The following is a 57671-nucleotide window of genomic DNA, read 5'->3' on the forward strand; positions in this document are numbered from 1 at the left end:
GGTCGCGCCGCCTCCGCTGCTGGTCGCGCCGCCTCCGCTGCTGGTCGCGCCGCCTCCGCTGCTGCTCGCGCCGCCTCCGCTGCCGGTCGTGCCGGCGGGTTGGCTCGCGGTCGCGCCGCCCCCGCTGCCGGTCGCGCCGCTGCCTCCGCTGGCTTTGCCGTCGGACTTGCTGCTGGGCTCGCTGTCGGGCTTGCCGCCGATGCAGCGGACCGTCCCGGTGGCGGTCTGGATCAGGCGGCCGCCGGGATAGACGTACGCCGTCCTGGTCGGTTTCTGCGCCTGGGTGACGGTCGCGGTGTCGCCGCCGGTGAGCTGGTAGGTCGCGGAATACGTGAGACCGGTCACACGCGCCAGCTGAACGGACATCTCGGACAACAGGTCATCGTGGGTGATGCCGGCCGCGCTGGCCTGGTCGAGGTGCGTACACCCGGTCGTACCCAGCAGCAACGCCGCGGCGGCGGTGGCGCTGAGCGCGGTAAGGCGCGGGCCGGAATGCACGACTGACACCTTGGCCTATGCAAGCAACCCGCGCAAACCAGTAACGGGGTCGCGACGACTTATGGCAAAACTGCTGTTCAGTAGTCCCGTCTCCGGGAGAGCAACTGGTGACGCATGATGTACCGGCGAACCAGAGTGGCTTGGCTCTCGTTCTTCGGGCCCTCGGCGAAGACGGCCACCATTTCCACCGACATCGGCCCCTCGACCGGCACCCGCTGGCGCATCGAGCTGACCTTGAGCACGGTGGCCGGGAACGCCACCTCCTCGTCGCCGAGCGCGATGCGCACGGTCATCGCGTCGCCGTCCTCGAGTTCGACGTCGGTGAAGTGTGCCCGGACCGCGCGCTCGCTCAGGTCGTGCACCACGCCGCGGGCCGGCTCCTGGCCGGGCCGGATCATGGTGATGGTCTCCCCGCCGCCGCCGCGCACGTACGACCGCATCTGCTCCACCGTCGGCTCGCCGCTGAGGCGAATCTCGATCCGGTTGCCGTCGACCGCGGTCACCTCGGCAGCCTGGCACATCCGCCCGCGTGGCGGCGCCGCCCAGCGCAGCTCGATCTTCGACTTGACCGACGGCACGTAGATCAGCGCCATCGATAGCGTGGCAATCGAGCCGGAGGTCTGTACGACCCGCACCTCGGACACCGTTTCGCCATCCGAGGTCATCTCGAGATACGACCCGGCGGGCGGGAGCATGGAAGTACTCATAGTGCCAGGCTGATCGGCATTCGGCGAGTCGGGCTGAGGCATCGGGTGACGGAAGTTCACCGGCCGCGCGTACGCCCGCCACCCCGCCCCGATACGCTCAGACCGTGGTCGGCCGCAGGGTCGCGGTCGAAGATCGCAGCCTTATCCAGAGCTGCTTGAAAGTCAGAGGAGCGACACGACACATGGCCACCATCGAAGCAATCGTCGCCCGCGAGATTCTCGATTCCCGGGGCAACCCGACGATCGAGGTCGAGGTCGGGCTCGACGACGGCACGGTCGGCCGCGCCGCGGTGCCGTCCGGCGCCTCGACCGGCGCATTCGAGGCGCTCGAGCTGCGCGACGGCGACAAGGGGCGTTACCTCGGCAAGGGCGTCGAGAAGGCGGTCGCCAACGTCGAGGACAAGATCGCCGATGAGCTCGTCGGCTACGAGGCGAGCGAGCAGCGCCTCATCGACCAGAAGATGCTCGACCTGGACGGCACCGCCGACAAGTCCGAGCTGGGCGCTAACGCGATCCTGGGCGTGTCGCTGGCCGTCGCCAAGGCCGCGGCGCTCTCCGCCGAGCTCCCCCTGTTCCGGTACGTCGGCGGCCCGAACGCCGCGGTGCTGCCGGTCCCGATGATGAACATCCTGAACGGTGGTGCGCACGCCGACTCGAACGTCGACGTCCAGGAGTTCATGATCGCCCCGATCGGCGCGCCGACGTTCCGCGAGGCGCTGCGCACCGGTGCGGAGGTCTACCACGCGCTGAAGTCGGTGCTGAAGAAGAAGGGCCTCTCCACCGGCCTGGGCGACGAGGGCGGCTTCGCGCCGAGCCTGCCGGCCAACGCCGCCGCGCTCGACCTGATCGCCGAGGCGGTCAAGGCGGCCGGCTTCTCCCTGGGCACCGACATCGTGCTGGCGATGGATGTGGCCGCGACCGAGTTCTACAAGGACGGCTCGTACGTCTTCGAGGGCTCGCCGAAGTCGACCGACGAGATGATCACCTACTACGCCAAGCTCGCCGACGAGTACCCGATCGTCTCGATCGAGGACCCGCTGGCCGAGGAGGACTGGGCCGGCTGGAGCGCGATGACCGCGCAGCTCGGCAGCAAGATCCAGATCGTCGGCGACGACCTGTTCGTCACCAACCCGACCCGCATCGGCCGGGGCATCGCCGAGGGCGCGGCCAATGCCGTGCTCGTCAAGGTCAACCAGATCGGCTCGCTGACCGAGACCCTCGACGCCGTGGACCTGGCCCACCGGGCCGGCTTCAAGACGATGATGTCGCACCGCTCGGGTGAGACCGAGGACACCACGATCGCCGACCTCGCGGTCGCGGTCGGCAGCGGCCAGATCAAGACCGGCGCCCCGGCGCGGTCCGACCGGGTCGCCAAGTACAACCAGCTCCTGCGCATCGAGGAGCAGCTGGAGAGCGCCGCGCGCTACGCCGGCGCGGGTGCTTTCCCGCGTTACCGGGCCGCGTAAGGCCCGACCGAAGATCATGGAGTTGTGGCACTCGCGCAATCCGGCATAGGTTGCAGCGGGTGCCACAGCACCTGATCGGTCGAGCGGGGGTGCAAAGGTGACCACACAGCGACGTACGCCGAGCGGCCAGGGCCCGTCCCGCCGTCCCAGCTCGTCGCGGGTGCGCACCACGGGCGGGATCCGCACGACGAGCACCACCCGGGCGCCGGTCGGCAGCCGGACCCGCTCGCGACCCGCGCCGACCCGCCGCACGGTGAACGTGGGCACCGGCCCGGCGAAGCGGACCGCCGCGCCTCGTCCGCGGGCGCTGACCGGCCGGGCGACCGTCTTGATCGTCGTCTTCGTGGCGCTGGCCCTGGCGTACACGTATCCCCTGCGGGTCTATCTCGCGCAGGAGTCGCAGATCGCCCAGCTGGAGGCCGATCAGGCCAACCAGCGCAAGGTGATCGCGGACAAGCAGGAGCAGCTGCAGAAGTGGAAGGACCCGGAGTACGTCCGGGCCCAGGCCCGGGCGAAGCTCTTCTACGTGCGCCCGGGGGAGAAGATGCTGCTGGTGCTGCCCGACCCGAACCCCGCCGCGAGCACCACCGGCTCGCAGCCGGCGGCCGCGCCCGACCGCTGGTACGACACGCTGTGGAACAGCGTCCGAGCCGCCGACGAAGAGTCTCAGAACTGATGGACGCACCCTCCCAAGCCGACCTCGATCTCGTGGCGGCCCAGCTCGGCCGCACGCCCCGGGGCACCCGGGCGATCGCGCACCGCTGCCCGTGCGGCAATCCGGATGTGGTGGAGACGACGCCGCGCCTACCCGACGGCACCCCGTTTCCCACGCTGTTCTACCTGACCTGCCCCCATGCGACGGCCGCGTGCAGCCGGCTGGAGTCGGCCGGTGTCATGCGCGACATGCAGGAGCGGTTGTCCACCGATCCCGAGCTGGCCGAGCGATACGAGAAGGCCATGGAGGACTACCTGGCCCGGCGCAAGGCGATCGAGGACGTGCCGGAGATCGCGCACGTGGCCGCCGGCGGCATGCCCGACCGGGTGAAGTGCCTGCACGTCCATCTTGGGCACGCGCTCGCGGTGGGCCGCGGCGTGAACCCGTTCGGCGACGAGGTGCGCGATGCCATCGAGCCGTGGTGGATCGAGGGCCCGTGCGTCTCGGCGAAGAAGGACGAGTAGGTGGAGATACGGCGCGCGCGGACCGGTGACGTCAAGGCCATCCGGGCTCTCGTCGATGCGTATACGGCCGACCGCCGCCTGCTCAGCAAGGCCACGGTCACCCTGTACGAGTCGGTGCAGGAGTTCTGGGTCGCCGCCGACGACGACGGCACCGTGCTCGGGTGCGGCGCGCTGCACGTGATGTGGGAGGACCTGGCGGAGATCCGTACGGTCGCGGTCGATCCCTCCTTCCGCGGCCGGAAGATCGGCCACAAGATCGTGTCCCGCCTCCTCGATGCCGCTCGTGACCTGGGCGTCGCCCGGGTCTTCTGCCTGACCTTCGAGACCCGGTTCTTCGGCTCGTTCGGCTTCACCGAGATCGATGGCGCGCCGGTGCCGCACTCGGTCTACGAGCAACTGCTGCGCTCGTACGACGAGGGCGTCGCCGAGTTCCTCGATCTCGAGCGGGTCAAGCCCAACACCCTGGGGAACACGAGAATGCTCCTGCTGCTATGAGGGTCGCGGCGATCGACTGCGGCACCAACTCGATCCGCCTGCTGATCGCGGACGCGGCCGGCGGGCGGCTCACCGACGTGGTGCGGCGCATGGAGATCGTCCGGCTCGGCGAGGGCGTCGACCGCACCGGCCGGCTCTCCGACGCCGCGCTGGAACGAACCCGAAAAGCCTTGATCGCGTACGCGGCGGAGATCGAGAGCCGCAACGTCGACCGCGTGCGGATGTGCGCCACGTCGGCCTCGCGCGACGCGTCGAACGCCGCCGACTTCCGCGCGATGGTCCGCGAGGTGCTCGGCGCCGACCCCGAGGTGATCACCGGCGACGAGGAGGCGCGGCTCTCGTTCACCGGCGCGGTGACCGGCCTGAGCGCCGAGCCGCCGTACCTGATCTTCGACATCGGCGGCGGCTCGACCGAGTTCGTCACCGGCTCGACCGGCGTCGAGCACGCCATCTCGATGGACATCGGCTGCGTCCGGATGACCGAGCGCTACCTGCACGATGATCCGCCGACCGGGGCGCAGATCGAGGCGGCCACCCGGGACATCGCGGCGGCGGTGGACACCGCGCTCGCGGCCGTGCCGGGCCGGTCGGCGTCGACCCTGGTGGGTCTGGCCGGGACGGTCACGACGGTCACCGCGCTGGCGCTGGGCCTGCCGGAGTACGACAGCGAACGCATCCACCACGCCCGGGTGTCGCATGACTCGGTGGCCAAGGTGGCCGATGACCTGCTGGCCATGACGGTCGCTTCTCGTCTTGCGCTGCCCGTGATGCACCCCGGCCGGGCCGATGTGATCGGCGGCGGCGCGCTCATCCTGCGGATCATCATGGAGCGGGCGGGCCAGGAGTTCCTGATCGCCTCCGAGCACGACATCCTCGACGGCATAGCGGTTTCGATCTCCTAGCCGCCGGGTCTCCGGTGCGCTGTTCCGCTCTTGACGGTACTCCGCATTGCACAGTACTTTGCATCGCGTGGACACCACCCAGCTCCTCAAGGGCGTGCTGGACCTCGCCGTCCTCGCTGCCCTGCGCGACGAGGACGGCTACGGCTACGACATCCTGCGCCGGCTGCGCGGGGCGGGCCTCGAGGAGGTCGGCGACGCCTCGGTCTACGGCACGCTGCGCCGGCTGTTCAACGCCGGCTTCCTGAACACCTACGTGGTCCCCAGCGACGAGGGTCCACATCGGAAGTACTACGCGCTCAACGCGTCCGGCCGCGCCGAGTTGCAGCGGTCCGGCAAGATCTGGCACGGCTTCGCAACCACGATGGACGATCTGCTGCGCGAGCGGGGGGCGGCGTGAACGACGAGATCACCCGGTATGTCGAGGGCGTGCGGCATTCGTTGGCCGGCCTCGCCGAGGCGACCCGCGACGAGCTGATCGAGGACCTGCCGGAACACCTGGCGGAGGTGCAGGCCGAGGGAACGGGCACGCTGGTCGACCGGCTGGGCCCGCCCGAGGCGTACGCGTCGGAACTGCGCGGAACCGCCGGCCTGGTCGGCGGCTTCCCGGATCCGCCACCCGCCGCCTTCGCGCGCCTGCACGAGGCCCGCGATCAGGCCCAGCGTCTGCTGGATCGGGCCGACCGCAAAATCGGACCCATCATCGGGTACGAGCGGGCCCGCGACTTCCTCGTCCTGCTGCGACCGGGCTGGTGGGTGCTGCGCGGTTATCTGATCGCGATGGCCGTCGCCTACCTGCTCTCCGGCCACACGCGACTCGGCCTGCTCCCGCGCCTGGGCGACAACGAGCTGGTCGCCCTGGTCCTGCTGGCCGGCTGCGTGCTCGTCTCGATCGTGCTGGGCAAGCGCTCGCCGTCGTTCGCCCGGCTCCCGCGGCTGGCGCTGCACGCCGGCACGGTGGTGCTGGTCATCTTCGCGTTCTCCGGCTTCGTCAACGCCGACGACCTGGCCCGCGAGCCCGGCTACAGCGACGTCAACTACGGCTTCTCCGACCCGAACCCGTACAGCAACGTCAACGACGTGTACGTGTACGACGGCCAGGGTCGGCTGGTGCTGAACGCGCACCTGTACGACCAGGACGGCAACCCGATACAGCTGGGCACCAACCAGTGCGACGACCTGACGACGGGGGAGAGCAGCCGCTCGCGGAACATGGGCTACCCGTACTGCCCGCAGGACGCGCCCTTCGGGTCGCCGTCGCCGTCGCCGTCGGTGTCCTTCAAGCCCACGCCGTCGGGGTCGGCCGCCCGTTAGGGGCTGACGCGGTACATCAGCGCCTCGCCGCCGACCGGGCGGAACCCGGCGGCCTGGAACGTACGGATGCTCCGCGCATTGCCCGCCGCCTGCTGCGACCAGACCGGCAAGCCGCCCGGCACGAGATGCCGGGCGGCCGCCGCGAGCAGCCGGCCCAGTCCGCGCCGCCGCTGCGCCGGATCCACCTCGATCGCCGCCTCCCATCGCCCGGCCACCCCGCGCCCGAGAATCAGCACGCCGCCGTCGGCCTGCCAGACCCGGACGTCGTCGCGATGCACCAGTGCCCGGCGCACCCGCGGATGATCCGGGTCGTCGATCTCCTTGAGTTCGACCGGCGGAGGCCCGGCCAGCGGGTCGGCGACAGTCAGCAGATCGATCGTGTCCATCCGTCGCCCGATCCGGCTCATCAGCGCCTGCAGGAAGGCGGGGTTCATCGCCGCCGCCAGCTCATCGGTGTCCACATCGGCCAGAGCCCGCCCGACCCAGGCCGGATCCTCGTCGACGAACACCACCGAATGCGCGGTGAACGCCACCACCCCCGCATCCCGTTCACTCGGCTGCGGCACGACGATCGTCGCGCCGTCGTCGGGCGGGAAACGCCCCTCGGCCGCCGCCTCCAAAATCCCCGCGAGTGTCTCCGTCACCCGTCTATCCTGCCCGCGTGATCACCTTGACCCCGGCCCGCCTGGCCGGCGCCGAGCTCGACGACCTCGTGCGGATCTGCCGGTCCCAGCCGGACTACTGGCGGGTCAGCGGCGACCTCGACCCGGCGACGGCGTCCCGGGCCGACATCGAGGTCATGCTCCGCGAGGACGCCGAGGCCGAGGGCTGCCAGACCGTGGTGGGTCGAGATGCCGATGGACGGGTGGTGGGCTTCGCCCAGCTCCTGCTGCGCCATCCCGTCGACGGCTGCCCGTGGATCGGCCTGCTGCTCGTGGACGGAGAGCTGAGCGGCCGAGGTCACGGCCGGGCCATCGTCGCCGCCCTCGAGGAAAGGTTCCGGAACGAGGGGGTCACCGCGGTGCGCCTCGGCGTCCTGGTCGCCAACACGGCGGCCCAGCCGTTCTGGGCGGCGCTCGGCTACCGCCGGATCGACCTGCGGCCGGATCGGGCCAAGGGCCGTCCTACGCTCGTCCTCGAGAAGACGACCGCGGCTGGGTGAACCCCGGGCGCGACCGCTGTCGTGCCGGATGCTCTGCTGGTCCGGTGAGTTTGGGTGAGCTGATTACTCGTACACCCGCTGGGGTTGTGCAGAACGCGGCCTCGGCCGCGTCGCTCGGCGTGCTGGACGCCCGGATCGCGGATTGTTTCGCCTGCCCGCGGCTGGTGGCCTGGCGGGAGGACGTCGCGCGGGTCAAGCGAGCCTCCTTCCGTGACGAGGAGTATTGGGGGCGTCCCGTGCCCGGCATGGGCCCCGCGGACGCCGAGATCGGGATCCTCGGGCTCGCCCCGGCCGCGCACGGCGGCAACCGGACCGGCCGGGTCTTCACCGGGGACCGCTCGGGTGACGTGCTGTTCGCGGCGCTCTATCGCGCCGGGCTGGCCAACCAGCCGATCAGCGTCTCGGCCGACGACGGGTTGGAGCTCGAGCACACCCGAATTTTCGCGTCGGTGCGGTGTGCGCCTCCGGACAACAAACCCACTCCGGAGGAAAGGGACACCTGCGCGCCGTGGGTGCATCAGGAGCTTCGCCTGATTCGGCCGACCCTGCGGGTGGTCGTGGCGCTCGGCGCGTTCGCGTGGGCCTCGTGGTGGCCGGCGATGTCGGCGGTTTATGGCACAAAAGCGCCCGTGCCTCGGCCTAAGTTCGGGCACGGCGCCCTGGTGCGGCAGCCCGGCGTACCGGATCTGCTCGGGTGTTTCCACGTCAGCCAGCAGAACACTTTCACCGGGCGGCTCACCCCGGCCATGCTCGACGACGTGTTCAGCCGTGCGAAGAGCCTCGCGGGCCTGGCATGATGCGGCACAGTCGAACGAAAGCAGCACGAACATGGACCTCGCCGCACTGAGACGCTGGTGGCCCTTCGCCGCCGTCGTCGTGCTGCTCTTCGTGGCCGCGCTGTCCGCCACCCGGTCGGCGCCGCAGCTCGACCAGATCGAGCCGGATGCCACCCCGACCACGCCGCCGCTGCTGCCCAAGACGCAGCCCAGCGCGAACGATGCCGCCCACGGCGGCCCGGCCGCGGCTCAGGGCCTGCCCGAGTGGGTCGGCGCCGCCGCTCTCGTGCTGCTCGGCGTGGTGGCCTTCGTGGTGGTCGCCCTGGTGATCTGGGGGATCCTGCGCGACCAGGCGAAACGCCGGGCGCGCCGGGGCCGCCGCGAGGCGGTCACCGGGCGGCACGGCGCGCGGACCGCCGAGGAGCTGGTGGCCGCGCTCGACGCCGGCCTGGAGGAGCTCTCCGACACCGACCGCGACCCGCGCCGCGCGGTCATCGCCTGCTGGGTGCGGCTCGAGCAGGCCGCCGCCGCGGCCGGTACGCCGCGCAACCCGGGGGACAGCCCGACCGACCTGGTCGGGCGCCTGCTGCGCGAGCAGCGGGTCGACGAGCAGGCGCTCGCCGCGCTGCTGGCGGTCTACCGCGAGGCCCGGTACGCCACCACACACACCGTCGACGACCGGATGCGCCGCCAGGCGATCAGCGCGCTCGGGCGGTTGCGTGCCGATCTGGGGGCGGGGGTGCCGGCGTGAGCGACGGTGGTTTCAGCGATCCGGGGGCGGGGATGCCGGTGAGCGACGGCGGTCTCGACGGTCTTGGGGCGGGGGTGCCGGCGTGAGCGACGGCGGTCTCGACGATCTCTTCAGCCTCCGCGACGAGCCGGTCGAGGAGGTCGCGGAGCCGGTTGCCAAGACGCGCTCGACCCCGCTGTGGATCCTGCGCAACGCGCTGCTGATCGTCGCCGCGACGGTCGTCACCGTGGCCGCCCTGCACGCGGCCGACACGCACGTCTCGCTCCTGCTGATCGTCGCCTTCTTCGTCGGCCTGCGGCTGGTGCTGTTCGCCGTGTCCGAGGTGGCGCCGCCGCCGCTGCCGAAACGCCGGCGCGGCCTCGCCAAGGGCGGCGACCGTCCGACAGACTCGTTGCGTGCCGCCGTCCGGCGCTGGGAGCGCACCCTCGACCGGGCGCACGCCGACCCGGATCTCTATGCGCGTAACGTCTTGCCCGTGCTCGCGGAGCTGGCCGACGAACGGTTGCGGCTGCGACACGGGATCACCCGGGCCACCGATCCGCGCCGGGCCCGCGAGCTCCTCGGCGACCCGCTCTGGGCGGCCCTGCACGATCGTGGGCGGCGCTCGGCGAAGTCGAGTGAACTGGAGACCTACGTGATTGCGTTGGAACGACTGTGAGAAAGGTGTGCCGGTGACCGAGAACGCCCTTCCCCCGTACGAGGTGGGCAGGTTGGCCGGTGCCGTCCTGGACTCGGTCGGCAGCGTCGTGGTGGGCAAGCGCGAGTCGCTGGAGCTGGTGCTCGCCGGCATCCTGGCCGGCGGCCACGTGTTGCTCGAGGATCTGCCCGGCCTGGGCAAGACGCTGACCGCCCGCAGCTTCGCGCAGTCGCTGGGCCTGGACTTCCGCCGCCTGCAGTTCACCCCCGACCTGCTCCCCGCGGACGTCACCGGCTCCTTCCTGTACGACCAGCGCAAGGGCGACTTCGCCTTCCGGGCCGGACCGGTCTTCACCAACATGCTGCTGGCCGACGAGATCAACCGGACGCCGCCGAAGACCCAGGCCGCCCTGCTCGAGGCGATGCAGGAGAAGCAGGTCTCGGTCGAGGGCGTGACCTACCGCCTCGACCCGCCGTTCCACGTGCTCGCCACCGCCAACCCGATCGAGTACGAGGGCACCTACCCGCTGCCCGAGGCGCAGCTCGACCGCTTCCTGATCCGGGTCTCCTTCGGCTACCCCACCGCCGACGAGGAGTGGGAGGTGCTGCGTCGCCGCATGTCCCGCCGGCAGGAGGAGGCGTTCCTGCAGCCGGTGGTCGACGCGCGGATGCTGCAGGCGATGCAGGCCGCCCTCGAGTCGGTCACCGTGGAGGATTCGATCGGCCGGTACATCGTGTCGCTGGCCGCGGCCACCCGCGAGCATCCCTCGGTGCTGGTCGGCTCGTCGCCGCGTGGCTCGCTGGCGTTGCTGCTGCTCGCCCGGGCGCGGGCCGCGATGGCCGGCCGCGACTTCGTGGTGCCCGAGGACGTCAAGGACGTGGCGGTGCCCGCGCTGGCCCACCGCATCACGCTGCGGCCGGAGATGTGGCTGCGCCGCGTCGACCCGGCGTTCGTGGTGCAGGAGGTGCTGACCAACGTGCCGGCGCCGGCCAGTGGAGCGTTGCCGACCTACGCGCGGCATGACTGACCGGCTGGCCCTGCGCACTGCGGTGCCACCGACCGCGGCGGGCGGCGAGGGGGAGGCGTGGTCCGGGCCGGCCTGGGTGCCGACCCGGGCGCTCGGCCGGGCGGTGCTGCTCACCGGCCTGTTCCTGCTGCTCGGCGTGGCGCTCGGCCGGGTCGACCTGGTGCTGATGGCGGCGCCGTTCGCGATCGGCGCCGCGGCCGGGCTGCGCCGGATGCCCCGCTCGGCGCCCGAGCTGACCATCACGGCCGACGAGGAGCACATCGTCGAGGGCGGTCACGTCGAGGCCGCGGTCACCGTGAGCAACATCGACGTCATCCCGTACGACCTGGTCGTGCTCCGCACCCGCACCTCGCCGTGGCTCAAGCTGGAGCAGGCGGACCGCCCGTTCGCGATCACCGTGCCCCGGGACGGCTGGTACTCGGTGGAGCTGCCCGGCGACGCGATGCGCTGGGGCCGGCAGCCGGTGGGCCCGGCGGCGGCCCGCGTCGCGGCCTGCGGTGGCCTGCTGGCCTGCCGTCCGGTCGTGGTGGAGGCGCGCGGCGTGCGGGTCTATCCGGTCACCGAGCCGTTCAACGCGACCGAGGCCATGCCGGCCGCCGCCGGCCTGGTGGGAAACCATCGCTCGCGACGGCCGGGCGAGGGCGGCGAGCTTGCGGGGGTACGCCCGTTCGCGCCGGGCGACCGGCTGAGGCGCATCGATTGGCGGGTCTCGCTGCGTACCCGGGACCTGCACGTCGCCGCCACCCTCTCCGACCGGGACGCCGAGGTGGTCCTGCTGCTCGACGTGCTCGGTGAGATCGGCCTCTCCGGCGGGGTGACCGGCAGCGCGTCGGTGCTGGACACCACGGTTCGCGCGGCGGCCGCGATCGCCGAGCACTACCTGCAGCGCGGCGACCGGGTGTCGCTGTTGGAGTACGGCGCGGCGGCCCGCCGGCTGCGCCCGGCCACCGGCCGACGGCAGTACCTGACCGTGCTCGAATGGTTGCTCGACGTACGCCCCGACCCGGTCGAGCTCGACGAGAACGACTACGACAACGTCTTCGGCATCCACCACCTGTCCTCGGACGCGCTGGTCATGGTGCTCACCCCGCTGGTCGACCCGCGCTCGGCCGACATGCTGGCCCAGCTCACCCAGTCCGGCCGGTACGTGGTCGCGGTCGACACCCTGCCCCCGGACGCGAAGGTCACCGGCGGCGGCAACTGGACGCCGCTGGCCACCCGGCTGTGGCGGCTCGAGCGGGAGAACGTGCTGGGCCGGCTGCGTGAGCACGGCGTGCCGGTGGTCGCCTGGGCCGGCGCCGGCAGTCTCGACCTGGTGCTGCGCGACGTGTCCCGGCTCGCCCTGATCCCGAGGGGACGCTGATGGCCAAGCTCGGCGTGCAGATCGAGGCGGCCCGCGGGGTGATCGCCCGGGCCACCGCGATCCCGTTCCTGGTCCGCGCGATCGTGGCGCTCAGCGGCCTGATCGCGATGGGGGTGGCCTGGCCGGCCGAGCTGATCGCCAGCCAGCTCGTCGCGCCGCTGCTGTTGCTGGTCGCGATCTATCCGGCGGTCGCGCCGCGTGGCCGGGGCGCCACCTTCTCGGCGCTGGTCGTGGTCGGCGGCTGGATCGCCGACACGGTCGGCACCGGTGCGCGGATCGAGCTGTGGCGGGTGATCACCATCGCCACGCTGCTCTACCTCGGACACACGCTGACCGCGCTGGCCGCCGTCCTGCCGTACGACGCGATCGTGAGCTTCGACATGCTCGGCGGCTGGCTGCTGCGGGCCGGCGTGGTCGTGCTCGTCTCGGCGGTACTCACCGTGGCCACCCTCGGGCTCTCCGCTGATCTGGCCGGCGGCGCGTTCGTCCTGGCCACGATCGCGGGCATCGCCTGCGCCGTGGGGGCAACGATCCTCATAGCACGCCTTTTGCGGAGAGCGTGAAATCTCTTCGAAATATGTGCGTTACGGCACTTGACAAACGGCTTTGGGATAGATCACAGAACGAGGCGCGGCGGCCCGCCACGCGCGACAATAAATAGGTGAATCCGCAGCGCATCGTTGTCGTAGGGGCAGGTCACGTCGGGCTGTACGCGGCCCTTCGGCTGTCCAGGAAGCTCAGCCGGCGCCGCGCCGAGGTGGTCGTCATCGACCCTCAGCCGCACATGACGTACCAGCCGTTCCTCCCGGAGGCAGCGGCCGGCAACATCAGCCCGCGGCACTCGGTGGTTCCGCTCCGCCGTGAGCTCAAGAAGTGCCGCATCGTGTCCGGCGAGGTCACGAAGATCGAGCACGCGCGCAAGACGGTCACGATTCAGCCGATCGACGGCCCGTCCACGGAGATGACGTACGACCACATCATCGTGGCTCCGGGCTCGGTGTCCCGGACCCTGCCCATCCCCGGCCTCCGGGAACGCGGCATCGGGTTCAAGACCATCGGCGAGGCCATCTACCTGCGCAACCACATCCTGGACCGACTCGACGTCGCGGCGGTCACCCCCGATCCGGCGGTGCGCAAGGCATCGCTCACCTTCGTCTTCGTCGGCGGCGGCTTCGCCGGCATCGAGGCGCTCGCGGAGATGGAGGACGTCGTCCGCGACGCACTGAGGTACTACCCCGACCTGAACCCCGCCGAGGTCAAGTTCGTGCTGGTCGAGGCCACCAACCGAATCCTCCCCGAGGTCGGCGCCAAGATGGGGGCGTACGCGGCCCGCGCGCTCGACGCCCGCGGCATCGACCTACGCCTGGACACCCGGCTGGAGTCCTGCGTCGAGGGCGAGATCGTGTTGTCCGACGGGGACAGGTTCCGCGCCGAGACGCTCGTGTGGACCGCGGGCGTGAAGCCGAGCCCGATGCTCGAGCGCACCGACCTGCCCCGCGGCCCGCGCGGCCACGTCACCTGCCTGCCCACCCTGCAGGTTGTCGACGGCGATGAGGTGCTCGACGGCGTGTGGAGCGCCGGCGACTGCGCCCAGGTGCCCGACCTGACCAACCCGGGCGGGTACTGCTCACCGAGCGCGCAGCACGCCGTCCGCCAGGCCAGGGTGCTGGCCGACAACATCCGCACGGTGATCCTCGGCGGCCTGCCCAAGGACTACCGCCACAAGTACGTCGGCAGCGTCGCCGGCCTCGGCCTGTACAAGGGCGTGGCGCACGTCTACGGGATCAAGGTCAAGGGCCTGCCCGCGTGGTTCATGCACCGCACGTACCACATGAGCCGTATCCCGTCGTTCAACCGGAAAGTCCGGGTCGTCGCCGACTGGACCCTCGCCTTCGTCCTGCGCCGCGAGACGATCGCGTTGGGTCAGTTGCACGCACCGCGCGAAGAGTTCACGCACGTGACTCCCCGAGTCGACCTGCCCGACGACCGCGAAACGGTGGGGGCGGGGGCCCGCTAGTCGGATTCCACCGCCCGGGCGGCTACCGATACGGTGTTAGTCGCCGCCCGGGTGGTGGAATGGCAGACACGGCCGCCTTAAAAGCGGCTGCCTCCGAGAGGCGTGCGGGTTCGAGACCCGCCCCGGGCACCCTGAAGATCCACAACGAGATCATCAGCCTGCCGTTGAGCTGTGCTGTGTGACCCACTGGGGGCACGCAACGGATCCCCAACGGGATCGGGCGTGCCGTCCGCGGAGTCGAGGATCCTTTGCACGGTGGCGCCGAGCATGGTGGCGGTGTCTCCGGTGATCGTGACCCGCAGGTCGAGTTCGTCGGTGCGGTCGTCGTAGCGCAGTTCGAGGTGGAAGGCATCGAAAAGGCGTCGCCGTTGCGCTTCCGGTAGCCGGCTGACGGCGAGGCTTGTCTTAGGTATTGCTTCCAGCAGTGCCGGATTGACCTCTCGCTGGATCTGATCTTGCTCGGTGAGTTCTGCGAGTAGGTCGGTCTTCTTTCGCAGGTCGGCGAGGATTGTCCAGAACCGCTCCTGAATTCCGGACCGCCACGCTTGGTCGAAGCTCTCATCTCCGGACGGCTCGAACTGCTCGAGCTCGGTGATGAGGTTGGTCTGGCGGCGCTGAAGAGCCGCGATCTCCCTCGTGAGTGCTGCCGCGCGTTCCTCGACGTCGTTGCGGGCGGCGGTGGGTCGGTCTTCCTCCGCGGTCAGGAATCCGGCGCGTGCTTCGCCGAAGATCCGTCGCTCGAAGAAGCTGTTGAGCAGCGGGACGATCTCGTCTTCGCGAACGGTCACGTGCGGCGGATGGGCGTCGAACCATGGGAGATGCGAGTGGTGCCGTGGCTTCGGTGTGCACCGGTAGTACGTGCTCTTGTGCACGGTGTGGCCCCACATGCGTCGGTCGCAGAGCGCGTGGCGTAGATAGCTCCGGATCAGGTAGGTCTTCTTTGCCAACGGGTTCGGCGTGGCGTCGGACCGCGAGCCCTGGCGGAATCTGCCGACCGTGCTGGCCGCTTCGAAGATCTCGCGAGTGACCAAGGGCTCGTGGGTCGGCAGGGCGGACCACACCCACGCGGAAGGTGGATTGACCTTGCCGCGGATGCCGCGTTCCGGCCGGGGCCGTTTACGGCGGTTCCACACCATGTACCCGGTGTGCTTAGGATTGTCGAGAACCTCGCGGACGTTGCTGGCCGTCCAAGCGCCGACCCGGTGGCGGCGGCCTTCTCCAATGATCGGGTCTGGTGGCGGGTAGCTGTCGGGGTCGCGGTTGAGGCGGTCGGCGATGGCTTGGTAGCCGATTCGATCCAATGCCCGGAGGAGGAAGATTCGGGTGACCACCGGCCCGCGTACGGGATCCGGGACCAGGCGGTGCTTAGTCCGACCCTGCTCGGCCTTGTTCTTGACAGGGTGCCGCGTCTTGACGGCCGCGTAGCCGTACGGCGGTTTGCCGATGTTGAAGCCCTGGTTGGTGTGGGCTTTAGTGCCGCCCCAGGACAGCTCAAGCATGTTCAGCACGTACCACTCGGCGATGGCCTGCTTGATGCGCCGGGTCAGGGTGGGTGTGGCCCGGCGGAATGGCGCGGCGCGTTTGTCGAGCCCCGGCACTGCGGATGGGTCGATGCCCTCGTCGGCGGCCAGCAGAGCGACGCCGGCCTGCTCGAGCTCGTACTCGATCTTCGTGCTGAAGTACGTGGTCCTTGCCACCCGCTCGATCGACTCGCAGACCACCGCAACGAATCGCCGATCCGAACGCTGCGCCTCGGCGAGCAAGTCCGCGATCCCGCCGTCGCGGGGGATGGGAATGTCGAACTGCTCGTGCGCGGTGCCGGTGCCGCGGCATTCGACGCTCTTGCGGCCGGACTCGACGTCGTAGAACTTCGCCACGATGACGAATCCGGGTGGCAGCGCGTTGCGCGAGCTCTCCAGCTGGCGGGGGAGGGAGAGGGTGGGATCCTGCGCGTCGTCGGTCGAGGTGCGGCCCATCCAGGCGACGGGCACCGCCGCCTGCTGGAGAGTCTCGGGAACGTTCTGGTCGGCAACGATACGAAGCCAGTCCAGCAGGGTCGCCTCGTCACCAGCGTCGATGGGCTGCGATACCTCAGGCGGTTGTGCGGTCATGTCGTTCTCCGTCTGTCTCGTCGGGTGGGTGGTTGGCGAACCACTCGAGCGCGTCCCTGACGGCTGCCCCTTGCTGCTTGATCAACTCTTCGGCGGCGGTCCCGTGAACCACCACGAACGTGATCTTCAGGCTGAGCGGAACGGTGCAGGAGTGCTGGATTGCGCCGGCCTGGGCCGCCGCAACGTAACTTGACTCGCCTGCCGGCGGGCTCGGCTTGTCGGCCCTGTCGCCGGGCGACAGGGCGCTGTCGTGTTGGCCGGTCACGGTGTCACGGGTGACAGGGAACTGGCGCGGATTCTGACGCCCCGGGCCGTGACCGCTGTCGCCGCTGTCATGGGGTGTCACGGTCGCCGGTCCGGACGTCAAATTTCGTCGACGTGGTGTGGGCGGTCTGTCGTGGGGTGTCAGCGGCGCTGTCGCGATCTGACGCCGGCGGCTCATGGCCTGTCGCGTAGGTGTAGGTGTCGTGTGCCGTCGTGGGCGCCTCTGTCGCGACGGTGCCGCCCAGGGCGGTGCGCCAGAGGTTGATCGGTGCCGTGTCGTGAGCAGTCATCGGCGGGTCGCCCCGTGCCGACTGGCCGTGTTCGCACCTCACAAAGGCGTCGTTGCAGGCCTGCACGCGGCGTCGGTGTGGCCGTCCCGGGTCAACAGCAACCCAACAGAACACGCCGTTGGGTTGGTGTTCGTTCCAACGATCACCGGCCAACACGGCCAACAGCGCACCGACCTGCGCTGTTAGCCGTGTTGGATCACGTGACCATACCCAACACGGCCTCGATCTCCTCGGGGTCCTGTTGGGCGGTGTTGGGCGGTGTTGGGCGGCCGGCCGTAACGGACGCCGCGTTGGGTACCCAACCGGAGGCCTCGGCAGACAGGACATCAAATCGCGCGGTGGCCCATGTCCGCGCTCGAGAGGATCGCGTTGGCACCGGCTTGAGCGGGCCGCGTTCGCCCCCGACGCCACCGCTTCAACCTTGGTGGACGACCAATGCCCGGCCGCCGAGCTGACGTGCAAGTGCGAAAGGCGGTGCAGACCGCCCTGCGCCAGTCGCCGGTCTGAACCGCTGAACGCAACTGCCCGACCGGCGCTGTCGCCGCGGCCCTGGCGCGAGAACTGCGCTGTCAGCCTGAGCCCGGTCTGTTGGCCGGCCCACGTGTCGGCCCGGACCCGGCACCGCCCGGCCGACCCCAGGCCGGCCCTGCACGCCCAACATCGCAGCTAGGAGCCGCCGTGCCAGCTACCTGGCCGACCCGACTCTTCCCTATAAGGGGAAGTCTCCCGACCGGGGATGTCGCGTCGGTCCGTCCTCGCCGTGGGTGCCGTAGCAGACGCGACAACGGGCGTGCAGGGCGTCGGCAGGCTGATCGTCGCTGGGTACGTAGCGATGTGGCCGGTAGTCGAGCCGTTCCACACTCACCATCGGCACGGTGCCATCACGGATGACACGAGCAGCCGTGACAGTGGCGAGGTGGTAGCCGGCCTCGGCGAAGCAGAAGTGGAAGCGGTGGCTGTAGAAGCCGGTTTCCAACACGGATGCCATGACCGCCGGAAGCGCGGAACCCTCCACGCACTCCGGCACGTGGACGAGTACCGCAGGCGGGTAGTGCCTCATGATCATCGTCAGGCCGCCCGTCTCGTCGCGCGGTCCACCGGAGGGCAAGCCCACGCCGGGCGGTTGGGCTGATGTGGCGTCCTCGGGACCAGCATCAATGGCCGCCGTTCGCGCGCCGCCGCTGAGCCGGGGTGAGTGCCCCCGCTCGCCCGACCTGGTTGTAGGACTGCGTCGGCAGCGTCGCCCAACTCGGCGTGCTCGCCGGGCGTGGCGGGTTGGCCGCTGCGGGCATGTCGGCGGTGGTCATCGCGCCGCAGTGCGGACACCACCGGCTCTTGACCTTGAAACTGATCAGGCCCGCGAGGAACCCCACCACAAGCGCGCTCGTCGCCGCGATTGCCACCATTGGGTTTCACCTCCAACGAAGTGGTTCGTGGTCGTCGCCATGTCCCTGCCTTCCGTGATGGGCGAGGGCACGCCGACCTGCCGCTCGATCTGTGCCTGGTCGAGGAGGCGATGCAACGCGGCGGCTTTCTCAGCCGCCGATCGCTAACTGGCCTCGCGGCCCAGCCGGTTCAGCCGACGGCGCTGTATCGACCGGCGAAGGCCCGGAATCCATCGCAGCATCACCGCCTCCCTATCGCGGATCTAGGGGTACGGCGACGGGCCATCTGGGGTTCGTACCGCGGGTCGTCGCCGCCCACTACGCAACGTACGTTCGGCGATCAGGCAAATGAACGGACGCGACGCCCCATTTTCGGGCAAGCGTGATCTTCGGAAGGTGGGACGTTACGTCCTACTCGACGCCGAGGCGACGGGCCAGGCTCCTGACCGCGGCGGTCGGCTGGCGGCAGCCGAGCAACTCACCGACCACCGCGCGCGGAAAAATCTGGTAGCGAATCCAGCGCGGCGCCATCCGCTCAATGTTGAGCAGGATCCGCTCGGCCTCGGCGGCGTGTCCCAACGCCACGTGAGCATGTGCCAGGTCGGTCTGGTGCCGGGCTCGGGCCGCGAGTGGCAGGCCGGTATTCGCCGGCATGTCGCGAGCAGCGTCCACGGCTCGCACGTAGTCGCCGGCCACCACGGACACGTCGACGCGTTGCATCACAACCTGGCTCACGCCGAATGCGGTCTGGTAGTCGTTGCGGTCCTCGCCCAGCCGCGCCGCGGCCCCGTGCGCCACCTGCAGCAGGTCCTGGGCCTCGTCGTCGTCACCCGACCGCGCGGCCGCCGTGGCCGCCGTGACGAGCAGATTTCCCCACATGCTGATCGCGGCCTTCGGCGCCCGGCGACGCGGCTCCATCGCGTCCGCCTCCCGGATCGCGATCACCGCAGCGTCAGCCGCCCGCGCCTGATTGAGCAGCACCCACGACCGCGTGCCCACTATCGCGGCCCGCAGGAGCGGGTCCTCGACCACAGCGAGGCCCTGGTCGGCGGCGACCAGCGACAGGTCCGAATGACCGAGGTGGACCAGCGTGCACGCGGCAATCTGACAAGCCTCGGCGAATGGATCCCTCGAAGGCAGACTCCTGGCGCCGCCGATGATGCCTGGCAGGAACGCCGAGAGCAGGTCATAGTCGCCGCTCCAGTACGCCGACCACGCCTCGCTGATCTGCGAGCGCAGGTCCTCCGGCTCAGCCGGCTCCGCGAGCGCGTCTGCGACCGGGGTAAGCGCCCGCCGTAGGGCAAGCAACCCACCGTCTACCGGCACGGTCTCCAGGTGAGTGGGCTTGCTCAACAGCGAGGACAAGTCGACGTCCAGTGCCACGGCGATCGCCGACAGCGTACGTATCCGAGCCGTCGCCTTACGGCCCTGCTCGAGCTTCTGGATCACATCGACACTCACACCCGCCCGCTCAGCGAGCTCCTGTTGGGTCAGCCGGGGGACGCGCTCGGTGCGCAGTTCGTGGATGCGCTGCCCGATCTCGAACATCTGCATCTCCCCGGTAGCGGGTAAGGGCTGGCGGCGACCGCTACAAGCTGCCGCCACTACCGACGGTACTCGCCCCACATCCACCGCCAGCACCTGCGGCAGGCGCGGGCGAAGCCCCGACCTGTCGTTTCCGCTGGTGCATCCGCGAGATCGCAAGCCGACGCTGTGCGCGACAACGCGTGTAGGCCTTCTGCGACGCGAGGGACAACGCTACCTTCGAAATTAACGGCGTTTGATCAAGCTCGGGACACCGCCGGGCACTGTACGAACTGTTCCGTCGAAGCGGGTATGGCTACTGTGCGCTTGATGAGCGTTGAGCCGAAGCGGGCCAGTGAATGGACCATCCACGGGGAACGCGTCGTCGACGACACCCGCCGGGCGGTGCTGAGCATCGCGGACGTCGAGCTACCCGACGGCGTCCGCTTCGAGCAGTATGTGCTGCGCATCCCGGCCGCCGCGATGGTCATCGTGCTCGACGAATACGAGCGCGTACTGATGATGTGGCGGCACCGCTTCATCCTCGACCGCTGGGTCTGGGAACTGCCCGGCGGCTACCTCGACGCGGCCGAGGACTCCGTGACCTGCGCCGCGCGCGAGGTCGAGGAAGAGACCGGCTGGCGGCCTCGCAGCATCGAAAGGCTGATCAGCTTCCAGCCGATGGTCGGCACCATCGACCAGGAGAACATCGTGTACCTCGCCCGCGGCGCCGACTTCACCGGCGCGGCCCCGGACATCAACGAAGCCGAGCGCCTCGGCTGGATCCCGCTCGACGAGATCCAGCAGCACATCGACAACGGCACCATCGTGGGCGCAGGCTCCGTCTCCGGCCTGCTCGCCCTGCAGTTACGCAAGGCGACCGGCAAGCTTTAAGCGTTCGCCAGCTCGGCGAGTTGCGCACCGCGGGTAGCCCGGCATGCGGGGCGGAGTGGAGGCGTTGGTGATCGACGACGGGTGGCAATCAGCGCCGACGGCTGTCGACGTGGCCCGAGCGGGTGTCTCGCACGACTGGCTGACCAGCATCGGCGACAGGTTGTACTGGGTGGAGTCGTCTCCGGAAGCCGGCCGTGATGCGGTGGTGACCTGGTCGGCCGGGTCGGTTGCCGTTCTGCCCGGTGACGGGGTGGGCAGCGGCTTACACGCCTACGGAGGGATGCCGTACGCGGTCCTGCCGGCGGGTGAGGTCGTGCGGGTGAACGCCGAGTCGGGGCAGCTCACCGGCGCGGTCACGGAGCCTGCCACCGCGCATACCTATGGGGATCTGACCTGGTCGGGCGTTGAGCTGCTGGGCGTCCGGGAAGACGCCAGTGGCGACGAGCTGGTTGCGGTCGAGATGTCGTCCGGACGGCTGCAAGTTCTGGAGGCGACGGACGGGTTTCTCGCTTCGCCACGGGTGTCCGAGGATCGTCTGGCCTGGGTGCGCTGGGACCGGGGTGTGATGCCGTGGGATTCCAGCGAGGTGTGGGCGGCGAGCTACCTGCCGGATGGGCAGCCGAGGGGCTCCGTGCGCGTAGCCGGCGGGCCAAACGAGTCGGCGTTCCAGCCGCAGTGGGGCGTGGATGGGTGGCTGTATTTCATGTCGGACCGGACAGGGTGGTGGAATCTTTACCGGTGGCGTGACGGGCGGACCGAGCCGGTCACCCCGGTTGAGGCTGAGTGCGCGACCGCGCCATGGGAGTCCGGCTACGCCAACTACGCGATGCTGTCGGACGGGCGGATCGTGATGACCGTCCAGCTAGGCCCGGTGCATGAGCTCGCGGTGGTGTCCTCCGGCGCGGTGGCGCGACTGCCTGTGCCGTACACGTCGATCAAGCCGTTCCTGGCGGTGGTGGGTGACCGGGTCGCGGTGATCGGCTCCTCGCCGACCCGGATGCAGGAGATCGCGTTGGTCAGCACGGCTGGCAGGGTCGAGGTGGTCCGGCCGGGCGCGGATCACCGGTTCGCTGACGTGTCGATGCCGCAGCTGCTTCAGGTCCAGTCCGGCGGTGCCCAGGTGACGGCGGTCCTCTACCCGCCGTCCGGTGAAGCCGCTCCCGCGCCGACGATCGTGCGTCCGCACGCCGGGCCGACCTACCACAGCAATCTTCGGCTGGATGGTGAGGTGCAGTTCTTCACCAGCCGGGGGATCGCGGTGGTCGACGTCGACTACCGGGGCAGTACGGGCTACGGGCGTACGTTCCGGAAGGCTCTCGACGGGCAGTGGGGCCGTTTCGATGTGGCGGATTGTCGTGCCGTCGCCGAGCATCTGATCGACACCGGCCGGGCGATACCGGGTGCGGTGTTCATCTCCGGGGCCAGCGCGGGCGGCTATACGGCGTTGCGGGCCGTCTGTGCGGAGGGGCCGTTCGCGATGGCGGTGGCCCGGTCGGCGATCGTCGATCCGCGGCGGTGGACGACGACGGCACCGAGATTCCAGCGGCCGCACGCCGCGATCCTGGCCTCGCCCGACTCGGCGGTCCGAGCGGACCAGGTGCGCCGGCCGGTGTTGCTGGTCCACGGCGTACGGGATGAGATCGTCCCCATCGGCGACACGACGGCCTTGGCGGACGGGCTGCGGGGGCGCGGCCTGCTGGTCGGCATGCTAACGCTGGAGAACGTCGGGCACTACGTGTCCGGGACCGGGCTGGTGGCGGTGCTGGAGGCGGAGCTTGACGCCTACCGGAGCGTGCTCAAGGACGCCGGCCTACCGCTGCCGAGCTGAACAGCACCGGCAGCCGGAGCCGCGCGTACTCGGCGATCGCTTGCACCTCGGGCTGGAGAACCTGGAACCCAAAGATCGTTAGCCGCGAGGTCCTCCTGGTTGAGAACGAAACATGGACCAAAGGGACGTCCAGCCGGCAAGGTCATGCACCCAAGAGGCGGTTGCGACGGCCGACTTGGCTGCCCACTTCTCAGCGTTCTTTGTCGCGAAGTAGTTCAGGACCTTTGGGGCGGCCGTGTGCCACGCGGGTTGTCGTGCCAGCCATTGCTCGGCTTGTTGCGGCGTGTGGCCGGCGCTGATCAGCCACGGGGTGAGTGTGGCCAGTTCAACCCATGCCGCGGCTTTGGTGGCCATCGCCCAGTCGACGATCCGCAGGCCGCGTGGGGTCACTATCAGGTTGGCGGGTCCGAGGTCGGTGTGCACGAGCGTGTCGCCATCCATCGCGGGATGTTCGAATCCGAGTCGCGCCTTTGGGCTGAACAACGGCACATCGGGTACTGGTGTCGCGCCGAGCATCGCCAACGCTTCCTCAAGCAGTTTCAGGTCGGGGCTTCCCGGGGACAGGTCGGCGTGCGGGCCGTCGCAGTGCTCGAAGCCCACGACCAGCCAGCCGGCTGCATCGAAGTACCACTCGACGGCGGGTGAGTGAGACCTGCTGAGGGCCTCGCTCACCCGCAGTTCGTAGCGCAGGGACCGGACACCGAAGTCACTGTAGGCCGCCTTGACGAAGACCGTCCCGTGCGTGCCGGTGACGGTTGCGGCTATCTCCGCGTGATCACCGGTGGTGGCGGGGATGGCGTGCGCGTCGCCGACGCGGTCGGCTACCTCCTTGCGGACGACGTCGGGCAGCGCGGTCCAGTCCATGCGCATCGGTCAGGTAGCCCTTTCAGATTCCCGGGTTGGGCGGGCAGCAGGACTTCGCCTCGCCGTCCCAGAACTCGGGGTCGATGTGGTAGCCGGTCGCCTTCAGCGCCCGGCGGGTGAACTGCATCGAGGAGCCGTCCGCCATCCCCTCCGTCAGGATCGGCACGTGGTGCACGAATCCTCCCGCGATCTGCTGGCAGGCGGCCAGGTACGGCTCGGTGTGTTGCAGCGACACGTGCCAAGCCGCATCGACCGGCTCGGTCGGGACGACGCGGTAGGACCGGCCGTCGGGCAGCAGCTGGCCGAAATCGGGGTCGTGCTGCGAGTCGGCGTGCGCCTTCAGCATCAGCAGCATCTGCCCGACGGCCCGCCGGGCGTAGGTCTTGGTGACCTCCTGCACGGCGGCGAAGTGCAGGGCCAGTCTGTCGAAGGTCTGCGGGTCGACGAGGGTCTGGGGGTCCTTGTCGGCCTTGGCCGGCAACGTGGGGCTGAGCGTCACGGCTCCTCCTCAGGGATGGATGGATCGGGTATGGACCGCCGACGCCTGACCAGCGCGCCGGTGAAATCCCGAATCAACGGGCAGATTGCTGGTGGCCGATGAGGCTCGGTGCGTGGGAGATGTAATCGACGTTCGGCTCGGTGCGTGCTGTCTGGAGCAGATCGGCGGCCAGTGCGCTGAGATCGGCGCCGGCCAGCCATTGCGTCAGTAGGTCACGTGCCTCGGCGATCTGTCCGGCGAAGGCGTCAGGGTCGACAATGCTGGCGGGCGGGATCACGCGTCGCAGCGAGGCCGAGGCAAGCGCGGCCTGGGCCAGCTTTCCGGCGATCCAGTAGCCGGTGCGCTCGCGGGCCACGAAGGTCACGTGGACGCTGTCCTGCCCCTGGTCGCGAGCGTGCGGGTTGTGCATCCAGCCGCGCGGGAGCACCAGGATCTGACCGGGTTCGAGGTCGAACTCGTAGTCGGGTCGCATCGACTTCATCCGGTCGAGGACGTCGCTGCCCGGCGAGGTGTTGGACGCGAACTGTTCTCGGTGCGGTTCTTCGACCCCGGGTTCCCAGATCTGCCAGGTCTTGCGACCGGCGAGTTGGTAGACGAACCCCATGTTCTGGTCCCAGTGGTGGTGCAGTCCTTGCCCTCCGGCGGGGGTGACGAAGCCGGTGGCGTAGGCGCCGTAGCCGGTCTCGTTCTGGATCGCCGAGCAGATCGCATGCACTGCTGGACACCAGCGGTGCAGGTTGCGCAGTTGGACGGTGTAGCCCCGGCCGCGCCATTTCGCGACCTTGCCGGGGTCGAGGTAGCCATCTGTGGAGTAAGCCCGAGAATGCAGCGCCGCCCCGTCTCTGATCACGATGAGCTGGTCCGCTGGCGCGGTGCCGGTGTCGAGGTAACTGTTGACGAGGTTCGCGTTGACAAGGTTGCGAACGAGGCTGTCTTCGGGCGGCTTGTGTAGGGCCGGCTTGGTGGGCCAGGCGGTCATGATGTCGCTGACGGTGGCGTCGTCGAACAGGATCGAGAGAGACATTCCCACTCCAGCGTTTCCGGTTGGGGATCACTTGCGGGCCACACCGCCGTACACCGACACGTGCTCGGCCGGCGGCCGGTCGGTGTTGGGCTCAGGCCGCCATTCGCTGACGATCTGCAATCCCGGCTCGACCATCGCCAGTCCGTCGAAGAACGCCGCGACCCCGGGCCTTGCCGCGGAGCGTGGTATCCGTCTTGCCGACATGGCCAGCGGCGGTGAGCGCCTCGATGCTGCCGTGATCCATCAGGTCATCGGTGGCGTGCGAAACGACCAGATAGCTACCCGGCGCCATCGCGTCGACCAAGCTCTTGACCGCTGCGCCCGCCGCCGAGTCGTCCGGCAGGAAATGCAACACCGCGACCAGCAGCACCGCGATCGGCTGGGCCAGGTCCAGAGCGCCGGTCAGGGTCTCGTCGGCCAAGATCGTCTGCGGCTCGCGCAGATCCGCCTCGATGTACGCGGTCCTGCCCTGCGCGCTGCTGGTCAGCAGCGCCCGAGCGTGGACCATTACCAGCGGGTCGTTGTCCACGTACACGATCCGGCATTGCGGTGCGATGCTTTGGGCGACCTGATGGGTGTTGCCCGCAGCCGGTAGCCCGGTGCCCACGTCGAGGAACTGCCGGATTCCCGCCTGCTCGACCAGATAGCGCACCGCACGCTGCAAGAACATGCGGTTCTGTCGGGCCGAGGTCCGGATATGCGGGTAGATCTTCTCGATCGCGTCCGCCGACTCGCGGTCCGCGGCGAAGTCGTCCTTGCCGTCCAGCCAGTAGTCGTACCGGCGTGCCGGGTGTGCCACGGACGTATCAATCGACACGGATAGACCGCTGCTAGTCACAAGACACCTCTAGGCCGGAGTAATCGGCCTCCCAGACGGCGCGGGCTCGGGTAGTGAAACCAGCCATCAGCGGAAGGTCAGCGGGGGACTTCGGCGCCGCGGCAGGCGGGTGCGGATCTCCGGCCGCGGCAATCCGAACCTACGAGGCGCGTATCGCGGTGTGCTATGAAGTTGCAGATTGTTGCGCGAATTCGTGCCGTGCTTTGGCGATGAGGGCTATGGCGTTCCGACCGAACGCCGCTGCGTCCCGCATTCGCTCGAACGCGGCAACGTACAGCTCGATCTCCTCGGCGCGGGTGATGTCGAGGCCGGCGGTCAAGGTCTCCACGCGTACCAGGACGTCGTCGAAGATCCAGAAGGCTGTTTGGGTGTGGGCGCCGAGGCCGGCCGTGGCCGGAATGATGCCCAGCGAGACTCGCGGTAGATCCATAGTGGTGCTCAGGTGGTCGAGTTGCTCGATCATCGCCTCGGCGGACGGTACACGGCTGTAGAGGGCTTGTTCGGCGAGCAGAAAGACGAATCGATGATCGCCTTCACGCAGGACCCGCTGGCGGTCCATCCGGACCTGGTTGGCCGGCTCGGCGTCGTCGGGCAGGTCGTGGGTGCGCGCCCAGTCGGTCATGATGGCCTGGGAGTAGGCGGCCGTTTGCAGCAGGCCGGGCACGACCCAGTGTTCGTGGGCGCGCAGCAGCCGGGTGCGTTCGTACAGGGATGCCGCGGAATCTTGCAGGCGGCGCAGGCCGGTGCGGGTGTGGCGGCGCCACTCGCGGTAGGCCGTGTCGACCGTGCGCATCTGAGTGATGAGGTCGGGAATCTGCGCGTCGGCGCCGCATGCCGACGCCCATGCGCGGATATCGGCATCCGAGAGGCTCTGCCCGCCGTGCTCGACGCGGGAGACCTTCGTGAAGTGGAAGCCGGTGGCGTCGGCGAGTTGCCGCCCCGTGAGACCCGCATCGAGGCGGATCTCACGGAGACGGTTGCCGAACGCCTCGCGCGCTCGTCGTTCCTTCGCAGACACGTGAGGTCAGCTGGGCCGGTACTCGAGGTGCGGGATGCCGATCCGCCACGCGGCTTCGAACGCCTCACGGCACAGCTTGACGTCGTACGGGTCAGAACTTGTCGTGAAATCGATGTTCAGGCCGTTGCCGGTGTAGTGATGGAAGATCACCAGGTCGTCCAGCATGGTGAAGTCGTTGCCGGGGAACGCCACCGAGGAGACCAGGCGGCGCGAGACCCACCGAATCTGGTCACCGGCCTCGACCATCGGCCCGACAACGCTGTACGACCAGCGGTGATAATCCGACAGCGGCTCGGAGACGACATGCGCGCGCCGGTAGGTCCGCCCGGCGGCGACGTTCGCCCGGACCTTGTCGCAGTACGGCGCGAGCCACGCCAGATCGTCCGGCTCGCCAGCCGCCCACGCCGCCATTCTCGGCAGCTCAGACTCCGTGCCGTAGGAGTCTCGCAGCTCCAGATGCAGCGACTCGCGGTCGAACTGATGGATCCTGGCCTGGAACTCGGGCAGCGTCAGACGCGCCATCACTGCCCTTGCGTGAAGAACGGGATCATCCGGTCCGGAATCTCGACGCACGTTTCGCCGTCCGGGATCTTCATCGAGGCCAGCGCCTCGGGATCGGTGACGACCCAGCCTTGAACGACCCAGCTACCACGGTCGGTCCGGTACAGCGTCGGCGAGTTGTCCGGCACGGAGTTCGGATCCCCGGCGATGAGAGTCAGGCGCACACGGTCCTCCAACCCTTGAAGGTTGCGCGATGTTGCGCAATCCATGTCGACAACCATCCCATCGCCCGGCGAGCCGGCCGTCAACCGCCGAAATTGTCGCCAGCAGCACAAGGGCACCCGTTCGAAGATCGGGTGCCCTCACGTGGCTAGTTCGTCAGCCCGACCCGGTTGCCCCGGCGACGGCCGGGCGCGACGCGTCCGGAGCTGGCGGGCGCGCGGGGACCCTCGGGATTCAACTGGCTTACGGCGCGGGCCGGATGAGCCACTCTCGTGGAGGCCCAGGAGAAGAAGAACGAACTCCTGCGCCTGGCGCGCGACGCGACCCAGCTGGCGTCCCGCTATCCCGACCTCATCGCCGGTGGCTGGCACCGGCACTCATACGTTCATAAAAGGCGAGCCAAAACCGCGGATCAGCCGGGCAAGGTTTGACCTTTAGGAATGCTGACGGTAACCCACCGCCTCAGACTGCCTGGCCAATACCGGGGCAAAACGACCACATGGTCGCGAAGCTCTTGTCGCCTCTGATTGACCTGAGGCACGATGCCATCAGTGAAGTTGCTTTAAGTCATCGACAGAGTGCAGCGAGTAGCGCCACGGGTTCGAAGTACGGTGTTGTCTGTCTGATGACGGCCGAGACCGTCGAAGGTGTCGTGCTTCCCCGTGCCGGCTTAGTCAGGCGAGGGGCCCGCCCATGAGTCGTAGCGCGCGGTCGCGCAAAGTCTCCGCCGAGGACCACCAAGATTGGCTCGCCCTGGTCAGCATCTCTGGGCCGTTCCTGGCCCTTCCTGTGCTGACCAGGGTGTGGCCGACCCTAGCGGCGGTCGATCCAGACTGGTGGCCCAAGATGAGGGCAGCTCGTATGGGCGGCGACCAAGACCCGGACTATTGGATCGAATTTCTGTTGCGCCGGCTCTGTGGTTGGGGCGACCAATTCATCAGAAATGACCTCGGCCATCTTCGCATTGACGTCCCTGAGCACAGCACGACGGTCGAGCCAGACTTCGCGCTGGTCGAACCACGGACCGACGTCCCCAAGCTGCTGGGGATGACGCTCAAACCTGGCCAACATCCAACTACGCGCCCGAAGAGCGATGCTTGGCCTGCGACGCCAGTGGATCGCATCGCTCGGCTGTGCCGACACCACGATGTGCCGCTCGGCTTGGTGACCAACGGACGCTGGTTTGCTCTTGTCGTGGCACCGCCGCAGTCGGTCACGTCGACGGCGATCTTCGATACTGCGACCTGGCCGGAGTCGTCGGAACGTGCCGTAATCAGGGCTTTCTACTCTCTTCTGGAACGTCGCCGCTTCTTCGGCGTCCCCGAAGGGGACAAGCTGCCAGCGCTCCTCTGGGAGAGCCTGGAACGGCAGGCTGAGGTCACCGGCGTCCTCGGCGTGCAGGTCCGCCAGGCGGTGGAGATGCTGGTCCGCGCCATCAGCTGGCACGACCTGCATGCGATCGAGCAGCACCGTCCCGGCCTTGCCCGTGTCCCAGGTCACGACGTGTACCGCGCGGCGGTCACGATGGTCATCCGAGTCGTCTTCCTCCTCTACGCAGAGGAACGTCGGTTACTCCCGGCGGACAACGATCTGTACGCCGCCTCCTACTCGGTCCGGCACTTGGCCGAACGCCTGGAGATCCGCAGTCAGGAGGCCAGCGAGCAGGATCTCGAGCACTCCCGCGGCGCATGGCTGCAACTGCTTGCTCTCAGCGAGGCGATCCATTCGGGAGTGGTTCATGAACGACTCAGGCTGCCGACCTACGACGGACCGATGTTCGATCCGGGTGTCCATCCGTGGTTGGCAGAGGTCTGGATCGACGACCGCACTGTCCTTCATCTGCTGAAGGCGATTCGGTACGTCGTACTGGGCCGCGAGCTGCGTCGGTTGTCCTTCCGGGCGCTCGGCGTCGAGCAGATCGGGCATGTCTACGAAATGCTGTTGGCATACGACGCGAAGCGTTCCAGCGAGATCATGCTCGGTGTCGAATGGGCGGCGGGCAAGACGGCGGAGGTTGCTCTGACCGACCTGGAACGTCATGACCGACCCGCTGGCACTCCGCGACAACGAGCCGAGACGTTGATCGGCTTCTTCGCGAAGCCGGGCGATAAAGCGGTCGGAGGGCTGGGCCGCCGGCTGGACACTTCCGACCAGACCCGCGCCGAGGCAATGCCCCTTCTCTACGCCGCGTCCGGCGGTGATCGGGAACTCACCGCTCGCGTACTGCCTTACCTCGGCATACTGCGTCGTGATCTCCGTGCCATGCCGCTGGTCGTCGCGCCCGGAGCGCTGTACATGACTGCGTCGCAGGACCGCTCGATGACCGGCGCGCACTACACTCCGCCGGAGTTCGCCAGCCAGGTCGTCGACGGGGCGCTCGACGACCTGGCATACCGCCCAGGTCCGCGGGAGACGCCTGACCGGTCGCAATGGCGAGTCCGGCCCGGCGACCAGCTGCTCGACCTGCGGATTGCCGACATCGCGGTCGGCTCGGGTGCGTTCCTTGTCGCAGCTTGCCGCTATCTGGCACAGCGCCTGGTGGAGGCATGGGCAGAAGATGGCGACCGTACCGCAGCTGAACTCGTGGAGGCCGTCCGCCAGCATGGGCCTCCTGATGATGTCGAGGCCGATCCGCTGGTCATCCGAGCTCGCCGGACGATCATCGAGCGTTGCCTGTTCGGCGTTGACATCAACCCGATGGCGACCGAGATCGCTCGGTTAAGTTTGTGGCTGATCGCGTTGGATCCGGCAAAGCCCTTCAACTTCCTGGATCACCACATCGTGGTGGGCGACTCAATGATCGGCATTCACTCGCTGGGCCAGCTCAGGGAGCTGCATTTCGACGAGTCCGCCGGACGGCGGCTGCGAGGAAGGTGGCTGGGGGATCCCAGTCGTGGCGTTCGGGACATGGTGTCCGACCTAGTCAGAACGCGCCGGGAACTGGCGGAGCAGCCTGACGACAACCTGACGACTGTGATGGAGAAGTCCAGAAAGTGGCGACGGGTTCTCACCCGTACCAGCTCTGCGATGTTGATCGCTGACCTGGTGTCCGGCGCCATGATCAAGAACGCGGGTCAGCCAGAGAGCGAGATGGACGACGATGCGGTCGCCGTCGCAGAGCTTGCACGTCGAGTCAAGGCGGAGTTGCCTGGCGCGGTCGAACAAGCGCGAGAGGTGGCGGATCGCTGGCTTTCGGTGGAGCAGCCACACGGCAAGGCACCGCGGGTGCCGCTGCACTGGCCGCTGGTATTCGCCGACATCTTCGATAGGGGTGGATTCGACGCGGTGGTCGGCAATCAGCCCTATCTCGGCGGGCAGGGGCTGACCGGTGTGCTCGGGCGGCGATACCGTGAGCTTCTGGTGCGTTGGGTAGGTGGCGGGGTACGGGGCAGCGCCGACCTGGTCGCGTACTTCGTCGTGCGGAGCCATGACTTGGTGAAACCCGACGGCGTAACGGCTCTGATCGCAACCAACACGCTATGGCAGGGCGACAGCCGCGAAGTCTGCCTTGATCGACTCCTCGACCGGGGGGTCACAATCCGACGAGCCACCAAGAGCCGTCCGTGGCCGACCTCCTCAGTGAGCCTCCACGTCTGCATCGTGCACACCAGCCGACGGCCACCGGCTCCGAACGCCGCGACCGAGTTGGACGGACGGCGGGTGCCCGGCATCACCTCGTCACTTGATGTCCGCTCGCGGGTAACCGGAACCGCGCACCGCCTCGCTGAGAACGCTGGCCTTTCGTTTCAGGGGTCAAACATCCTCGGGCTCGGATTCACGATGGCCCCGGAAGAGGGACGTGCGCTGATCGAAAAGGACGAACGCAATCGGGATGTGCTCCTCCCTTACCTAAACGGCCAGGACCTGAACAGCCGCCCGGACTGTTCCGGCAGCCGGTACGTCATCAACTTCCACGACTGGCCCGAAGCTCGAGCGCGCGCCTACCCCGATTGCTACGAGGTGGTTCTCAACCTGGTGAAGCCCGAACGCGATCGCAACTCACGGAAGGTACGTCGAGAGCGGTGGTGGCAGTTCGCCGAACGGGCGCCGAACCTCTACAGGGCGATTGGAGGGCTGGCGCGGGTCTTGGTGATAACGCTGGTCAGCAAGACGGTGATGCCGATGATGGTGCCAACCGGGCAGGTCTTCTCCCACATGCTCGGCGTCTTCGCGACCGACGACACGGCCATGCTCGCGTTACTCTCCAGTGCGCCGCACTACTGGTGGGCCGTTACCCATGCGTCGTCGATGAGGGCCGATCTCCGTTACACCCCGTCCGATGTGTTCGAGACCTTCGCCCGGCCGGAGTCAACGGTCGAGCTGCGGCGACTGGGCGAACGCCTCGACGACTCCCGGCGTCAGCTGATGCTGGCCCGACGGGCGGGACTGACCGCAACGTACAACATGGTGCATGACAAAGGTTGCCGTGACGAGGACATTGTGAGGCTCCGCAACACCCACGCGGATATCGACCGCGCGGTGATGCGCGCCTACGGCTGGGACGACATGGTCCTGGATCACGATTTCCACGACACCCGCCAAGGAATGAGATACACCGTTAGCCCGGCTGCGCAACAGGAGATCCTCGACCGGCTGCTGGAACTCAATCACACCAGACATGCCGAAGAACGCCGTGGCGCGGCCGGCCGGCTTCCCCGCCAGCTCAGACTCGGCGAAGACTCGGAGACGTCAGCTTCACTTGCGCCGTAGGACGAGACGTTCCGCGTTCAGATTGACCCCGGTCGCCTTGAAGCCGGCGGCCGCGATGGCCTTGCCCAGAGAGTTGGACGGCGAATACCAGTACGGCGGGTGCCGGCGCGCGGATGGCGCCAGCGGAGTGCCGAGGACGTCCTCCAAGTCGTCGAAGGTGATTGGCAGTTCTTCGGCGGCCTGGGCAAGCAGCCATTGGGTGAGCGGTTGGTATTTACCCTCGGCGGAAGGCTCGTCGCCGGCCGGCAATGGATCACGCTGGGCCGGTACGGCTCGTGGCGCGAGGTCTTGAGGCGCCGGCCAGATTTCCAGCACCGCTTCGGTCAACTCGGCAGTGCGCGCCCGGATGAGGTCGTGATCCCACGCCGTGGCGGCGCCGTGGACAAGATCGGCATTGAGCTTGAGGGTGCTGTGCTTGGCAAGCTCGGTGCGCTTGCCCGTCGGGCCAAGGCCACGTTCAAGCGCTTGCTCGTCGGTCCAGGGTCGGTTGGACAGGGCAGGGTTGAGTCTGCCGTTGACCAGCGTCAGGTTACCCAGGGTATGCATAAGGCTGTCGCGTTCGGCGGCGTCGCTCTCGCTCGTGATGCCGGTGGTCCAGTGTTCGCGCCACGCCTGGGGAAGGACGTGCTCCACGGTGAGTCCGCGTGGACAGCGGGCCTCCTCGCTCTTGGCGGTGCGGCGGTTGTCCTCGATCGCTTCCAGCACCATACGCAGGCGCGCCCGTAGGAGTGACTTGTAGAGAGGCTCGGTCTCGAGAGCCGTCCGTACGACATCGTCCGATGGCCATACCCGGGAGTCGGCGGTCTGGGCGGCCAGATACCTCTCAACGACGTCGCCGGCGTTTGCTGGCCCGGCGGCGTTCATCTCTCGGAGGAGGTCAAGCACGAGCCGATTGATGTCTTTGGCGGTGAGCCGGCACAGCGTACGCCGTACCAGCCAGCTCTCGAAGCTTCTCAGGGCCTTGTCCCGTTGCCGGGCCGGCATCTCCTTCTCCGGCCACCGGAGCAACCAGAGCAGAAGAGGGGTGACGACCGCCGAATCCAGCGCCTGCAGCGCCCGGTAGCGGAACTGGCCGACGGCGGAGTCGACCGGCCAGCTGTCGAGGGTGGCGAAGGTCTTCGCGCCGGCGTCGAGGTCGGCCAGGAGAGGTTCGATCTCCAGCTTGCCGGCGCGGACCTCGTCGCGGAACGCGGTGAAGATCCGGTCGGCGGGCACTTCCTTGAGGAACCTGGCGACCATCCAGTGGTTGACGAAGATGTCGACACGCGGCACGTACTGCCGACCACGGGCCACCCGGGCCCGCCAGTAGTCGCTGTCGAGATCCTGCCAGTACTTGCGGTACAGCCCGACCACGTCGGCGTCGTGCGCACCTGCGAGCTGGAACACGAAATTCTTCATCAGGTCGGCCGCCAGCAGAGGCGCCCCGCGATGATTGAGGGTCTCGAAGATGACCTGCGCGTTGTCGCCCGGCTCGAGATCGATTACGACGAGCTTCAGATGGTCGCGCAAGGTCTGCGCCAGCGTCCTGATCCTCGGGACCGGGTCGGCCGGACCGTCCGTCGCCGTCGCCCACGCCGTGATCTCCTTGACGAAGAAGGCGTGCGCCTGCGCGATCCGGGTCGCGGCCAGCTCCGACGGCACTTCCTGGTCGTCATCCATCGCCGCCTCGAACGCGGCCTGATCGCGGTCCGTCGGCCAGACTTTGAAGATCTCCCAGCGCTGCTGCGTGATCGCCGGTGTGTTCTGCACGAGGGCACGCAGCGCTTGGGCGTCCACGGGAGCGCCGTGCTGCTGGGCGACCCACTGGGCGGCGTCGAGCAGCAACTGCAGCGTGGTCAGCCGCTGCTGTCCATCGACCACGTTCCGCACCGCGATGTATCCGGTGGGGACGAGCGGTTGATCGAGCACGATCGCGCCGAGGAAGTGCGGCGATGCCTGAGGACCGAGGTAGCCGACCGGAGCGTTCAAAATGTTTTCCGCGACCGTGCGGACGTCGGCCCAGAGCGGCGCCCACTGCAGCTCCTCATCCCAGACATAGGGCCGCTGGAACAGCGGAATCACGTAGCGGATGTCGTAGCCGAAGATCTCTGCGGGGCTCCGGGTAAACGCCTGCACGGGTTCTTTTCCTATCTACGCGGGTGTACCGAGAGTTCAATCGCACGTGACCGAGAAGTCTCTTCTGTCCGGATGTCGGGAATCGTTCGGCGTTTCGCTACCCGTCTTGCTTCACCCAGTCGGGTGGCGCCGCCGTCACGGCCCGCAGCTCCGCGTCGACCCGGAACTCGTGGAGGATCAAACGGGTCCGGGCTTCCTCGCGTTCGGCGTTCGTGAACAGCGGCTCGAACCACGGAAGGAGTGCAGCGAACTCGACGCTGTCCGCCAATCGTCCGAGCGTGTAGAGCCGTTGGAAACCGTACGAGGTGTGCCGAGGGTCGGCGAGGAGACGCTTCGTCGCTTGTACGGCGTCGCCGGAAGCTTGGACCATCTCCAGAAACTGGGTTGGGTTGTAGCCGAGTCGCCGCAGCCGTGGGATTCCTTCATGGATGTAGGCGTTGTAGCGGTTGGTGAGCTGCTTCAGGTCGTGACTCATCGGCCCTCCCCGGCGGGCTGGAGTTGACGATCGGTGAGGAACGGGCTGGGGACACCGTGCCAGAAGACGGCGAGCTCGTCGCGGGCTCGGGTGGCAGCCACGAACAGTAGAGACCGGTCGCGCTGCCGTTCGCGCTGGAACTTCTTCGGGTCGCTGTCGCGGTAGCGATTGATCATGCTGCGTGGCACGAGGCCGTCCACGACACCCGCGATGATCATCTTCTGATACTCGAGTCCCTTGAACCGGTGCATCGTGCCCAGGTGCACTCCGTCGGACTGCTTCGGACCGTCCGGGCCGATCTCGACCACCGTGACGCCGTCGGTGGCCAAGCGGGCGGCCACGTCGTTGGCCAACTCGCGGGTCGGCACGCAGACCGCCACGGAGCCGTCCTGTGGCGTATTCCAGTCGGCCACCTGTTCGGCGATGAGGTCAAGCTCTTCCGTCCACGTCCCGGCGCTACGGAAACGAGGCGGTGCTCCGCGCAGCAGGGAGCGGTATCCAGCCAGGTCCTCGGATCCGCCGTCGAGGTCGTCGTAGACCTCCCCGCTCATGATCTCCAGAGCCGCGGCGAGGATCTGTCGGGTCGTGCGGTAGCTGAGGGTGAGCCTTGACGATCGGCCTCGAATGTTGATGCCGAGACTGCCGAGCGTGACCTGGTTATCGTAGATGCGCTGGTGGGTGTCTCCCGTGAGGAACATGTCGTCGGGACCGGCCGAGACCATTGCACGGAGCATCCGCCAGTGCGCGGCGCTCAGATCTTGGGCCTCGTCCACCACGACATGTCGATATCGGTAGTCACCGGCCGCCGCTCGGGTGCTCTCCAGCGCGGCGGCTCGTACCGCGACCTGTCGCCAGGTGCTCATGTCCTGGGCCGCCAGCCAGCGGGCGAACCGTTCGGCCAGCTCCCATATCTGGTCGCGCTCCATCCGGTTGAGGTTGCGGCCACGGTAGGGACGGCGGGCGCGGAAGTAATCGCTTCGGGTAGCCAGCGCCTGCCCGAGGATGACCTGTTCCCATTCCGCGGCCAGGAAGTCGGCGTCCCATGCGGTCTCGCCGATCTCGGCGGCCAGGAACCGGCGCCACAGCTGCGGGGCTTGGCTGTCGTCGACCTTACGCTTGGGCGCGCCCGGGCCGGCTTCGGCGACCAGGCGAGCGGCCACCCGGTCGATGTTAATCACGTCGACGCGGGCGAGGATCTCTTCGCCGGCGAGAGCGACCAGACGGGTACGCAGATCGGCCGCCAGGTTCCGGTTGAACGTAGTGAGCAGCACCGCCCGGTCGTCACCCGAGGGCAGGTTCCGAACCAGGTGGGCGACCCGGTGAAGCGCCACGATGGTCTTGCCGGTGCCGGGACCGCCCCCGACCCGGGCGGGGCCACTGTAGTGGCGCTCTACCAACCGCCGCTGGGTCGGGTGCAGGAAGATTTGCCACCGTTCGAACGACTCGGCCAGCATGAAGTTGAGTGCTTCGTCGTCGGTGGTCACCGAGGTCGCGGGCCGCCGCGCCGCCGCTGCGAAATCTTGTGTGTCGACCGCCTCCGTGGTCCGCACCGGCCGGGTGACCTGGTCAAGCACGTCCGCGTAGGGCTTGCCGTCATACAGGGCGAAGAGCACGTCGACGGTGAGCTGCGGCGCGCGGTCGACCAGGTCGAGCAGTTCGTCTTCGCTGGTGAGCTGGCGGACCTCAGGAAGCAGAGGCTCGGCGACGCCCAACTCGATCAACTGGGCGTCGGAGATGGCGGCGAAGAGAGGCCCTGCGTCCGCGGCGCCGGTAAGAAGCCTGCCGACGATGCTGTCGCCGACCGGTTGAGTGTCGATTGGGTGGAGGTCCATCACCTCGATGCCGCCCGTGATCCGGTTGATCCGGTACGCGAACCGGTCCAGGTCGGCATAGACCGCGCTACGATGCTCGACACCGACCAGCAGGTAGTCCCGTTCGCCGATATGGAGGAGCAGGGCGCGAAGGTCACGCTTGACCCGAGCCGCCATGAGCCGGCTGTCGCCCCGCAGGTTCTTGAGGTCGAGCCCGGGTTGGTCTGGGTTAACGCGGAACTTGTGCATGAATTCGTAGACCGCCCCGATGTCGGTGCGGTCAAGCTTCATGATCTCCTTCTCGGCCCGTTCCAGGACCTGGAGCTTCGCAGCGGCGCTCATCGGGTGATCCGTTCCGCGAGCTCTTCTGCTGTCCATCGGTCGGCGGTGCGGGCGTCCCAGCCTTCTGTCGAGTAGGCGCTGTCGCGACGGATGGTCTCCGGATCGTCAGGCGGGTCGGCCCACAGGATGGCGATTCGCGGGCCCGGCCAGGCGACCTCAGCCGGCCATGCCTCGTCACCCAGCTCATAGCCGACCACCGGCGTAGGCAGGCCGCGGATCACCAACGGCTGCAGCAACTCCTTGATCTTGGCATCGTCGATGTGGCGCAGCACCTTGGACCACTCGTCGCCGACTGCTCCGCCGGTCACCGCATCCGGGGCGGTCAGGCCAAGCGAGGTGAGCAGGCCGGCGATCTCGTCCGGGTCGGGCCGGCCCTGGCCGGGCAACCGGCGCAGGTCAGCGAGAAGACTGGTCAAGGTCTGCTTCGCCTCTTCGCGGCGGCCTGCGCCGAGCAGCAGCAGACCGATCTGCTTGCGTAGTTCCAACGTCTGCGGATCCTCGTCACCGCCCTCCGCGCGCTGGTCGGCCAGCAGGTCGCCGAGATGCCGCAGCGCGTCCGGGGTACGGCCGATCAACGCGTAGCAGGTCGCTTCCTTGAGCCGGCAGTCGTATCGCAGCTGCGCCCAAGCGGAGCCGGCGAGATCCGGCGCGAGTGCCCGGTACAGCGGGGCTGCCTGCCGGTAGTCGCCACCGTCGAACAGCGCCGCCGCCAAATCGTGCCTGGCCCGCAGCACATCGGGGTCGGTAACACCGAACGCGTCTGCCGCTCGGCGCGTGACCTCGCCCAACGCGTCCGCAGCTTGCCGGAAGCGAGACTGTCGGACCAGTTTTTGAGCGTCCTCGTGAGCCTTACGCAGTTCCGCGCGCAACGCCCTCGCCTGCGGTCCGACGGTCTGTTTGTCCCGACGCGAGGGCGACGCGTTCTGCGTCTCGGCAGGTGAATGCGTCACGGCTAGTGGCGTAGGGGGCGAGACGGCGCCGTCGGCGAGGACCCGGCTGACCACCTCTGCGTACTGCCGAACCGGGCTGATCTTCGCCGGGTGATCCAGCACTCCAGCTATCGGGCCGAGCCCTCCGGCGAAGGGCAGTAGGCTCTGATAGACGGCTGCGGCGCTCTCTGGGCGGTCTTCGGGCTTCTTCGCCAAGAGCGCGAGAACCAATGCCTCAAGCGCCTCGGGCACATCCGCACGCACGGTACGCAGCGCCGGCGGCGTCTCCTTCACCTGCTTGAGCATGACGGAGATTGAGGTGGATCCGCTGAACACAGGCTCGCCGGTCAGCATCTCGTGGATGGTGCAGCCGAGTGCGTACAGGTCGGTCGCTGGTTCGGCGAGGTTGGCCTCGACCTGCTCGGGCGCCATGTAGGGCGGGCTGCCGAGCGGCTGGTTGGTCATGGTGATCCGGGAGAACTCCGCCAGCGTCGGGGCAACCGCGAGCCCGAAGTCGAGCACTTTGACACAGCCGTCCGGCTCAAGCATGAGGTTACTCGGCTTGAGGTCGCGATGGATCAGCGAGGCCGCGTGGGCCGCGCCCAGCACGGCGCAGACCTGCGCGGCGATGGCAGCGGTCCAGCCGATCGATAGGGGCCCTTGCTCGGAGATCAGGTGGGCGACGCTGATTCCGTGCACCCGCTGCATGACGAGAAAAGGCCAGCCGTGCTCGTCGGTCCCGCCGTCGTACACCGCGGGCACGCCGGGATGCTGGAGACGGGCGGTGATCCGGGACTCCCGGACGAAGCGCCGGATCTGCTCCGGCTCTGGGGCGCCACCGCCGGGCGTCCGGATGAACTTGACCGCGATCTCCCGGTCCAGCTTGGTGTCGCGGCCCAGCCAGACCTCACCCATTCCGCCACGGGCCAGCGGGCTGTCCAATTCGTAACGTCCGTCGCCGAGCATCCGGACCGGCACGACTCCTCCCCGCGTCAGCTGGCCAGTCGGGCGAGCACCCCGCGGCTGCGCAGCTCCGCGATGTGCTCCGCGGCCCGCTGTGGCGCCGTTCCGCCGCGGACCAGCAGCCCCGCCTCGATGTTCCGGTCGACGCCGGATTGGGTGAGGTTCGCGCTGGATACGAGCAGGAGCCGACGGTCAGCGACCGCTATCTTTGCGTGCATTCTTGCGTACTCTTCGCCACGCTTGTCGATCGGCCAGTGCCAGAGCTGAAGGCCGTCCAAGCCGGTGAACGCGGCCGCGGGCTCCTGGCCCACCAGCGCGCCGGCCGCGCCTTGCAAGGTCTCCACGACAATCGTGACGGCGACACCGCGGCCGAGCGCGGCAGCCAGCGCAGCCCGCAGAGGCGGGTGATCACGCGCCGAGTAGGTCATCAGCAGCAGTTCGTGCTGCGCCTCTCCGACCAGGCCGACCAGCACCTGGGCGGTGGAACGCACCGGCACCGGATGGGTCTTCGGACCGCTCCACACCGACTCGAGCTGCACCGCTGCCGCTCCCTGTTCCCGCCCGGCCGCGAGCCCACGCAGGTAGGCCGCCGCTTCCACAGCAGGCACGCCGGCCGCCCGACGAGCCGCCAGCAGGGGTAGGACAGCCTCGGCGAACCCGGGCACCGGAACGGCCTCGGCCACGACCTCGTCGGATGCACCGGCGCCAAGACGGTCGGCGAGCTGCCGCAGATGCACCGGGCTGATCCGGTGTGCTGCCGCCTCGGCCGCCGCCTCTAAGGCCGGGTGCCAGCTCATGGCAGGGTGGGGAAGAGCGCCAGGTTGGGGTTGTCGATCGGTACGACGAAGCGCCGATCCAGGAACCTGTTGCCCCGCTCGCAGGTCGTCTCCGAGACGAACAGGCAGACGTGGCAGGCCGCGCCATGCAGGAACTCGTCCGGATCGTGCGGCAGGCGCTCGGCGCAGAGCGGGTCGGACGAGCAGTGCATCGCATCGGTGAGAGCCCGCCGGGTAATCCGGACGAGTTCTTCGGACTCGGCCAGGGACACCAGCCCGCCGAGGGTGCCCTCGGCATCCGGCACGGCCGTGTAGATCAGGATGCCGGCCCGTTGCGGGTCGTCCGGCGTGCCGGAGTAGATGCGCTCCGACAGGCTCGCCGAGCTGTATCCGCATTCCAATGCGATGGTGCGGATCAGCAGGTGGGACAGGGTGTGCAGGGCGTAGTACCGAGCACCGGGCCAGTTGCGCATCGGGTCGAACGGTCCGGAGATCCGGCCCGAGTAGCGGTTCTTGCGGAACCGGGCGTACGCGTCGCGGTGCTCTTCCATCACCTCGGTGCCATGCACGGCCCGTTCCCACTCGGCCAGCAGACCTTCGGGCAGCCGGAGGAAGATGCCCTCGCCGCGCACTTCGCTCGCCGGGATCCAGGTCGGGGCGCCTTTGGCCAGCGGCGCGCGGAGCACCAGGTCGGGGTCGGTCGGGTCGGGAGCGTCAAGCCGGGTGAAGCCGACCAGCGCGCGCACCTCCCGCAGCCGCTCCGCCTGGATGACGTCGGCATAGATTTCCTTGAGCTGGCCGGGCACGCCGTCGGGATCGCGGTAGAGGGTGAAGTCGTCGCTCGCCTCTGGCAACTCGGCGGCCGAAAACACCTGCCATTCGGCCGTGTACAGGTCGGGATAGCCCTTGGCGTCGTCGTTCTCGGCCGGCTTGCTGCGGGTGTACTGGATGGCGGCCCACACCTGCTCGTCGGTCCACCGCTCGAATTCGCGCATCGCAGGCACGGTCGCTCGCGCGAACTTCAGGAAATCGATGGTCTGCATCATCTCGAAGGTCGACCAGTGCTGCTCGACCTTGGCCTGGAGTTCGCTTTCGCCGGTGCGGGGCACGGCCAGCGCGGACAGCGTCTGAGCAAACCACTGGTTCGAGGCACCGACGATCAGCAGCTTCAGGTCCGCCGTGCACGCCTTGGTCTCGAAATCGCCGAGGTGAGCCCGGCGGCCCCGGCAGCGCGGAAGCTTGTCGGCCCCACGGCCGAGCACCTCGCGCATGTTGCGCCGGGAGGTGCATGCCACGCACTTGATCTCCACGTTGGCGCCCAGGTTCCCGCCCCGATCGTCCATCTTGAGCTTCGGATGGCTCGCGTTGGGACAGGTCCCACCCTGATGGACGTAGTGCACGTAGGGAAAGTCGTCGAGATGCCCCGCGGTGCAGGCCAGGACGAACCGGGCCGCGACCGCCATCGGCCGGCGCCCGGACTTCTTGCGCGGGCAGGTGACGTGGAAGAACCGGGCCTCGTGCGGCTTGCGCGCCTTGGCGTTCTCGAAGCCGAAGACCCCGCCCTCGATGGGCGCCAGCTCATCGCAGGCGGTGCATCGCAGCCATCCGGGGAACGGCGTGATCGGGACACCGACCTTGGATGCCGGGCTGTTCGGCTCGTCGGCCCCCTCCATCCACGGCGCCGGACGCAACTCCTTGATCGAGTCCTGGCGGAGCAGCTTGCGGGTCGCGGCGAGCAGCCGCGGCTCGGCGATTGGCTCCCAGTCCGGCACCGCGTTGTAGTTCCAGTCGTCCAGACCACGCACCAGCACCGAGATGTTGGGCAGGTCGACGACGGCACCGACGCCGGTGGTGAACATCAGGTGGCTGGGCCGCACGGAGCCGACCCGCCGGAAGTGCTTGCCCGCCATCAGTTCTCCTTCCCGGTCAGGGTCGACTCGCCCATCTCGTCGCCGTCGGGTAGGTCGTCATCGTCCGGGCTGTCCTCCGGTGGCGGCCCGAACGACCACTCGGGTGCCTGGTAGAGCGGCTCGAACAGCTTGTCGCCGGCCGGCACGATCAGGTTGACCTCGTTCTCGGTCTCCCGCATCGACATTCCGACGGTCAGGTCCGTCCACCGGTCGCCACCAGCGACCTTCAACAGGCCATCCAGCTGCTGTTGCTGGTGCGTGCCCGGCGAGTAGCCCAGCCGGACGGCACCGGTCTTCCGTGCTTCCCACAGGTCACGCACCCGCTCGACGCGCGCTTCCAGATAGTCGCGCCCTCGGACACCCCAGACCGCCTCCGCCCGGGACTTCATCCGGTCGAGGACCTTGTTCACCTCCGGGCCGGCCAGCGGCACGTCGTACGCATCGGTGTTGCGGGAGAAACGCTCATCGATGTTGCGCACGGCCGCGACGAACGTCGCGGTGGTCCCCCGATCCAGCGCTCGCCGGGTGTACGGGGTGACCGACAGTGCCTCCACCTGCCGGTAGAACGTGGCGTGGTAGTACTCGAAGTCCTCGTAGTGGGCGAGATCCCGGGGCCGCGTCCAGTTGTAGAGCGTGATCACCAGACCGGGTCGGTTGGCGTCCCGGCCGACGCGCGACGACGCTTGGATGTACTCCGCGGTGTTCTTCGGCTGCCCGGTGACAACCATCAGGCCGAACCGAGACACGTCTACGCCGACCTGCAACATCGAGGTGGCCAGCACGGTATCGACCGGAAGCTGCCCATCGTTCTGCCGATCGTAGAAGCGCGCGGTGACCGGGTGCAGGCTGAGCTTCGGGTGCGAGGCGGTCTTGGCCTTCATCGCCGCACGCATGTCGTCGAGGACACCCCGGTTGCGCGGGGATGTGTCAATCTCCGGATCGAAGCCGATCTCCAGACGCTTCAACACCTCGCTGATGTCGCCGGACGAGATGCGCGAGGTCAGCTCCTGGACGTTGAGCATCTGCACACCGGTCAACCGGTCGGCCAAACCCTTACGGCGGCCGTGCGAGCGCACCCGGTTGGCGACCTGGTCGTCCAGGATGCGGCGCATCCCGGCCAGCTCGCGGGTGGAGCTGAAGTAGCCGACCGTGGTCATGTAGGGATCGGCCGGCTTCCCGTACTTGTCGAAGAGCGCCTGCCCACCGAGCAGCAGGATCTCGGCGACCCGGATCTGGGCAGACTTCAGGCGTACGCCATGCGCGCACACCCCGAGGTAGCGTCGGCCCGGGTTGTCCCGGGTGACCGGCACCTGCCTGCTGAAGAACGTGTCGGTGATGTCGAGAACCGGCGGCGGGAAGACGGCCAACTGCCGCCCGAAAACCCCGAGCACCTGCTCACGGGCCCGCTTGGTGGTCGCGGTGGAGGCCACGATCTTCGGGCCGGCTTCGCCACCACCGGGCAGCGGCCACGTGCACAACTGGTCCACGGCTGCCTCGAACAGGCCGACTACGGTGCCGAGCGCACCCGAGATCAGGTGCATCTCGTCCTGGATGATCAGGTCCGGTGGGCGCAGCCGCATGACGGGCTGGCTGGCCACCGCCTCCAGGCTGCCTTTCTTGTTGTGCCGGGATCCGCAACCGGTCCGCGTGTCGAGGTCGTCGTGCCGGTAGCCGTGCCGTGGGCAGCGCTCCCGCACCCGGCCGAACAGCAGACCGGCAAAGCCTCGCCAGGGCAACTGCGCGAACTTGTCGACGGTGGCGATGACCAGGCTTGGGGCGTACCTGTAAATCTCTTCGTCGACCGTGAGGATCGGCAGGCCCTCGCTGGACACGGTCCTGGCGAACGGGCAGGCGTCGGCACCTTCCGCCTCCGGGCAGTAAAGGTAGATCCGTCGTTGGTCCGCCTTCGGTTCGAGGTCACGGTGGCCCTGCAGCTTTGCGCCGCACCACGGGCAGTTCAGTGTCTGCAGCACGTTGGTGCGCTTGCTGTCGCCGGCTTCCCGCGCCTCGGCGATCTGCTCGGCGGCTTCGTCGAACCAGTTCGGCGAGACGCTGCCACCCACCCACAGGCCGATCCGGAACGGCTCGTCACCCCAGGTCGGCTCGTCGCCGCGGCGCAGCACCTCGGCCGCGCACACCAGCGCGGCGGCCCGTTGAAACTGCTGCGCGGTGAGCAGCCGCAGCGTGTAGCGCATCAACACGGCGACACCGGCCTCCCCGCTGCGTGTGTCCGCTCCGGAGCCGACGAGGCCCTGCAGCCGCCGGATGGCGAACGTGAACGCGGTCAACCCGAGATAGGCCTCGGTCTTGCCACCACCGGTGGGGAAGAACAGCAGATCGACGGTGGCGTCGGCATTCGCGGCCCGCTCCGGATGAGCGGGGTCGGCGATCGACGGCAGGTTGAGCAGAACGAACGCGAGCTGGAAGGGCCGCCAGGAAGCTGCCGCGGCACCCTTCTTCTCGATGGCCGCGCTGGCTTCCGCGTACGAGAGGGATCGCTCCTCGCGGAGCCGGACAGTTTCACTGTGCCGGCGTTGCAGCGCCATCGCTTCGTTGGCGAAGCGGAACGCCCGCAGCGCGTCGGTGTGCCGTGGCTGGCTCGCATCGGTGAGTAGCGTGATGCCGGATCGGACTCGTTCGGCGGCCTTGGTCGCCGTCTCGATCGCGTCCACCGCCGCCGGGCGCAGCTTCTCCGGAAGCTCCGGAATCTTGTCTGCCTCATCCTTAAGCCAGGCTGTGTAGCCGTCGGCCAGCGGGGCTAGACCCTGAGCGAGCGCGGCGAGGTCAGCCGTGGCAAGAACATCCATGGACAGCTCGACACCGGCCAGCTTGCTGCCTTCGCCGACCTGGGCGACCGTGGCGGGCACGTTGTACACGGGCAGCCAGGTGGTCTCCAGCCGATGCGCGCAACGTTCGTCGTCACGCACCGACGGGTGCACGGCGACGTTGCGGCCCGAGGCGTAGCGGCGTTGGGCCCGGTAGAGCAACCTCAGGTGCGCCTCCTCCAGGTCGGGGACAGTGTCGTGCACCCCGTCGAGCGGGTCGTCGATCGGCAGGAAGACAGCTTCATGGCCGTCCAGGGCGGTCACGGTCAGCCCGGCCTGGAAAAGCCAAGCGGTGTCCTTGTTGCTCTCCGCGTCCATCTGGGCGTTGATCAGCGCAAGCTGAACGATCCGGCGGCCGTCGCGCTGCCGCACATCGACGGCCAGCTGGACGCCGGGGCTGCCGATGTCTGCAGCGGTCAGCGGCACCCGGTAGGAGTCGTCATCGTCGAGCCGGATCTCCCGGGTGAACGACACCGGCTCGCGATACCAGGCCCGCGACCTCTTGCCCTTCTCGTCCTCGGTCTCGCGCAGGTCGTAATGCCCCCAGCCAGCCTGCACAGTCAGGACATCCACGTCGCCGAGGACCGCGAAGGACAGACCCATTGAGGATGCCCACATCCGGCCCAGCTTCTGCGGGGACACGATCTCGGGAAGTTCGGGCTCGCTGCCGTCGCCTTGGACGGGCGCGTCCACCTCGATGACGTCGTTGGTGGCGGCGCTCTTCTCCCGCTGCTTCGGACCTAGCATGCCGACCAGGTAACGCTCCCGCGGCCCCATTGCCTTCGGCGCGAACTCCTCCTGCTCACCGTCCCACGGACCGAGTAGATCCCGCCGGACGAGTTCCTCCAGCTCGTCACGGACCTGGAAGGAGGAAGCGTCGGCGAAGTCCTGCGGCACGTCGAGGTCGTGGACGAGCGGATCCTGCTGTGGCGGCGCAGGATCGGCGCGAGAGGCTAGCGCCTGCTGCTCGCCGTTCGGGTGTGGAAACAGACCCTCCGGGTCCGCAGTCATCATCGGCCTCTCCCCCTGGAGCTGAGATGGGCACGGCAGCAGTCGACAGCATCGGTGTGAAGCTGCTGCCAGGAGCAGTTGGTGCCTTCCGGCCCGATCTCCTGCTGACCGGCGTCGGCCCCGGTATCGACCACGCTGACCTTCTGCCCGGAGATGGTGATCGGGCGACCACGACCCCGGGTGCGTTTGAACTGGAAGGATTCCCTTCGCGTGCGGCCACGGGAGGTGTGCCCGACCCGGAGTGAATACTCGTCCGGCGCGTTGGTGCTGCTGTTGGTCGTCCAGGTCGCCTTGAGCTTGACCTGGATATGGGTCGGCGGCTTCCGTTCATCGCCGCCCCAGAAGACGACCTCGGCAAAGCCGCCGCGCAGGTCGATCGCCGGTTGCAGGTCTGTGTTGATCACGTCGGCGAGGAACCGGAAGACCTCCAGCAGATTGGTCTTGCCCGCGCCGTTCGGCCCGACCAGCACGTTGAGCGGCCCGAGCGGCACGGTCACCCGCCGCAGGCTGCGGAAGTTCTCCACGCTCAGCTCAAGCAGCCGCCGCGCCATCAGCCACCCATCCCCTCGAAGAGACTCGCCTGAGTGCCGCCCTTTGGCCTGCCACCCTTCTTGTCGTGCAGACCCTTGGCAACCTCCTCGGCGTAGCGCGCGTGGTTCAGCTCCAGCAGCCGATCCAGAATCTCACGCTGAACGGAGGGACTAACCGTGAAGCGGATGTAAGCGCCAACCCTATGAAACCCATGATCGAGCCCACGCTGGACTAAGTCGTCCCATCCATAGGCGCGGCACACAGCCTCGTCGATGGCGCGGTGCAAGCGACGCAGTTCGACGATGTCGTCGTCCATGCAAGCCGCATTGAAGGCAAGGTTGTAAGTCGCGGTAACACCAGTCCGTCGAGCTCGCATGACCTCACGGCGATACCCATCCAAATCTTCCCCATAGCGCCGCAACTCATCAGAAAGGGAGGGAAGTGGCAACGTCAGCAGCGCATCGGTGGGCGAATAGCTCAGATCCGCTTTCATTGTGCCGCTTTGACTTGCGGCCCAAAGATAGTGCTGACTGCTATTCAGGAATGCAAGAAAAGCTAAGTCCTCGACGGCAAAGACGATGATCTTTTGATCGAAGACCTGACGCGGGTCGACACGTACAGGAATGGCAGTCCTACTTACCTGAGCCATGACCACGACGCTGCGTAGTCCCGATAGCATGTCTTGTGCACCGCCGCGGGCGAAGCTCCACCAACGACCACTACGCATTCTGCCGTGGCCGCGCCTGCGCTCAGGCTTAACCTGGCTCTCCACAGTCGCGAAGCAAGCCGCGTATTGCTTTGCTTCGTCGAGGCTCCGATTTCCGAAGTCGACGATCCATCTATCAGCTGCAGCCATATAGTTGGAATTGAGCTCCTTGCCGTTGATGTACGGATAGAGAACGTCGAGGTTTCGGCGATCCTGATCTATCAGCAGCTTCGCATCGGCGGCCTCGACTACAAAACCCATGTCACCCGGCTCGGCACCCTTGAATGCAATTCCATTATTCTGCGATAACGGCATGGGGCTGAACCGGTCGATCCGAGCCGGTTCTAGATGGGCAGATATATAATCGACGGGTACTCCATCCAGAATCCTTAGCGCATCGGATCCGAGGGGCTCACGCGTGATCCACACCGCGCAATACTGCAAGGCAACGACACTGGACGGCCACGGCCGGCTTCTTACCGCCTTCCGAATTGCCGCCCCGCTCCGCGTGATTTGCTCGAGACCAACCGCCCTCGTATCCCCTTGCGCAAGGGTGTTAGTGGCAAGAAGGCCAACCTGGCCAAACTTATCGGAAATCCCAAGCGTCCTAAGTAGGAAATATGCCACCAAGTCGGCACTCCCTCGCACCTCTCGACCAATGATTTGGACGAGCAATTCGCGATAGGCATCGCCCAGTGCTCGAGCGATTTTCTGGCCACCAAGAAATGGCGGATTGCCGATAATGGCGTCGAACCCACCCCTGTCGAATACCTCGGGAAACTCCAGGGGCCAGTGCAGAGGGCGCCGTGCGAACCCGCCAGCCGGCAGGTCGACTGCCAGCCAGGTGCGCGCCTGCTGGCGTACCGGTTCGGCGTCATTGGTTTCGATGAACCGCTTGACAGTTTCCGCGGTGCGTGCGGCAACTCGCCGCGCGTCCTCCCCTTTCGTAGTGGACGCAACCCAGCTTCCCGCGACCAGATCTGCGTAGTCCCGGGCGCGTTCCATCGCAGACCGGGCCTCGTGGAGCAGGCGCTTCTTCTCGTGCTGGGCCTCGGCGGTATCCGGCAACTCGGTGATCTGGTGCCGCAGTTGCTTTGCTTCGGAAAGCGCTCGGTCCAGCCGGAAGTCCCGCACAGCGTCAGTCGGCAACGCGCCGATATTGCCCAGACCGAGCAGCGAGTCACCCGACACCAAACGGTCGTCAAGGAAGGTAAATGGCCGCTGCGGATCCATCGAGACCAGCCAAAGCGACAGTTTGGCCATCTCGACCGCCATCGGGTTGATGTCCACACCGTAGAGGCAATGCTCGATTATCTGACGTCGCGCCTCGATGACGGCCGGGTCATCGTCGAGATCGAGCGCCGACGTTTCGGCTGGCGCTCGATAGGTGCGGGCCCATTCCTTTCCCTCTCGCAGCGCCGCGTCAAGCAAGTGCCGCCCAAGATAGCGGGCCGCCGCAACCAGGAAAGCCGCCGATCCCATCGCGATGTCTGCGACTTTCAGCGCCAGGATCTGCTCACTCGACTTGGGTTTCCACTGCATGGTATTGGCGGTCTGCAAGGGTCCGGGCTCGTAGACCAGCGGTTCCAGTGCTCCCTCGACAATCTCTTCGGCAAGCTTGCGGGGCGTGTAGTGGGTGCCGGTGTTGCGGCGTAGGGCTGACTCAGTAACGAAGAGGGCACCGGGCAGTACGACCACGGGCAAGTCCCGCAGATCATTGCGGATCAATCCATAGAAGGGAAGCAAACGTTTCGATAGCTCGTAGTCGCCGCCGGTCACCGCGAGCAGCTTCTTGCGGGCTTCCTCCCGCTCGATGCCCTCCAAAGAGATTAGTCGCTTCGCCACGGCCGCCGATGAGCCAATCCTCGAGTCCTTGTACTTCTCGGCGATCACCTTGGCTAGCTCCGACGAGTCGGGGTGCCGGGCGGCGAGATCCTCCAGCTCGGTGAGGCGCACCTCGTCCTCCAAGCCTTCCCTGCCGATCAGGCCGACCGTGACGTCCTCGGCGCGGAAACCCTCGAACGACAGCAGGCCCTCGTAGACGTAGCCGATCTGCTCCACGTCCAGGGTGCGGAAGCTGACTGTGCGGCGCTCCGACGTTTTCGCCCCGCGACCGATTTGCACGAACTGCACGGCTCGCAGCATGTGCAGCACGGTGCGGTCGTCCACGTTCAGCGGCAGCCACGGCATTCCGGCCGGGTCGAAGAGCGACCCGTCATGGCCGTGCATGGTAAGCCGTGGATGGTCGACGCCGTGGTACACCGCGTTGAAGAGGCCGATCAACCGCTGCCAAGCAGCGGTGCTGTGTTCCAGGTCCTCCTCGGTGCCTTCGGTGACCCGCTGCTCCAGCTCGGCGCAGAGCCGACCGGCCGAGTAAGCCGTCGCGTACAGCTCGTTGTCGGCGGGCAGGAGCTGGCGTTCCTCCGCGAAGAGCAGGAAGACGATCCGCATCATCACCGAGACCGCGCCGCGGTAGACCTCGTGCGCATCCACGTCCTGCAGGCCACGCTCGCCTAGCTCCCGGTCCCGCACGTCGATCCGGCCGAACGCGCCGACCAGCAGCTCCACCGCCTGACGGACCTGGACGCCGAGCGCCTCGGTGATCTCCTCTTGGTTGTCGAGGCTTTTGCGCAGCAGGGGCGCCAGCTTCTCGTCGTCGGGGACGGCGCAGAAGCGGCGGCGGTGCAGCAGCGAGCGGAACGCCCGGACCACGTCGCGTTCGGCGGCTTCGGGCCAGGCGATCGTGTCGAATGTCGCCATGGTGGTGGCGCCGCCGCGTGGCGCCCAGACGAGGGTCCAGAAGCGGCCTTCGGTGGCCAGGCCCAGCTCAATGTCGTGGTGACGGCACATCTGGGCGAGGCGGTCGGCTGGCGTGGCGGCCCAGGTGCTGTCCTTGACGCGAGCGGTGGGGCGGCTGCCGGCGGGGCAGATCACGCCGAGCAGGCGTACGGTGTCGGGCTTGATCTCCTCGCCCGGCTGGACCAGCGCGAAGTCCGGGGTGAGCACGGTGTCGTGTTCGGCGACGGTGACCGCGAGGCCGTCCAGGCCGGTACGGTGCAGCGCGTCGCCCCAACCGAGCAGGTCGCCGAGCACGTAGTCGAGCCAGTCAGTTTGGCCCGCGGTCTGGTCGATTTGCCAGTCGGCGTGCCGGGTGCGCAGCCGTTCGCGGTCCGGCTTGTCCAGCGCGTCGAGTGTGGGCCAGGTCTGCCGGAGAACTGGGACGCTGAGGAACGGGCCGCTGACCTCGATGAGGCTGAGCCAGCGCTTGTGGTCGTAGTCGCCGGCGGTGCTGTGGTGGAGGTAGTTGCCCCTCATCGGGTGGCCTCCCGCTTCGGCACGACGAAGACCACGGCTACCGGGAAGCTGTGCGAGTTCGGCTCGCGGTAGCGGGCGTCGACGGCTTCGAGCTCGCTGCGGCGTTCGTCGGTCAGGCTGGCCAAGCGTTCCTCCCGTCGGTGCCGGTCCCGGCGGTACTGGGCCAGCTCTTCCTTACTCTTGCTCGCCTCGGCGCGGCTGAACAGCGCGTGTTCCTTCTCCGGGTCGTCGTCGGCGATGGCCTTGCGCAGGTTGGCCTCGAACTGGTCGAAGTTGTGGTTGATTCGGTCCTTCTCGGCCTGCTGTCGCTGGTCGAGCTTGCGCGAGAGCGCATCCTCACGGATTGATTTGCGCCAGCCAATGGCGGCGTTGAGACCGTCGGCAACGCGAGCCCAGTGCTCGGCGAGCCGGGTCTGCACGATCTCGGTCGCGGCGGTGCCGTGGGTAAGGGCACGGTCGAGAATCCCGCCGAGGGTGGTGAGATTCTCCAGGCGACGGAAGCGGCCCTGTGCAGGTGCCCAGCCGCCGGCGTAGAGCACCTCCTCATGCAGGCGTACCCCGTCGACGCCGACCAGGACGAACCGCGAGTAGGCGCCGACCAGCACCTCCTCCAGAGCGGGGTCATCACTGACCACGGCGGCGACGCGGTGCAGGCCCAGGTCGGGGTTGGAGACAGCGGCGCGTAGCAACCGCGTTGACATGGCGACCAGCGGGTGGTTGAGGTGGGCGAGCACGATCTCGTCGCGGTCCTTGACCTGGCCGGCGTCGAAGGCGATCGGCAGTTGTCGCGGTGGCTCGTCCTTCTTGTGGAGCTTGGCGGTGAGGCCGACGGTGGCGCGCTGCCATGACCCGGTCAGGGGCGGGACCTCGAACAACTCGACGCCCAGGTGCTTGTCGTCGATGTGCCGGCGGAGCTTCTGCTGGCGGGCGAGCTCCAACGCGGTGTCCACGACCCGCTTCACCGCTTGCGGGGTGATGCCCAACTCCTCGACCGTCTTGTCCAGGTCGGCGCGGAGGCGGCGGACCTGTTCGCGAACGTTGGTGTCGCTGGGCACGTCGCCTGCGTTCTTCGAGCCGATCTTGTCGAGGTCGATGTCGAGCTGCTGGCCGGTCATCTTGCGCTGAACGGCGTCGGCGATGACCGCGTTCACCGCGCCGAGGTCGGCTTCCATTTTGACAACCTTGTCGGCGACCCGGGACAGGAACTCGAGGTCGGCCTCGAAGCGATCGACGGCTTGCCCGAAACCGGTGCCGACGAAGTGTCGGATCTCTGGGGGGACCTTTTGTCCGTACCGGTCGATGCGGCCGATCCGCTGCTCGAGCTTGTTCGGGTTGAACGGGATGTCGTAGTTGACGAGCCTATGGCAGTGGTTCTGCAGGTCGATGCCCTCACTGGCCGCGTCGGTGGCCAGCAGGATGCGTACCGGCTGCTCGGTCGGGTCGGCCTGGAACGCCAGCCTCAGCTGTTCCCGCTCGTCGGGAGGGGTGCCGCCGTGCAGAAGCGCAACACGGGGAGCGCCGAGCCCTTCCTGGCGGAGGAGGCTTTCGAGCCAGATCTGGGTGTCGCGGTATTCGGTGAAGACCACGACTCGCTCGTTGGTCCAGTTCCGGCCGTCCGGTCGGCAGACGGCCGTGAGATAGGAGATCAGCTCCTGGGCTTTCGCGTCGGGTCGGGCTTCCTGCGCCTCGGCCCATTCGAGCATCCGCTTGAGCAGGGACTCCTCGTCCTCGGCCGGGTCCGGCTGCATGGGTGCCATGCGGTTGAGCGCGTCGTCCTCAGCCTCGGCGAGCTGCTCGTCGTCGTAGGTGGCGATGTCGTCGAGGAAGTCGTCCATCCATTCCGGAATGTCGTCCTCGGCCGTGGCCACCGTGCTGCGGCCGGCCCGGCTGGCGAGCGTTTCCAGATAGACCGCGACGGTGTGGGCGAAAGCCGCGGGGCTGGAGAACAGCCGCTTCTTCAGCAGCAGAGTGACGAGGTCGGTCGCCTTGCGGCCGCGCTGGGTCTTCAGCCGGGCGCGGCGAAGCTCGGCGAAGCGGGTCAGCAACGCGTGGATCTCGCGTTCCTCAGGTGGGTACTCGACCGGGAGGGCGGTGGCCTTCCGCTCGACGAAGCGGGCGCTGCCGTCGGGGTTCTCGATGTGCCGCTTGAGCCGGCGGACCACGGTCTCCTTGACGGCGGACGCGTCGGGCTCGGCACTGCGCAGGAACCGCTGATCGTCGATCAGCTCCAGCAGCGCCCAGAACGACTCGTGATAGCCGTTGTGCGGGGTGGCCGACAGGAAGAGCCGGTTGGTGAAGTGCGGGGCAATGCGGCGGATCAGCTTGGTCTGCTGCGAGTCGACCGCATAGACCTGCTTGGGCGCGGCCGGCGCGACGTGGTGCGCCTCGTCGAGGATCAGCAGGTCGAACGTACGCGGATGGGATGGTCCGTCGGCTGGCAGAACCTCGTCGAGCAGGCGCTGCGCTTTCGGTCCGCGCAGCCAGGGCAGGCTGACGATGGTCAGCGGGTAGACCTGGAATGGGTTGGCTGCCGAGCCGTGAGTCCGGCGTACGGTGGCCGCCCGCTCGGCGTCGATGACGGTGAAGTCGAGGCCGAACTTCTCGGCCATCTCGTCCCGCCACTTGGTGGTCAGGCCCGCCGGGCAGATGATCATAATGCGCCGGGCACGGTGGCGCAGCAGAAGTTCCTGGGCGACCAGGCCGGCCTCGATGGTCTTGCCGAGGCCGACGTCGTCGGCGAGCAGCAGGTTGACGCGTGGCGCGTCGACCGCACGGGCCACCGGCTCCAGCTGGTAGTCCTCGATCGCCACGCCGGAACGGAACGGCGCCTGAAGGGTCTTCACGTCGGCCGAGGTGACGGCGGACCAGCGGACTGCATCCAGGAAGGCGGCCAGCCGCTGGGGCGGGTCGAACTTGCCGACGGCGACCGGTGGCAGCGCACCGGTGGGCAGCACCTCGGCGCCTGGCTCGACCTCCCAGATCACCTCGAGAGTGTCGCCGTAGCGGCCGTCCTCGACGCTCTGCAGGCTGACCAAGGTGCTCCGCCCGGCCCCGTCGACCTTGCTGACCACCCACCGCTGCCCGCGAACCGAGACAAGATTGCCGTCAGCCGGTGCCGAGGTCGTCGTTACGGACATCGTTTCCCCCTTGTCGCGTGTGCTGCGCGATGCCGTGTGCGCACCCTACGTGGTTTGATCGCGACACTCGTCGCACAATCGGTCAAAGCTTCTCGGCTTCCGCTTGGATCAGACCTGCCGCCAGGCCGTCGGCGGCGTGTCGGATCAGCGCGCCGCTGAGCTCGGCGGCTGCCCGGAGCGCGTCGTCGAACTGTTGCAGTGCGCGGAACATGGCACCGTGCCGGGCCTGCTCCGCGAGCGGGATCCGTGGCACCTGGGCGCGGCGTACGTCGAACCTCAGCGTGGCCGACGAACCGCCTGCCTGTCGCTCGTTTGCGGAGGTGCGCAGGTGGCCGGCGAGAAACCAGGGATCGAGCGTGTCCGGGTCGCAGCGCAGCAAGTGCAGCCCGCGACCGAGCACGGCGGTGTTGTCGCCGATGACCCGGGCGGTGAGGCGCGGCGCGAGCACCGGCACCACGACGTCACCGGGTCGCAGCGGGATGACCGGCGCGATCCGCAGGTCGGTGTGGCCGGACGCGGGTCGCCCATGTAGGACGTCGTCGCTGGTCAGGACCGGACGGTCCGGGATCGGGTCGGTGTCAGCCGATGCTGCGCGGACCGGTCCGAGCAGTTGGAGGTGACCGGCGCGGATCAGATCGCCGACCGCGACGGCCGGCAGCGGCCCCGAGGGGTCGGCTTCCGGGCTGAGGTTGGGCATAAGGTCTCGGATCGAGTCGATCAGTTCGGCCAGGCGTTGCTGGCTTTCTTGGACGGTGATCGCGCTGTTGTGCCCGGAGTCGGAAGCGGGCGTATGCCTGCTCGGGGTGAGGTCGACTTCCTCGTCGAGCAGGTCGATCACCGGAACAGCTTGGGCCAGGCCAGCGCCGGTCTCGACCGCCTCGACGATCTTCGCGGTGCTGGCGTTGACGTCGAGTGCTGTGGCGTCGATGAGTAGCACAGCGGAGGCAGGGGTGTCTCGGTCCAGGATCCATAGGTGGAGGCCGACCGCGTGTGGCGCGGCGGCGCCCGCGGGGAGCGCGACGATGGCCTGGATCGCGCTGCGACGTAGCAGTTCGGCGCGGATGCGGCGGCCCGCACGCCGGCCGGCCGCCGACGGCGGCATCAGCAGGACCGCCCGACCGCCGGGCTCGAGGTGGGCCAGCGCGTGCTGCACCCACGCCAACTCCGGCTCGGTACGCGGCGGGACGCCGAACTCCCAGCGGCGGTCGTAGCCGAGATCCTCGTGACCCCAGTTGGTGAGGCCGAACGGCAGGTTCGCCACAACGGCGCCGAACGTGCGGCCGGTGAACCCGTCATGGCGCAGCGAGTCGCCTGTGTGGATGTGGCCGGCCAGGTCGTCGACGGCCAGCCAGAGTTTGGCGAGGCGGGTGGCGGCGGGGTCGTTGTCCTGGCCGTACACCTCGGTGGCCCCTCCGCCGATGGCCGCGCGCAGCAACCGTCCCGTGCCGCAGGCGGGATCGAACACCGTGCGGCCGCGTACTCCGGCCAGCGTGACCATGAGATCGGCCAGCGTGTCCGGTGTGGTGACGGCCCGCTGGCCGGGCAGGTCGGCGAAGCGCTGCCAGAGATCCGCGAAGACCTTGCGGTGACCGTGGTGAGCGGTGAGCGAGTCGAGGTCTGGTCGCAAATTCTCGTACGGCAGGAGGGGTACGCCGCGTAGGTGATCGCCGGCAACGGCGAGAGCCTCCGAGGGATCTCCGGCTGCTGCGAGCAGGGCACGCCAGAGCCGGTCCTCGGCCGCGACTTCGGCGAGCTTTCCTTGCCCGGCGAGCCATTTCTCGACCTCGTCGAGGTCGAACTGCGGGCTTGCGGCAGTGCCTCCGACCGGGGCAGGGAACGAGTCGTAGCGCTTGCGCCAGTTGCTGACGGCGGCCCGGCCGACGCCGGCCAGCCGCGCGATGTCGGCGGCGGTGACTCTCGCTCTCTGCTGCATGAGAGCAGTGTACACAATCCAAGGCAGAAACCGTTGTTGACATAGTTCACTGATACTGCTCTTATTGACGGCGCACTGGGACTCGCTCGACAAGCCGCCGGCGTCGGCGGATCGAGGGCTTCTCGGACGCGCTCGCCGTCGAGTCGGATTGACGACATGGCTTGGTGTCGATTCCTTCTCATCAGAAAGTTCTTGTATGTCCCGTCCGTCCACCGTCCCTGCCTGGGTCCCCGATCCGCGGATTGTGCTGGCTCAGCTCGCCAGCGGGATCCTGCGATATGCGGAGGAGACCGCTGACCGGTCGGCGTTTCGGCTGCCGTACCCAGCGAATCTCCAAATCGCGCTGGACCGGCTGAGCCTGCTCGCCTGGCACCAAGAGACTGCGGCTCCGGCGAGCGTCGTGGAGCTGCTGCAGTGGGGCGGCACCCCATTCGCCGACTGGCCGCTCAGGCTGCTGGACGCCGACGTCGACCCGGAGGAGTCCCTGCTTGCCCACGGACGACCGACCGCGATCTGTGAGGAACTCGGCAGCCTCCGCGGCGACGTCGAGGGCGAGATGCGGGAGAACGCGCTGATCCGTGCGGTGATGGACCGGACGCAGGCCGCTCAGGCTCCGGCTTCCTACGTGGCCTTCCGTCGCCTTCTGGTGGAGCATCCGGTGCTCACCGCGCTCGATCTGGACGTGCGCCTGGCCGACCCGGATCTGGCGTTGGTCGCCGATCAGGTGCGCCAGGCGTACCCCGACGCGCCGCCGGAAGCGGCAGCGGATGGCGTCGTCCGCACCTGCGGCGGTTGCGGCGGGCTTCTGCTCCCGCTGGACGATGACCGCACCTGGACCTGCGAGGACGACTCGTGTCCCGATCCCGGACGGGCAGGACCGACGCATCCGGCCGCAGAAGGCGTGCGGAGGCTCCGGCGAGAACTTCGGACGTTCATCGCCGCTCCAGGACGAGCGGAGCTGAGGATCGCCCAGGCGATAGAGAGCGTGGGCGTACCCGTCGCCCTGTGGCCGGACTTCGACGCATGCGACCTGTCCGTGTTCGCCGAACGACCGTGGGTCGCCGACGTCAAAGCGTGGCGGAACCCCACCCGGCTGGGGCGGGCTCTGCGGGCGCGGATGTTCACGGTGCCCGCCGACGCCGAGCGGGCATTCATCGTCATCGGGCAGGAGCAGGTCAGGGCCCAACAGCGCTACATCGAGCGGCTCCGCCGAGCCTGCCCTGCGGTACGGCCCGGCCAGCGGGTCCTCGCCGTGTCGGAGAAGCAGTTCCTAGAGGCCGTACGCGGGCGGGTGGAGAGGGAGTCGTGAGGCAGATCAGGACGGTCGAGAACCGCTTTCGCCGGGCGTTGGAAGGCAGCTACAGGCCGGCCGACGGGCAGCCGTCTGCGGTGGCCCTGATGCGTACGGAACTCTGCCTGTACCTCCTGGCAGGCGTGGCGCAGGGTCAGGCAGCGACCGGCGTGCCGGCGCTGCTCGACGGCTATCGAGCCCTGTGGGACGCGGTCGAAGACCCGCCCGCCGACGCCGTCGTACGGCTGACGAACGCGCGCACAATCCTCTGGCCCAGCCGCCGGTCCTACGGGTGGGACAACGAACTGCGCGCCTACCTGGCCGTGCCCGAGGAGGTCCGCGGCTTCCGGCTGGACGACCTCGGGCGCCCGGTCCGGCGCGAGTGCCGTGTAGCCCCGCAGCGGTGGGACTGGTTCGAGGAGTTACTCACTGCCCCGCTGCCGTTTGCCCCGGTGCAGGCCCGGTTCGCCGAGCCCGGCCGATACCGCATGGCGTCGACGGCACGCGGCGTCGGCATCGCCATCCCGGACGATCTGCCTGCGTCCCCGCCGCCTGCACGGCACGACATGACGGTGCGCGCTCGGCAGGCGGTCGAGGTCACATGGTCCAATCTGGTGGCGACCGCACGGTGGATGGACAACGCCGACGCGACCGCAGGCCGGCCCGGCAACAAGTGGACCGGACGCCTGCAGGACATCATCGTTCAGGTCCGCCACGGCGATGACACCTTCGTGGAGTCGTCGTCGCTGCGTATAGACCGAATGCTGCACCTGGTCGGCATGGTCAGCGTCGGTAAGAGCACCCTCGTCATGATCCTCGCGGTCTGGGCCGTCCGGCATCAACTCCAGGTCACCATCGTGGTCGGCGACAACTCGGCAGCGCTGCGGGCAGCGCATGAGCTGTCCGCGTACGAGGGAGTGGCCGCCGCTCCCGTCATGGGTCAGAACCGGACCCGGCACGCGGAACGACTGCACCGGCTGCAGCCATCGTCTCCTGGGCGGTTGCTTCCTCGGTCGCCGTACGGCTTCGACCTGGTGAGCACCGCCTGCGGGTTGGACGGAATGCGCGAGACCGCGACGCCATTGGCGGTCCGGGAGGCCCCGTGCCAAGACCTGATCACCGCTGACGGCGACGAGCCCCTCGATGGGTGGCGCAGCGGAACCCGCCGAACCTGCCCCCTGTGGCATCGCTGCCAGCGGCACGAAGCGGCCAGGCGGCTGGTTACCGCGAACGTCTGGATCGCGACCCCGTGGAGCCTCGTTCACACCCGGGTGCCGGCGCCGCTCAGCGACGGCCAGCTCCGTTACCTCGAGGCCGCGTGGCGCCGCAGCGATCTGA

The 57671-nt window shown here is 68.3% G+C and carries 46 protein-coding genes, 1 tRNA gene and 2 pseudogenes (1 of these 49 running past the window's edge); 23 read left to right on the plus strand and 26 right to left on the minus strand.

Going from position 1 to position 57671, the window contains the following annotated elements; genetic code table 11:
- Both ODJ79_RS38255 and ODJ79_RS38260 read right to left on the minus strand, forming a co-directional pair.
- Positions 1-498: pseudogene (locus ODJ79_RS38255) on the minus strand (hypothetical protein); the annotation flags it as partial.
- 77 nt (positions 499-575) lie between these two features.
- A complete protein-coding gene (locus ODJ79_RS38260) occupies positions 576-1205 on the minus strand; it encodes a hypothetical protein (RefSeq protein ID WP_263028584.1) in 630 nt (209 codons plus the stop codon).
- A gap of 182 nt (positions 1206-1387) precedes the next feature.
- Between ODJ79_RS38260 and eno the strand changes: the two genes are divergently transcribed.
- The 7 genes from eno (at position 1388) to ODJ79_RS38295 (ending at position 6558) form a co-directional block, all read left to right on the plus strand.
- On the plus strand, positions 1388-2671 hold the full coding sequence (eno, locus tag ODJ79_RS38265; RefSeq protein WP_263028585.1) for a phosphopyruvate hydratase: 1284 nt from the start codon (positions 1388-1390) through the stop codon (positions 2669-2671).
- A 97-nt stretch (positions 2672-2768) separates the two neighbouring features.
- Complete coding sequence (locus ODJ79_RS38270; protein ID WP_263028586.1) at positions 2769-3347, plus strand: FtsB family cell division protein; 579 nt, start codon at positions 2769-2771, stop codon at positions 3345-3347.
- The gene (locus tag ODJ79_RS38275) at positions 3347-3850 is read left to right on the plus strand and encodes a DUF501 domain-containing protein (RefSeq protein ID WP_263028587.1); all 504 of its coding nucleotides are present in this window, start codon (positions 3347-3349) and stop codon (positions 3848-3850) included. The genes ODJ79_RS38270 and ODJ79_RS38275 overlap by 1 nt, the downstream gene beginning before the upstream one ends.
- Entirely contained in the window at positions 3851-4345 is a 495-nt protein-coding gene (locus ODJ79_RS38280; protein WP_263028588.1) for an amino-acid N-acetyltransferase, read from the plus strand.
- The gene (locus ODJ79_RS38285; RefSeq protein ID WP_263028589.1) at positions 4342-5247 is read left to right on the plus strand and encodes a Ppx/GppA phosphatase family protein; all 906 of its coding nucleotides are present in this window, start codon (positions 4342-4344) and stop codon (positions 5245-5247) included. The genes ODJ79_RS38280 and ODJ79_RS38285 overlap by 4 nt, the downstream gene beginning before the upstream one ends.
- A gap of 67 nt (positions 5248-5314) precedes the next feature.
- Complete coding sequence (locus ODJ79_RS38290) at positions 5315-5644, plus strand: PadR family transcriptional regulator (RefSeq protein WP_263028590.1); 330 nt, start codon at positions 5315-5317, stop codon at positions 5642-5644.
- The gene (locus ODJ79_RS38295) at positions 5641-6558 is read left to right on the plus strand and encodes an HAAS signaling domain-containing protein (protein WP_263028591.1); all 918 of its coding nucleotides are present in this window, start codon (positions 5641-5643) and stop codon (positions 6556-6558) included. Before ODJ79_RS38290 ends, ODJ79_RS38295 begins: the two co-directional genes overlap by 4 nt.
- Here ODJ79_RS38295 and ODJ79_RS38300 read toward each other — a convergent pair.
- Positions 6555-7202 carry a GNAT family N-acetyltransferase gene (locus tag ODJ79_RS38300; protein ID WP_263028592.1) on the minus strand — a complete coding sequence of 216 codons (648 nt, stop codon included), beginning with the start codon at positions 7200-7202 and terminating at the stop codon, positions 6555-6557. The two genes, ODJ79_RS38295 and ODJ79_RS38300, sit on opposite strands and share 4 nt — an antisense overlap.
- Positions 7203-7219: 17 nt before the next feature.
- Here ODJ79_RS38300 and ODJ79_RS38305 point away from each other — a divergent pair, with 17 nt between their 5' ends.
- The 10 genes from ODJ79_RS38305 (at position 7220) to ODJ79_RS38350 (ending at position 15205) form a co-directional block, all read left to right on the plus strand.
- Positions 7220-7720 (plus strand): GNAT family N-acetyltransferase, encoded by a 501-nt coding sequence (locus ODJ79_RS38305; RefSeq protein WP_263028593.1) that lies wholly within the window; start codon positions 7220-7222, stop codon positions 7718-7720.
- 44 nt (positions 7721-7764) lie between these two features.
- Complete coding sequence (locus tag ODJ79_RS38310) at positions 7765-8517, plus strand: uracil-DNA glycosylase (protein WP_411267411.1); 753 nt, start codon at positions 7765-7767, stop codon at positions 8515-8517.
- A gap of 31 nt (positions 8518-8548) precedes the next feature.
- Entirely contained in the window at positions 8549-9247 is a 699-nt protein-coding gene (locus ODJ79_RS38315; protein WP_263028594.1) for a DUF4129 domain-containing protein, read from the plus strand.
- Positions 9248-9329: 82 nt separating this feature from the next.
- Positions 9330-9905, plus strand: a complete 576-nt coding sequence (locus ODJ79_RS38320) for a hypothetical protein (protein WP_263028595.1) — start codon at positions 9330-9332, stop codon at positions 9903-9905.
- 7 nt (positions 9906-9912) lie between these two features.
- Positions 9913-10911 (plus strand): AAA family ATPase, encoded by a 999-nt coding sequence (locus tag ODJ79_RS38325; protein WP_263028596.1) that lies wholly within the window; start codon positions 9913-9915, stop codon positions 10909-10911.
- On the plus strand, positions 10904-12274 hold the full coding sequence (locus tag ODJ79_RS38330; RefSeq protein ID WP_263028597.1) for a DUF58 domain-containing protein: 1371 nt from the start codon (positions 10904-10906) through the stop codon (positions 12272-12274). Before ODJ79_RS38325 ends, ODJ79_RS38330 begins: the two co-directional genes overlap by 8 nt.
- The gene (locus tag ODJ79_RS38335) at positions 12274-12837 is read left to right on the plus strand and encodes a hypothetical protein (protein WP_263028598.1); all 564 of its coding nucleotides are present in this window, start codon (positions 12274-12276) and stop codon (positions 12835-12837) included. The genes ODJ79_RS38330 and ODJ79_RS38335 overlap by 1 nt, the downstream gene beginning before the upstream one ends.
- 98 nt (positions 12838-12935) lie before the next feature.
- Positions 12936-14291, plus strand: coding sequence for an NAD(P)/FAD-dependent oxidoreductase (locus tag ODJ79_RS38340; protein ID WP_263028599.1), 1356 nt, complete (start codon positions 12936-12938; stop codon positions 14289-14291).
- Between the two features lie 45 nt (positions 14292-14336).
- Positions 14337-14420: transfer RNA gene (locus ODJ79_RS38345), tRNA-Leu, on the plus strand.
- 416 nt (positions 14421-14836) lie between these two features.
- The gene (locus ODJ79_RS38350) at positions 14837-15205 is read left to right on the plus strand and encodes a hypothetical protein (protein ID WP_263028600.1); all 369 of its coding nucleotides are present in this window, start codon (positions 14837-14839) and stop codon (positions 15203-15205) included.
- Between the two features lie 147 nt (positions 15206-15352).
- On the opposite strand, the pseudogene ODJ79_RS47310 reads toward ODJ79_RS38350, so the two are convergent.
- From ODJ79_RS47310 to ODJ79_RS38370, 4 genes and pseudogenes are all read right to left on the minus strand, one after another.
- Positions 15353-16402: pseudogene (locus tag ODJ79_RS47310) on the minus strand (recombinase family protein); the annotation flags it as partial.
- Positions 16403-17665: 1263 nt separating this feature from the next.
- The gene (locus tag ODJ79_RS38360) at positions 17666-18070 is read right to left on the minus strand and encodes a hypothetical protein (protein WP_263028602.1); all 405 of its coding nucleotides are present in this window, start codon (positions 18068-18070) and stop codon (positions 17666-17668) included.
- 40 nt (positions 18071-18110) lie between these two features.
- On the minus strand, positions 18111-18362 hold the full coding sequence (locus tag ODJ79_RS38365) for a hypothetical protein (protein WP_263028603.1): 252 nt from the start codon (positions 18360-18362) through the stop codon (positions 18111-18113).
- Positions 18363-18752: 390 nt separating this feature from the next.
- Positions 18753-19889 carry a helix-turn-helix domain-containing protein gene (locus ODJ79_RS38370; protein ID WP_263028604.1) on the minus strand — a complete coding sequence of 379 codons (1137 nt, stop codon included), beginning with the start codon at positions 19887-19889 and terminating at the stop codon, positions 18753-18755.
- A 303-nt stretch (positions 19890-20192) separates the two neighbouring features.
- Here ODJ79_RS38370 and ODJ79_RS38375 point away from each other — a divergent pair, with 303 nt between their 5' ends.
- Both ODJ79_RS38375 and ODJ79_RS38380 read left to right on the plus strand, forming a co-directional pair.
- On the plus strand, positions 20193-20759 hold the full coding sequence (locus tag ODJ79_RS38375) for an NUDIX hydrolase (protein WP_411267412.1): 567 nt from the start codon (positions 20193-20195) through the stop codon (positions 20757-20759).
- 43 nt (positions 20760-20802) lie between these two features.
- A complete protein-coding gene (locus tag ODJ79_RS38380) occupies positions 20803-22587 on the plus strand; it encodes a prolyl oligopeptidase family serine peptidase (protein WP_263028606.1) in 1785 nt (594 codons plus the stop codon).
- Positions 22588-22665: 78 nt separating this feature from the next.
- On the opposite strand, the gene ODJ79_RS38385 is transcribed toward ODJ79_RS38380, so the two are convergent.
- The 8 genes from ODJ79_RS38385 to ODJ79_RS38415 form a co-directional block, all read right to left on the minus strand.
- Positions 22666-23457 (minus strand): phosphotransferase, encoded by a 792-nt coding sequence (locus ODJ79_RS38385; RefSeq protein WP_263028607.1) that lies wholly within the window; start codon positions 23455-23457, stop codon positions 22666-22668.
- A 16-nt stretch (positions 23458-23473) separates the two neighbouring features.
- On the minus strand, positions 23474-23950 hold the full coding sequence (locus tag ODJ79_RS38390; RefSeq protein WP_263028608.1) for a hypothetical protein: 477 nt from the start codon (positions 23948-23950) through the stop codon (positions 23474-23476).
- Between the two features lie 73 nt (positions 23951-24023).
- Positions 24024-24974, minus strand: coding sequence for a cupin domain-containing protein (locus ODJ79_RS38395; protein ID WP_263028609.1), 951 nt, complete (start codon positions 24972-24974; stop codon positions 24024-24026).
- A 27-nt stretch (positions 24975-25001) separates the two neighbouring features.
- On the minus strand, positions 25002-25109 hold the full coding sequence (locus ODJ79_RS47055) for a hypothetical protein (RefSeq protein ID WP_317620740.1): 108 nt from the start codon (positions 25107-25109) through the stop codon (positions 25002-25004).
- The gene (locus tag ODJ79_RS38400; protein WP_317620741.1) at positions 25066-25791 is read right to left on the minus strand and encodes an SAM-dependent methyltransferase; all 726 of its coding nucleotides are present in this window, start codon (positions 25789-25791) and stop codon (positions 25066-25068) included. The genes ODJ79_RS47055 and ODJ79_RS38400 overlap by 44 nt, the downstream gene beginning before the upstream one ends.
- 184 nt (positions 25792-25975) lie before the next feature.
- Entirely contained in the window at positions 25976-26830 is an 855-nt protein-coding gene (locus ODJ79_RS38405) for a helix-turn-helix domain-containing protein (RefSeq protein ID WP_263028610.1), read from the minus strand.
- A gap of 6 nt (positions 26831-26836) precedes the next feature.
- Entirely contained in the window at positions 26837-27352 is a 516-nt protein-coding gene (locus ODJ79_RS38410) for a DUF6879 family protein (protein WP_263028611.1), read from the minus strand.
- Entirely contained in the window at positions 27352-27639 is a 288-nt protein-coding gene (locus ODJ79_RS38415; RefSeq protein ID WP_263028612.1) for a hypothetical protein, read from the minus strand. Before ODJ79_RS38415 ends, ODJ79_RS38410 begins: the two co-directional genes overlap by 1 nt.
- Positions 27640-27825: 186 nt before the next feature.
- Here ODJ79_RS38415 and ODJ79_RS38420 point away from each other — a divergent pair, with 186 nt between their 5' ends.
- Together ODJ79_RS38420 and ODJ79_RS38425 are read left to right on the plus strand one after the other, a co-directional pair.
- Positions 27826-27984: a hypothetical protein gene (locus tag ODJ79_RS38420; RefSeq protein ID WP_263028613.1), complete on the plus strand. Its 159-nt coding sequence runs from the start codon at positions 27826-27828 to the stop codon at positions 27982-27984.
- A 262-nt stretch (positions 27985-28246) separates the two neighbouring features.
- Positions 28247-32263 carry an Eco57I restriction-modification methylase domain-containing protein gene (locus tag ODJ79_RS38425; RefSeq protein ID WP_263028614.1) on the plus strand — a complete coding sequence of 1339 codons (4017 nt, stop codon included), beginning with the start codon at positions 28247-28249 and terminating at the stop codon, positions 32261-32263.
- Here ODJ79_RS38425 and ODJ79_RS38430 read toward each other — a convergent pair.
- The 11 genes from ODJ79_RS38430 to ODJ79_RS38480 form a co-directional block, all read right to left on the minus strand.
- Complete coding sequence (locus ODJ79_RS38430) at positions 32249-34378, minus strand: DUF262 domain-containing protein (protein ID WP_263028615.1); 2130 nt, start codon at positions 34376-34378, stop codon at positions 32249-32251. The genes ODJ79_RS38425 and ODJ79_RS38430 overlap by 15 nt on opposite strands.
- 97 nt (positions 34379-34475) lie before the next feature.
- Positions 34476-34853 carry a hypothetical protein gene (locus ODJ79_RS38435; protein WP_263028616.1) on the minus strand — a complete coding sequence of 126 codons (378 nt, stop codon included), beginning with the start codon at positions 34851-34853 and terminating at the stop codon, positions 34476-34478.
- Complete coding sequence (locus ODJ79_RS38440) at positions 34850-37006, minus strand: UvrD-helicase domain-containing protein (RefSeq protein ID WP_263028617.1); 2157 nt, start codon at positions 37004-37006, stop codon at positions 34850-34852. Before ODJ79_RS38440 ends, ODJ79_RS38435 begins: the two co-directional genes overlap by 4 nt.
- The gene (locus ODJ79_RS38445) at positions 37003-38913 is read right to left on the minus strand and encodes a serine/threonine-protein kinase (protein ID WP_263028618.1); all 1911 of its coding nucleotides are present in this window, start codon (positions 38911-38913) and stop codon (positions 37003-37005) included. Before ODJ79_RS38445 ends, ODJ79_RS38440 begins: the two co-directional genes overlap by 4 nt.
- A gap of 14 nt (positions 38914-38927) precedes the next feature.
- Entirely contained in the window at positions 38928-39695 is a 768-nt protein-coding gene (drmC, locus tag ODJ79_RS38450) for a DISARM system phospholipase D-like protein DrmC (protein WP_263028619.1), read from the minus strand.
- Positions 39692-41584 (minus strand): DUF1998 domain-containing protein, encoded by a 1893-nt coding sequence (drmB, locus tag ODJ79_RS38455; RefSeq protein ID WP_263028620.1) that lies wholly within the window; start codon positions 41582-41584, stop codon positions 39692-39694. The genes drmC and drmB overlap by 4 nt, the downstream gene beginning before the upstream one ends.
- Positions 41584-45423, minus strand: a complete 3840-nt coding sequence (drmA, locus tag ODJ79_RS38460) for a DISARM system helicase DrmA (RefSeq protein WP_263028621.1) — start codon at positions 45421-45423, stop codon at positions 41584-41586. Before drmA ends, drmB begins: the two co-directional genes overlap by 1 nt.
- A complete protein-coding gene (locus tag ODJ79_RS38465; RefSeq protein WP_263028622.1) occupies positions 45420-45971 on the minus strand; it encodes an AAA family ATPase in 552 nt (183 codons plus the stop codon). The genes drmA and ODJ79_RS38465 overlap by 4 nt, the downstream gene beginning before the upstream one ends.
- On the minus strand, positions 45971-49972 hold the full coding sequence (locus ODJ79_RS38470) for an Eco57I restriction-modification methylase domain-containing protein (RefSeq protein WP_263028623.1): 4002 nt from the start codon (positions 49970-49972) through the stop codon (positions 45971-45973). Before ODJ79_RS38470 ends, ODJ79_RS38465 begins: the two co-directional genes overlap by 1 nt.
- Positions 49969-53109 carry a DISARM system SNF2-like helicase DrmD gene (gene drmD, locus ODJ79_RS38475; protein WP_263028624.1) on the minus strand — a complete coding sequence of 1047 codons (3141 nt, stop codon included), beginning with the start codon at positions 53107-53109 and terminating at the stop codon, positions 49969-49971. The genes ODJ79_RS38470 and drmD overlap by 4 nt, the downstream gene beginning before the upstream one ends.
- An 82-nt stretch (positions 53110-53191) precedes the next feature.
- A complete protein-coding gene (locus ODJ79_RS38480) occupies positions 53192-55255 on the minus strand; it encodes an N-6 DNA methylase (protein ID WP_263028625.1) in 2064 nt (687 codons plus the stop codon).
- On the opposite strand from ODJ79_RS38480, the gene ODJ79_RS38485 reads away from it, so the two are divergent.
- Positions 55239-56351, plus strand: a complete 1113-nt coding sequence (locus tag ODJ79_RS38485) for a hypothetical protein (RefSeq protein WP_263028626.1) — start codon at positions 55239-55241, stop codon at positions 56349-56351. The two genes, ODJ79_RS38480 and ODJ79_RS38485, sit on opposite strands and share 17 nt — an antisense overlap.
- On the plus strand, positions 56348-57671 hold the 5' end (the start) of the coding sequence (locus ODJ79_RS38490) for a transposase (RefSeq protein WP_263028635.1). Its footprint extends 2012 nt past the window's final position; 1324 of the gene's 3336 nt are visible here — the first part of the coding sequence; its start codon is at positions 56348-56350; its stop codon lies off the right edge, out of view. The genes ODJ79_RS38485 and ODJ79_RS38490 overlap by 4 nt, the downstream gene beginning before the upstream one ends.

Source organism: Actinoplanes sp. KI2 (assembly GCF_025630775.1).
GTDB lineage: Bacteria > Actinomycetota > Actinomycetes > Mycobacteriales > Micromonosporaceae > Actinoplanes.

Excerpts from the sequence above, each read along its gene's own strand:
- ODJ79_RS38260 (WP_263028584.1), bottom strand. The coding sequence starts at position 1,205 with ATGAGTACTTCCATGCTCCCGCCCGCCGGGTCGTATCTCGAGATGACC.
- drmB (WP_263028620.1), bottom strand. The coding sequence starts at position 41,584 with ATGGCGGGCAAGCACTTCCGGCGGGTCGGCTCCGTGCGGCCCAGCCAC.
- ODJ79_RS38275 (WP_263028587.1), top strand. The coding sequence starts at position 3,347 with ATGGACGCACCCTCCCAAGCCGACCTCGATCTCGTGGCGGCCCAGCTC.
- ODJ79_RS38485 (WP_263028626.1), top strand. The coding sequence starts at position 55,239 with ATGTCCCGTCCGTCCACCGTCCCTGCCTGGGTCCCCGATCCGCGGATT.
- ODJ79_RS38285 (WP_263028589.1), top strand. The coding sequence starts at position 4,342 with ATGAGGGTCGCGGCGATCGACTGCGGCACCAACTCGATCCGCCTGCTG.
- ODJ79_RS38380 (WP_263028606.1), top strand. The coding sequence starts at position 20,803 with ATGCGGGGCGGAGTGGAGGCGTTGGTGATCGACGACGGGTGGCAATCA.
- ODJ79_RS38425 (WP_263028614.1), top strand. The coding sequence starts at position 28,247 with ATGAGTCGTAGCGCGCGGTCGCGCAAAGTCTCCGCCGAGGACCACCAA.
- ODJ79_RS38370 (WP_263028604.1), bottom strand. The coding sequence starts at position 19,889 with ATGTTCGAGATCGGGCAGCGCATCCACGAACTGCGCACCGAGCGCGTC.
- ODJ79_RS38315 (WP_263028594.1), top strand. The coding sequence starts at position 8,549 with ATGGACCTCGCCGCACTGAGACGCTGGTGGCCCTTCGCCGCCGTCGTC.
- ODJ79_RS38335 (WP_263028598.1), top strand. The coding sequence starts at position 12,274 with ATGGCCAAGCTCGGCGTGCAGATCGAGGCGGCCCGCGGGGTGATCGCC.
- ODJ79_RS47055 (WP_317620740.1), bottom strand. The coding sequence starts at position 25,109 with ATGGTCGAGCCGGGATTGCAGATCGTCAGCGAATGGCGGCCTGAGCCC.
- drmA (WP_263028621.1), bottom strand. The coding sequence starts at position 45,423 with ATGATGACTGCGGACCCGGAGGGTCTGTTTCCACACCCGAACGGCGAG.
- ODJ79_RS38365 (WP_263028603.1), bottom strand. The coding sequence starts at position 18,362 with ATGGTGGCAATCGCGGCGACGAGCGCGCTTGTGGTGGGGTTCCTCGCG.
- ODJ79_RS38385 (WP_263028607.1), bottom strand. The coding sequence starts at position 23,457 with ATGCGCATGGACTGGACCGCGCTGCCCGACGTCGTCCGCAAGGAGGTA.
- ODJ79_RS38410 (WP_263028611.1), bottom strand. The coding sequence starts at position 27,352 with ATGGCGCGTCTGACGCTGCCCGAGTTCCAGGCCAGGATCCATCAGTTC.
- drmD (WP_263028624.1), bottom strand. The coding sequence starts at position 53,109 with ATGTCCGTAACGACGACCTCGGCACCGGCTGACGGCAATCTTGTCTCG.
- ODJ79_RS38435 (WP_263028616.1), bottom strand. The coding sequence starts at position 34,853 with ATGAGTCACGACCTGAAGCAGCTCACCAACCGCTACAACGCCTACATC.
- drmC (WP_263028619.1), bottom strand. The coding sequence starts at position 39,695 with ATGAGCTGGCACCCGGCCTTAGAGGCGGCGGCCGAGGCGGCAGCACAC.
- eno (WP_263028585.1), top strand. The coding sequence starts at position 1,388 with ATGGCCACCATCGAAGCAATCGTCGCCCGCGAGATTCTCGATTCCCGG.
- ODJ79_RS38395 (WP_263028609.1), bottom strand. The coding sequence starts at position 24,974 with ATGTCTCTCTCGATCCTGTTCGACGACGCCACCGTCAGCGACATCATG.
- ODJ79_RS38470 (WP_263028623.1), bottom strand. The coding sequence starts at position 49,972 with ATGAGGGGCAACTACCTCCACCACAGCACCGCCGGCGACTACGACCAC.
- ODJ79_RS38465 (WP_263028622.1), bottom strand. The coding sequence starts at position 45,971 with ATGGCGCGGCGGCTGCTTGAGCTGAGCGTGGAGAACTTCCGCAGCCTG.
- ODJ79_RS38330 (WP_263028597.1), top strand. The coding sequence starts at position 10,904 with ATGACTGACCGGCTGGCCCTGCGCACTGCGGTGCCACCGACCGCGGCG.
- ODJ79_RS38440 (WP_263028617.1), bottom strand. The coding sequence starts at position 37,006 with ATGAGCGCCGCTGCGAAGCTCCAGGTCCTGGAACGGGCCGAGAAGGAG.